Here is a 56,578-nt window from a genome sequence, read left to right on the forward strand (position 1 = left end):
CCGCGCGCGACGCGTAGCAGCTCGGCGATGCGGGGGGAGGTCAGCGCGTAGGACACCGACAGGCCTTCGCGGCGGGCGGTGACCAGGCCTGCGCGTCGGAGGATCGACAGCTGCTGGGACAGGTTCGCCGGCTCGATGCCCACCTCGGGCAACATCTCGGAGACGGCGTGTTCGCGTTCGCTGAGCAGCTCGAGGACCCGGATGCGCGCCGGGTGCCCCAACGTTTTGAAGAAGTCCGCCTTCATCTGATACAGCGGTTGGCGCGAGTTCGCGGTCATGGCTCCTCCTGTCGTCCGGGTCGAGCCAGCGGCGGCGAGGTGTGTGTCGCGGTCGCCGCGGCGCCGGGTCTGCTGCCTCGCCTGCAACCTGCAATCCCGGCAGGTTGCGTTACTTGCGAATCTTAGCAATTTGCTAGAATTCGCGCTGCAGAGCCCCTTCCGGCCCCGCATCCCGAAACCCGGGGCGCCCGTAAAACGGTCGCGGCAGGCGCCTCGCCACCGAGGGGAGAGGACCGGACCGACCGCGCTGGTCAACGATCCCTACCCTGTCCGATGCCGGCAACTGGCCGGTGGTGAGAGAGCCGATGAGCACAGCCGATGCAGAGATGACAGCGCGACCTGGGTCACGGCGACCGGTGGAGACGATCGTCGCGATGCACCTCGGTTTCGTCGACGCCTTCGGGTTCGTCCTCCTCGGCGGGTTCTTCGTCTCCTCGATCGATGCCACCACTACCCGAACCGGCGTCGCCCTCGGCGGCAGTTCGTGGTTCGTCGTGGGCCTGGCCGGGGCGATTCTTGCCGGGTTCGTCGTCGGTGTCGTACTGGCCGCGGTGGTCGGCCGGATGTGGCCACGCCAGCGGGTGCCGCGGGTTCTGCTGCTCACGGCGGTTCTCCTCGCGGCAGCCGGCGCCCTCCATGCGGTCACCACCACCGCACCCCTGATCGGATTCACCCTCGCCCTGGCCATGGGCGCCGAAGCCACACTTCTCGAGACCGGCGGCCTGCTCGCCGCGGCGGCTCGGTCCCTGACCGATCGTCTGTTCGGCCGGGGATCCCGCCGATGGGCTCGATACCTGCGGCTCTGGGGTGCGGTCGCGGTGGGGGGCGGCCGCCGGCGCGGTGACATACCGGGTGCTCGCATTCAACGCCCTCTGGGTCGCCGTGGGGGCCGCGACTCTCGCCGCCTACGTCGTCAGAAACAGCCCCACCGACCTGACCGACGCCGCCGGCCCGTTTGGGCTGGAAAGGTAGGCGCCCCAATGCCGATCGACCAGAAGGGAGTCTGTCGGCCGATCCGGAGCAGACCCGCGAAGTCGCGTACAGGTCCCCACAGACCGCGGTGGCCGCGCAGGCACCGCGCGCCAGCGAGTCCCGGCACGACCCCTCGGGGGCCACCGCGCCCACCAGTGCCGGCGAAACGCCGGGGACGCAGCAATGCCGGTGCCGCCGGAGCGCCGACCGGACCCGCGGATACTTCCGCCGCGGCATGCTTCCGGGCGAGGGGTTAACTCGCGGTAACCAATCACCGTCGAACGGTGGAACGAATGGCAGTCGGCGGTGTGATGCGCAACCATGGGCCGATGAAGCCCCAGAAGAAGACCGCGATACGGCCCGCGTGGTCGGTGGGCGCTCGGGTGACGACATACCATTCGCTAGATCCGGCGATCGCCGAGGATCAATGGCCGCAGAAGAACGGGGTGATCGTCGAAGATCACGGCGAGATGATCGACTCGGTGACCCGGTCATACGGGCGCACTTGGGCTCTTCCGCGCCGCTGGGCGGTTCTCCTCGACGAAGGACAGTTGGTCTCCCGCGACGGCGCCGAGCTCGAGGTCGAGGGAACGAGGAGTACGGAACCACCGAAGTAGGGCCGCGCCCATCGCGGCGAGACGGCCCACCTTCGTGCGCAGAGATTCCGGCCGGTGGCCGCCGGCGCCGTGGAGCGTGTGCAAAGACCTCTGAGCAGAACACCGGAGCGCCGACCACCGCACCGCTGACCCCGAAAACCGGACCGTCCGCTCCACGGGGGCTATCGTCAGCGACGGTATCCGCGGTGGGGATCGCGGGCCTGGTGATCCTCGAACGGAACGCACCAGTCCCCGGGTCGAGGTTGACCCCGTGCGTAGCGGCTCGGGGTCGAACAGGGTCAGGACGTCGTAGTCCTCGAACAGGAACTCCAGTGGACTGATCCAGTCGATGTCATCGGGATGGGCCGGGACGTCGCGCAGGAGATCGTCGAAGTCGTCGTCGAGGCGCCGGCCGGCCGCGGTGACGACGACAATGTGCAGCGCCATCTGTTCCCCGGTGCAGGTCGGTTCCGCCGGCGGCGACATCGGCCGCGAGGTCGTCGAATGCCTGCGCCAGGCGTCGCCGCCACGGCTGCCGCACGTCCAGGTGCACGGCGGCGGTTCGCAGCACCGACCCGATGCCCGCACTGTCGATCTCCCGTCCGGCCAACAGGGCGGTATCGACCCGCACCTCGTCGGCGATCTGGGTGGACGTGACCGCGACGGCGCGACGTTGCCGCTCGGTGAGCTCGAGTCCCCGGTCGTCGGCGGGGAATTTGTTATCGGGTGGTCGATTCGGCACCGGATACATGGCCTCGACCCTACAAAACCCAGTGGGTCACGCGCGGGAGCCCGTCGACGTGGGTCATCGTTTCCTCCCGGTCGAACTTGCGGGGTTCGTGGATGCAGGTCGGCGATTGCGTGGTGGTCGCCTGCCGGTGAGCGGGTGCTCCGAGGAACGATCCCCGCCGAGCAGGATGGTGTTCGGTGGTCCTCCTTGTCCGGATCGGTGCTGGCCGCGCAGACTGAAGGTGTTGCGGCGGAAGCGCCGGTGCGTGCGTGCCGATCGGACACGCCGCCTGCTGGTACCTGCTGCTCGTCACTCGATCAGGAGTTCCCATGCCCAGTCCCAGCCCCGGTTATTCGATCACCGTCCGCGTCCATGCACCGGTCGGCGCCGGCACCACGTCGACGCTGGCGGCCGCGATCGCATCGGTGAAAGGTGCCATGACGGCGCTCGATGTCGTCGAGAGCCATCCCGACCACATGGTCATCGACCTCACCTGCGATGCCTCGGACGTCGCGCACGCCGACCAGATCTCTACCGCGATCGCCGAGGTTCCGGGGGTGATCGTCGGCAAGGTCAGCGACCGCACCTTCCTTCTGCATTTGGGCGGCAAGCTCGAGGTGGTCCCCACGGTTCCGCTCACACACCGCGACGACCTCTCCCGCGCCTACACCCCCGGCGTCGCCCGGGTGTGTACCGCCATCGCTGAACACCCCGAGGATGTGCGCCGCCTGACGATCAAACGCAATACCGTCGCCGTGGTCACCGACGGCTCCGCGGTCCTGGGTCTGGGTAACATCGGTGCCGCGGCGTCGATCCCGGTGATGGAGGGCAAGGCGGCACTGTTCAAACGGTTCGGCGGTGTCGACGCCTGGCCGGTCTGCCTGGACACCCAGGACCCGGATGCCATCGTCGAGATCGTCCGGGCCCTCGCGCCGGTGTACGGCGGGATAAACCTTGAAGATATTTCCGCCCCAAGGTGTTTCGAGATCGAGGCTCGGCTCCGCGGTATCCTCGACATTCCGGTGTTCCACGACGACCAGCACGGGACCGCGATCGTGGTCCTGGCCGCCTTGACCAACGCGCTGCGCGTGGTCGGTAAGTCGCTCGGCCGGGCTCGGATCGTGGTGTCCGGCGTCGGCGCCGCGGGGCACGCTGTCATCCGGTTGCTCGTCGCCCAAGGTGCGACGAACGTCATCGGCTGTGGGCGGAAGGGGATTCTTTCACCCGACGACACCGCCGACGAGTTTCGTACCTGGATCGCCGAGCACACCAATCCCGAGGGTCGGACGGGATCACTGCGGGACGCGTTGGTCGGGGCGGACGTGTTCATCGGGGTCTCGGCGCCGAACATTGTCACGGGCGATGACATCGCGGCGATGGCCGACGAGTCGATCGTGTTCGCGCTGGCCAATCCGGTCCCGGAGGTCGATCCGGTCGTCGCCGGTGAGCATGCCACCGTGGTGGCCACCGGTCGGTCGGATTTCCCAACCAGATCAACAACGTCCTCGCCTTCCCGGGGGTGTTTCGTGGTCTGCTCGACGCGCACGCGGTCGATATCACCGACGAGATGCTGATTGCCGCGGCCGGGGCGATCGCCGACAGGGTGTCGCCGTCCGAGCTCAATGCCACGTACATCGTGCCGAGCGTGTTCGACGTCACCGTCGCGCCGGCGGTCGCGGCGGCGGTGCGGGAGGTGGCCGAGCGAGGGCGGCAGCCCCAGGAGTGAGCTCAGTCGGTTTCGTCTTCGGTGTGGCGTTGCGCGGCCCCGCGTCCGTGCGAACCTCGCTGTCGCCGTGCGCATGGTCGGCCGACGCCCGGCGGTCTGCCGTGTGGATCGCCAGGCCCGGCATCCGAGGTGCAGGTCCCCGACGATCCGATCGGCGAGCATCACCCGCGGACTCACATCCAGGACGGGGTGGCGACCATTAGCTCGGCACCGATGGGACTTCGGTCGGCCCTCCCAGTCGTAACCATTTGTCGTACATGCTTATCCATGTTCCATCCGTACGCACCCGTTCCAACGTTCCGTTCACGAAGCGCACCAGATCGTCATTGCTCTTGTTCGGGACGACGCCGTACGGCGGAACAGGCGAGTTGATCGGAGTCGATTGAGATGTGCACCCCACCACTGCCATTGCGGCCATGACCGTCGACGCACCGCCAACGCACTGCCAACGGCAGGGATCCTCGAGCAAGGGCGCAACGATGGCCGACCGCCCACGGCCAACAGCCAACGGAAGGCAATCGCTCGCAAAGTAAAAGGCGCCGGCGTCTCCGTGACCGCGCTCGCGCAACACTCGGCGTGGCTACGGCGACGCTGCATCGCACTCTGATTAGCTGTTCCGCGTGACCAGCGGAGACAGGGGGAAACCGACATGGCCGGCAGACGCACGCTCGGAAGTACACGCGGCAACGTCCCGGCGACGACCGAGTCGTACTCCTCGATGTCGACGGCGTGGTCACCGACATGTCCATGTTCGGGTGTGAACTCGAACGGCCAGCGGCGGAGTGGTGGCCGGCGTTCTTCTCCCACATCGCGGATGCGGAGGTGATTGAGTCTGGTTTCGACCTCGCCTGGGCGATCGAGGGACTCGGCTTCACCCTGGTCTATTCGACGAATCGGCCCGACTACACCCACACGGGTACCCGTCGATGGCTCACCGAGCACGACCTTCCGACCGGGCGCGCTCCGTGTGCAGACAACAAGGTCGGGCCTCGTCTTCGACCGCGGCGGAGGTCAAACGCTCCCACTCCAGCTCGTCCGACGGCAGCATCCGCAAGGGTTGCGTGCGTTCATCGACGATGAAACCGGTATCGTCGACCAGCTCACCGTCGAAGGGTTTCGGCCCTGCTCGCCACCGATCTCGCCGGTCTCGGTTCCCGCAGACTCCTGCACGTACTCGAAGGTGGCCAGCAGGCCCTCGCTGGCGCGCAGAACCACGGCGCGACAGCATTAACTCCTGCATAGAGCCACGACGGCGACCTATCTCGTCATAGGCGCAGGTGGCTGTCGCCGGCTCTCGAAATGAGCCTTCAGGAGTCTGCCGGGACCAACCGCCACAGGTACCTGTCGGGTGCGTCCGGCGGGCTGCGTCCCGTGATCGGTGGTATTCCCTGCGCGGACATCTGAGGGTGCGTACTCGGTCCGGTCTTTCCGCGAGTGGTACGCACCGTAGTACAACATCCATCCCCACACGATCGGGTTGATGCGTCGGGCGAGATCGGCGAAGGTGTGGCCGGTGCGCCGGTGCAGCCGCCGGAACCGCACGTGCGCACTGATCCTCTTGCAGGGCGTCCCTGCTGACCGCTGTGTTCGATGCGTGGAGACTCGCACCGGCTGATCAGCGCGGAGGCGTCGCCCGCCACTTGCTCCTCACACGTCTCTTCGCCGATGCGCGAACCGGAGTTTCCGTCGCCGTAATGTTCCCGCCGAGCAGGCGCAACAGTGCGGGTGAACAATAACCGCATGCCTCACTCCAACCCGGTTGCCGCGTGGAAAACCCTCCGCCAGGGTAACGAGCGCTTCGTCAGCGGAGTCTCGATCCACCCCAGCCAGGGAATCGTCGACCGCGCGCAGCTCGTCGACGAAGAGCACCCCACCGCGGTGTTGTTCGGATGCGGAGACTCACGTGTCGCTGCGGAAATCATCTTCGACCAGGGCCTCGGTGACATGTTCGTCGTCCGAACGGCCGGCCACGTCCTCGACGACGCCGTGCTCGGTTCCATCGAGTACGCGGTGCAGATCCTCGACGCGCCCTTGATCGTCGTGCTGGGTCATGACGGTTGCGGGGCCGTGAAGTCCACTCTGGACGCGCTGGACAAGGGCAAGGTTCCGGACGGCTTCATCCGCAGCATCGTTGAACGGGTGGCGCCGTCGATCATGATGGGTCGCAAAGAGGGCCTCACCACCGTCGACGAACTCGAAGGCCGCCACGTCGTGGAAACCGGGACTCTCCTGATGCAGCGTTCGCGCATCATTGCCGATCGCGTCGGGAGTGGTGCCTGCGCTATTGCCGGCGTCACCTACAAGCTGTCCGATGGCCGGATGCACCTGCAGGGAGGGGTCGGAGACATCGGCGAACTCCGCGACTGACGCGGCCGAAACCGCTGAGCCGCTGGAGCACGGCACCGAACTACCGTGCCGAACGGTGTGACACAAGATCTACGCACGGCGATCGGCCCCGAGGACGCCAGATAACACCGAGGGCTCGGAGAGATCCCCACCGACCCGCCTCGTCACCCAGGGTCCTATGGCGCGGACGGTAATTAAGCGCAGCACGACTCATCTTCACTACAGGTTCTTGCCAACCCCTGTGAGCTGAAGGTATCGGCTGCGCGAATGAATCTCAGATCGGTGAGGCATCCAGGACCTCAGAGGCCGGTGGCAGATATCGCCGGAGGACGGCAGCGCTTACCGCGGCATCTCACTAGAACACGATCAACGGAATTGCCGGCAATATAAGAAACTCCACCTCCACGACGGGGGCGCGAACACCATCTGGTGGATCCGCAGTTCGTGTCCGGGGACTATCAGATTTCGGTGGATCTTACGCTGGCGCGTGGGTTGTTCTGCGCGGAAGGCCCCGTGGGGGATTCGGAATCTGATCAGAACGACGGAAGGTGGAGTGCTGGTAAAACTTCCGTGCGTCGGATCGTGCAGTCATGGACCCCTGGTTGGCGTCGCCTACCGCCCGCACGCAGTGTCACGCCACCCCGGGCGTTCTGGATAACGTGTGCAGACACTCCATGGACCTACTCCGCCCTCATGAAGTGGGTAGCCGACGACTGGTCCCAAGGCCCAGTGGCAGTTCCGCCACGTTGCGGCGGATTCCGTGACGGCAAAAGAACACCGAGTCGTGCAGTGCGCGACAAGTCGAGGCGAGCCGGTAGATAGCGCAGTCTGACAAGATCCGTCTGCCAAAGGAGTGGACGGTCTGGTTGACGTGGTTGACCCTTTGGTGCATCATTGTGGTTGACAAAGTTGACGCGAAAGGTGGGTGTGGGTGATGACGTCGCTGGTGGAGCAGGAGAAGCAATTGATGGAGGAGCTCTCGCAGCGGGTGCACCGTACGTTCGCCGCGGCGGCTGCTGCCGGTGTGTCCACCGACGCGTTCGCGGACGTGCAGGCGATCGCTGATGCGATGTCGGCTGCGCTTCCCACCCATCATGTCTATGACCAGGTGGTGGGCCCGTTCTACGACACGGCCGGGCTGACTCGGTGGTGGAATGTCAGTCGGCAGGCGGTGAGCAAGAAGGTCGCGACCAACGCGGTGATCGCCTGCCAGCTCGAGGAGGGGCACTGGGTCTATCCGGTGTGGCAGTTCACCAGCAGTGGCACCGTGGACCCGGCGCTGGTGCAGGTGTGGCGTGTCCTGCGTGCGGGGGCGGACCCGTGGACGTGTGCGCTGTGGCTGCGGGCACCGCAGGATGCGTTCGGCGGTAAGACCGCGGTGGGCTGGTTGACCGAGGGCGGCGGGGTCGATCCGGTCCTGGCGGCGGCCCGCGCGGATGTGCAGCGGTGGGCGGCGTGACCCGGGAGGACGTTGCGCTGCGGGCGCCCGGAACGCGCACGCTGACCGGGTTTCCCGGTTGGCGGTTGACCGGGAGGCGGCAGGTCAAGCGTGGTCACCGGGTCTCGAATGGGCCGTGGTGGTTTTCCTCTTCGGGTGGCGGGCGATTCGATCTGTCCGCGCCGCGGGGTACGTGTTACATCGCATTCGATGAGACATCGGCGATCCGGGAGACGGTGGGGGAGGCGTTGGCATCGCTCGGGGTGGTCGCCCACGACTTCGCGGCCGAGCGGGCACTGTCGACGCTGCGGGTGCCGGGCACCCATGACCTCGCGGATACCTGCGCTGGCGCGGCTGCCGCGTTCGGGCTCACCCGGGAGTTGTGCTCGATGACACCGTACGACGTTCCCCGGGCGTGGGCGGCGGCGTTCGATGTCGAGTTCGACGGTCTCCGGTATCAGACGCGCTTCACCACGGGCCCGGCGGCGAATGCGGCAGCCGTGTTCGGTCCGGCCGGGGAGGTGTCCTGGCCTGTGGACCCCCGCCCGGAGTCGTTCGCGGCGGCGGCGAGGCGTTGCGGTATTGCGGTACAGCCGCTTCCGCGGTCGGTCCGGGTTCTCGATCCGCCGACCTGACGAGCCGGCCCGCGCTCGGTAGGGCGACGGTGTGCGTCCAATGCCGGACACATCAGCCGTTCGGGGAAGCGCCGCATCCGCGGCGGCATGGGTGGTGGTGGACGGCAGCGGTGGCTCGGGGCCGACGGCGAGACGATCGACTGGTGGGAACGCGCCACACCTCGCCGCGGGGAGTAGTACTTTTCCGCTGGCGCTTCGTTCGCCGACATGAGCGCGGCGAGTCTGCGACGGCAGGCGGTCTGCCGCCGCATTGTGATCAGCGCCGTTCGCTCCCATTCTCGGGCGGCCTGGACCCCGGCGGCAGGTACATATTGCGACCCGCGATTGGCCGGCGGGGCAGGGGCCCGGCATTGGCGCGTCAGTTCACAGGTATCCACCGGTGGTGAGGGTGAGGGCGATGATCACTGCGGCGGCCATCAAGGTGGCCGAATCCAGGATCAGATCCCATAACTTGCACTCGGGGTAGCGATTCCCGCCACTTTTGGTGGACTTCGTATCGTCGGAGGCTTCCTTCATATTCGCGTGTTTCTCTCGACGCCGCACTTCCCGGCATCGCCCATCCCGACAATCGCCCCGTTGAGCAGGGCGATTGTCCGCTGCTAGCGGGACTTGTCCGATTGTGCATCTCGACCGGTAGGCCTGTCACGGTGGCCAGTACGAGCGCGATCCGCATGAGCAGCAGGAATGGCTGATTCTGTGGGAATTGCTTCGAGGACGGCCCGGCAGTGCACCGCCTCGGCCCCGACTCGCTCGGAAAGCGACCGAGCTGAGCGTCCCGTGTGGTCGGATGTCCGGGAGGGAGGTGAGGATGATGGAACGTCCGGACCCTGGCGGGCCGATACGGCGAGAACGATATGAACTCCTGGTCGCAGCGAATCTGGCGCAGGAGAACGCATTCGAAATCCTGGCATTGATCTTTCGATCAAAGGGAGGGGACGAGGCCGCAGCCCGCCTGCGTGCGCTACTCGCTCTCACCGCAGCAAACCGAGTTGATCCTGATGACGCCCTACGGATCCATGACACAACAGGACGGCTCGGATCAACGAGGAACTCGACGCGATACGGAGGGAACTGGACGCCGAGTAGATGCTCATCCTCCTGCCCAGCTTCTCGATCCGGTCGTCCTCGTTTCTGTCCTTCCCGGCCCCATTTGGAAGCCAGTGACGCCGCGTCGGGAGCGACCCCGCGAGATGCTCGCGCATACGTCGACGCCTGGCCCCATTCAGCAGTGCGTCGGCCGCGCACGGTGTGCGACGCCTGCTCCAGTGGTGTTCGTCCACTCGTCATGCTGCGAGGATACGAATCCGCATCTGCGACGTGAGCGTCCGCGGTGCGGCCCGCCAGGCGGGCCGCACCGCGGGAGGTTGTTCAGCGATGACGCTTTGGGCCGTGTTACTTCTTCGGGGCCGGGGGTGCGTTCAGCAGGGTGATGAACGGATCGGCGTTGGCTGCCATGGCGCCGAGGCCGCCGATCGCGGTGCCGGCGAGGGAGGCGCCCGCGCCGACCAGTAGTGCGCCGCCGATGCATCCTGCCAAGGGGCCGGCGCCGAACAGCAGTGCTGCCGGTGCGGAGATCACGGCCCCGGCCACGGCGCCGAGGAGGCAGCCGCCGACCAGACCGGTTGCCGCGCCGAGGAAGCCGCCGACGGCCGCGGTGAGGGTGATGTTGTCCTTGACTCCGGCGGTGGCGGCGGGCAGGTCGACCTGCCGCAACGGAAGAGCGACCGGGGTTGCGGCGGCCGGGCTGGTGTCGGTGGTCAGGGTTGCGGTGCGGCCGTTGATCTGTGCGGCGACGGGGTGTGCGAAGCCGTTGACGGCGATCGACAGGGGTACCGACTCGACGGTGGCACCTGAGGCGTCGCGGATGATCAGGTGGTTGTTCTCGGTGCTCAGTGACCCGGCGGTGGTGTCGATGATGACCTGGTCACCGTTGCGGGTGAGGTTCCACCCCACACCGGGAGGGGTGGCTGGTGCGGGGTCCGCGTGGGCGGTGCCGGCGACGATTCCCATCGACGCGATGGTTATGGCGGCGACCGCCATCAGTTTGGACATTTTCATGCTCGTGGATTTCCTTCTCGTGTGTTCCAGGGACCGAAACGGTCCCTGCTGTGCTGGACGAGTCCGGCGGATGACCGCAGCGCCGCTCGACGCGGCCGAAGGCGCTGAATCGCCGTCGTGAGGATGTTGACCCGCAGGCTGGCTGTGCAGCCAATGCCGGGATGGTGTTCTGCTGAACGGGGTTCCGTGGATGAGTCGGCGTTCCCGGACGTTTCCGGAGGTTGTTGTTCAGAGAGCAGGCGTGAGAGTGTCGACCGGAGTGGATGCCGGTGCGGTCGGTCGCCGCAGGTACACGGTCCAGGTGATCACCGCGCAGAGGATGTAGAACGCGGCGAACACCCAGAATGCTGTGGTGGCGGACTTATGAACCCCGAGGTAGGACGCGCGTAGGACGAGGTTGATTCCGACTCCGCCGAGGGCGCCGACGGCGCCGGCGATTCCGATCAGTGCCCCGGACATCGTGCGTGACCAGACGGCGGCGGTCGGTGCGTCGTGAGGGTGCAGCGCTGCGGCTTTCGCGGCGAAGATGGCCGGGATCATTTTGTAGACGGACCCGTTGCCGATTCCGGAGATGACGAACAGCAGGATGAAACCGACGACGTAGGCGGTCATGATGGCGGTGTTCGCGGCCCCGGGGGTGGAGTCGTCGACGGTACCGGCGACGACGAGGATACCGGCGGCTGCCATCATCGCCACGAAGCTGTAGAGGGTGATCCGGCCGCCGCCGATCTTGTCTGCCAGGCGTCCGCCGAGTGGGCGGGATAGGGACCCGAGAAGTGGTCCGATGAAGGCGATCTGGGCGGCGTGCAGGGCGGCGGTGGCTTGCATGGCAGGGGTGGCCGGAGCGCCGTTGGTGAGTCCGGCGAGGAAGTTCAGTTGCAGGATCTGGCCGAAGGCGAAGCTGAATCCGATGAACGATCCGAATGTTCCGATGTAGAGGAACGAGATGATCCAGGAGTCACGGAATTTGAGTACATCGATGAGGGATCGTGCGTCGGTTTTCTGGTCGGTGAGGTTGTCCATGTAGAGGGCGGCGATGACGGCGGCGATGCCGATGAGCACCAGGTAGACCGCGCAGACGATCTGGGGGCTGCGGTTGCCCCAGGTGGCGATCACGAGCAGGCCGATCAGCTGGATGGCAGGGACGCCGATGTTGCCGCCGCCCGCGTTCAAGCCCAGGGCCCAGCCCTTGAGGCGTTGCGGGTAGAACGCGTTGATGTTGGTCATCGAGGACGCGAAGTTCCCGCCGCCGAGTCCGGCGAACGCGGCGACGATCATGAACGTGGTGTAGGAGGTCTCGGGCCTCGAGATGAAGTACAGGGTCAGGGTCATCGGAACCAGCAGTGCCAGTGCGCTGATGATGGTCCAGTTCCGGCCACCGAAGGTGGTCGTGGCGAAGGTGTAGGGCAGGCGCAGTATGGCGCCGACCAGGGTGGGTATGGCGACAAGGAAGAACTTTCCGGCTGCATCGATGTGGTAGACCGCCGTGGGCATGAACAGCACCATCACCGACCACACCGACCACACCGAAAATCCGATGTGCTCGGCGAGGATGGAGCCGAGGAGGTTGCGGCGGGCAATGTTCTTCCCGCCCGCCTCCCAGGCGGCCTCGTCCTCGGGGTCCCATTTGTCGATCCGATGCCCGACCGATATCGGGGCATGCGATGAGTTCGAAGGTCGCTGAGATATTGTTGTCACGGCTTAGCTCCTGAGATTGAAGATTCGCAGAACCATAAAGCCGGAATGTGTCCGCTCGATGGCCGGTGGTGTCGGGGCGCTTACACTTCGCTCACCTGGGCACATGCACGGAAGACAGCACCCCGAAACAACACCGTGACCATTGGGTAACAGACTCTACATATGCATATGCCCTGGTCGGGAGCAGGTTTTCCGGCCCCAGAGATGCGGTCTTCCCGGCTGCAGCGCGGGCGGTGTCGATCGCCGCGGTCGTCTTGTGGTCGTCGGCGGCGGGCCCGGGTGGTGATCATGGAGGTAGCGCGGTACCGAAAGCGATATGCCCGAACGCGTCAGGATGGCCCGGGGTGGGCGGCGCGGTCGGCCAAGTAGGCGAGCGTCATGGCAAGGTCGGACAGGAATGTTGCAGATCATGCCTGGTCGGGGGTCTGCGCCACGGATCGGCAGCGTTCGGAGGTCCCGCGGTCAGTCCGATCTTCCCCAGCCGTGCCCAACAGCAGCACTGCGGCGGTGTGTGACTCGACACGGCCCGGAGGTCGAGGCGGACAGACGTGGATAATAGGACGTGGTTACAGGCACCCGGTACAGCTCTGATGTCAAGCTGCGGAATATGATTCGTCACAAGGCGCGGAAGTGCATTTCGTCGCGATTGCTCCGCGATGACTCGATTAGCCGTCTCCGGTGGCCCGCGACAGGTGGACGGCTACTGACTGGGCACTTGCACAGTATGGCGATCTCATTCAGTCCGTCCGGTAAGTCGTTGAGACGTCGAGGATGGTCGAGCCGAAGAAAACCCCGTCGTCGTCGAGAACTTGGGCGATGTGTCCGAATGCGCGGCCCTTCTCCGCCCAGATACTAGGCACGCAGTGCAGCACGAAGTTCGCGGACACGGAGTTGAACACCCAGATGTCCGGGGGAAGCGGGGCGAGGACGCTGCCGGTGTACGCGGTCGCGGTGATGCCCCGGTCGGCGAGACGGGTGGTGGTCATCTGCAGGGTGTTCGGGTTGAGGTCGAGCAGCTCGATCGTCGGGTTTCGGGGTCGGGTATGTGGCGCGGCGGAGGTACCAGCCGGTTCCGGGGCCGATGTCGAGGTGCCGACCACCGAGGTGGAAGTTGTAGACCGCCAGCAGCGCCCGGCTGTATGGGGCGGCGCCGGCCTTCTCCGCCTCGGTGACCTCATCTGCAGACATGCGTGATCCCCCTCGTTGTTCACGTGATGGCGTTCCCCCGCCATCACCGATCGTAAACGGCGCCGACTTCAGGGACTCGGTCGATTCGTGTCGCGATGTTTCACGGCCGCCACGATGAAGTCACCGGTCTGGTACGAGTCCCGCCACGGCATACAGGGCGCCCGGAAGAAGCTAATGACATGCGGTGCCACGTCACAACGGTCTGTCATTCACGTGATCTACCTGCGGGTTTATTGGGCAGTGCAGTTCTGTCCAGCGATCGGGCTGTGATGAAGTGAAACCATGACTGTCACCGCGCCAGCGCATATTTTCACCGACGCACCGATCACAGATGCCAGCGGAGATCGCCTCGATCGCGAGGAGTTCTCGGCGCATGTAGCCCAACGGATTGCTGCGATGGGTGGACGCGACAGTGTCGCGTTCGGGCTCACCGGGGCTTGGGGTAGTGGAAAGACTTCCGTCCTGCGGATGATTGCGGATAACATGCCCACCCCCGAATGGTCCGTGCATTACTTCACGCCGTGGGCCGCATCCGATTCGGCGACGCTGGTGAAGGAGTTCTACGCCACCATCGAATCCGCCCTGCCTACCGATGTCCGCAAGAAGATGGGAGGCAAGTTGCGGGCGATGGTCCCACTTGCGACCGGAGCAGCCAGCATGATTCCAGTAGCGGGGAAGGCGGTTAGCACGCTTTTCGAGGAGACTGGCAAGTACTTCGAGAAATCATTCCAGGATCAGTTCAAGGAAGCATCGAAAGACATCGTCGAGGCAGGGATCCGCATACTTGTTGTCGTGGACGACATCGATCGACTCCACGCCGATGAGTTGGTCGCGGTGCTGAAGACGGTCCGCCTCCTCGGAAACTTCCCAGGGATCCACTATTTGCTTGCCTACGATCAGAACACCGTTCTCGATGTCCTGTCCGCGACATCGATCGCGAAGAACTCGGACCGGGCACTGCAGTTCCTCGAGAAGATCGTGCAGTACCCGTTCGACCTTCCTCCTCTGCAACAGCCACACCGCGTTCGGGAGATGACCACGGCGCTCGCGAAGGTGGAAGCGACCCACAGTCTCGGGCCGATACTCTCGGGCAGGGGGCCGTTCGGATCACCGGTCGATGATCTCCTGTCACTCGTTCCTCCCGGCGACCTCGAAACGCTCCGGGCAATCCATCGATTGGTAACCCAGTTCGATATCACGCTGACGGTGATCCGCCCGAACGAGATCAACGCCACAGACCTGTTGTTTCTGACGTTCCTGCGGGTGCGCTATCCGAGGCTGTACCAGAAGCTGCCTGCGTGGAAGGGCAGGCTGCTGAGGACCGGGCCGGTCTCCACTCGGAGCGGAGAGGAGCCGAATTGGCGTGCTCAGATCGAAGAGGCAGCTGAGGTCAATGGCGAACGCGCGGATGCGCTGGCGCGATTGGTGCAATACCTCTTCCCCGCTGTTAGAGGACCAGGCTGGATCGGAAACGCGCGCAAGCAGAGTGTTTGTAAAAGTGCGTATTTCGACAGGTACTTCGTCATGGGCATTCCGGTGGGCGATATCAGTGACGCACTAATTGTGGCCGGACTATCGGAGCTGGCGGACACCGGCCAACTCGCCGACCAGTCACCCCTGGGCATGGCGCTGGCGGATGAGCAGATGGCCGGCCACGCGGCGGAGAAATGTTGCACCCTCTTGCCCAAGGTCACGGCGAGCATGAACTCGGCTAACGCGGTTTCGGCCGCATTGGTTGTCAGTCGTCGTCTCCTGAATTTCACGACAGCCTCGAGATTGTCTTCGGAGTCTCGGTTCGCTGGTGCATTGGCAGGCATCGCCGTGGTACTAGCGGACACGGCTGAATCTGCCTGCGCAGTCCTCGAGACATTCGTCAGCGAATGGGGACTGCACGTGACGATCCGGACGATGTCGACCTCAGTCGCAGCCAACACGCCCACGGAGGAGGAGTCGGAGCAGATTCGTGCGGTCGGGGAAGACGTGCACCGCAGGTGTTTCGACGCCTGCATCACGGATCTCACGACGGACGATTCGGAAACTGGCTCCGTGCTCTTCTACGGGTCGTATCTGGGTGAGGATCGTCTGAACGAACTACGCAACAAGGTCAAAGAGATGATCGATGGCGGCCAGGAAGTGGACCGAATTGCGGCACGCTTCGTCAGTATCTACACGGCGTACAGCAGCGAATCAGGTCCAGTCCAAGGCGCGCCGCTACTTGGTGGTTTCAACCGAGATGAGTTCGAGATGGTTGTGCCTCGTCAGCTTTGGGAGCCTTTGATCGTGGAAAGACCAGAGGACCGCGAGGAGATCAATGAAGACGATGCTTCGATCGAGAACCGCGTTCGGCGGGCCCGTCAGGCACTGATCCAGGCGAAGTCAGAATAAGCGTGACAAACACATTCGGAGCGATCGTTGGCTGAAATCGGGCGGGATGAGCTGATCGTGGACTGCGGACGCTAGGTATGCTGGGCGTCAGTCGGCGGTGACGCCGGCGATGCGCGCGGGAACGTGTTGATGGTTGGTCGCCAGATGATGCACGTTCTCCGTGGAACCCGCCCGTGAGGTGGGTCCGGGCGTGGCAGATGGCTCTAGGAACCCGTCTGCCACGTTTCGTCGTTTCAGGGGCGGTACCGAGGCGGTCGGGGAGGTCGGGGTGGCGTACAACGTGAGCCCGGACGCGCCACCGACGCGCCTGGACCCGGAGGCCGGCACCAGTATTACGCCCGCATCGAAGCCCGCTGGCTATCGTTCCGCCGACACGTACAAAGACCGCGCACAGGAGCGTGATTCGGCCCGGGAGCTTGACCGGATGGTCGAGGACGCCGAATTCACCCGCGCCCGCAAAGACCTGGAGCGGGCCTTCCCGCGAGCGACAGTGCCCGAGGTCTCCGAACGTAAACGCCGGGACTTGCCGATCCCGGATTCGATTCGTCAGCCGCCGAGTTCGCGTCAGCGCAAGGTGCGCTCGGTGAACAAGCACAGGGCGCAGTCGCGGTTGCCGGCCGTCGGGTACACCGCCGTGCAGACCCTGATTACCGACCCGGACCGGTGGAAGACGGTCGGCGAGGCGTTGTCGACGGCACGCGGTGACGCGCAACAACTGGACGAGAAGATGAGGTCCCAGGTCCAGCGCGTGGACCGGGCGATTCAGACCGCGGAACGGTTCAACGACCGAGGCCACATCCTCTACTGCGCGGTCACGCTCCCGCACATGGTGCCGCAGGAAGCGGTCAACCTGCCCTCGACGCTGCAGCCGGATTCGCGGCTGGATTTCGATCGGCACACAATGGCCACCCATGCCCTGCACGAACTCGACCCGACGGTCGGGGAGCGGGACGTGGTGTTCGAGATCGAAACGGACCGGGGCATGTATATGGGGCGGTCGGACACGGTCGACGACACTGCGCACCTGCTGCCGCGCGGGATGCGGTTCGAGGTGGTCTCGGCCGGTGAGGGGCGCTACCGTCGCCCGGACGGGAGCATTGGCCGGCGGATGATCGTGCAACTGCGAGACATCACCGAGGAATGAGGGGCTTGATGGGACTATTCACCGACGACAAGGGCCGACCCGAGCTGGTCGTGCACCCGGACATCAAGCTGGGGCGCGCGCACTTCCGGCCCGTCGACGACCAACCCGAGAGCGAACCCGAGGAAACCCCGAAGCAACGCGCCCGCCGGGAGCTGAAGAAGCGAATGACCGAGGAACGGCTCGCGAAACAGAAAACCGAAGGCACCAACCCCGAGAAGGGGTAAACGCCTCCGGCTCATCCTGTGCATCCGCAGTGGACAAACTCTAGCCCATTCTTGCTCATGTACTAGACAGCCCGCGTTGTTCGAGCGGCCCCGGCACCGCGATCAGAGGCTCGGGGGACGTGTCATCACCCCTGGTGAAAGCCGCACTCCGTCGTGGTCGGTGCAGCGGTCAGGAAGGGGCGCACCTCGAGCCATTCGTGGATCGGCTTCCCATCCGCACCCCGGGGCCGCGGACAACTCGCCGGCCAGCTCGAGCGCCCGCTCGTGGGTCTCGACGTCGATCACCATCCAGCCGGCGATCAGGTCCTTGGTCTCCGCGAACGGGCCGTCGGTCACCGGCGGCCGCCCCTCGCCGTCGTACCGGACGAACATGCCCTCCGCGGAAAGTGCCTGGCTGTCGACGAATTCGCCGGTGCCCTCCAGCCGGGCGGCGAAGTCGTTCATGTACTGCACGTGGGCCGAGATTTCCTCCGGCGTCCATTGGTCCATGGGCACGTCGTTGACCGATGCCGGCGCGCCGCGGTAGTGCTTGAGCAGCAGGTACTTGGCCATCATGTTCTCCTTTGGTGCGGTGCGGCCCATTGTGGCCGTTTCACTCCGGGGACGGAGCCGCGCGGGGGTTCTCGACATATCCCGGCGACATTTTTCTAGCTCAGTTGTCGGATACGGGGGAGGGTGTCGGCGAGTTGTTCGAAGAGGGCGGGCCAGCCGCGGCGGAGCCAGGTGAGACGGCCGCGGTCGAGGTGGCCACCGTCGATGAGGTGGGAGAGGCGGTGTTGCTGCTCGGGGACACCCAGCTCACGGAGTTTGGTGTAGACGGGATTCACCGGGAGCCGGTGGCGGGCGATGTGGGCCCAGACGTCGGTGGTGGTCCAGTCCCAGATCGGCCCGTACGCGGTGGTGCCGTCGGACGGGAGATGATGCCGTCGCGGCGGCAACCTCGGGTGTAGAGGTGCCAGCGGGCGGCGGATTCGTCGGCCCGCACTACATCAGCAGCCTGCCCTCGTCCGGATCGTCCACGTCGGATACGACGACCGGAAGCCGACTCGTATTCGGGGCTCAGCCGGTGTTGGCGCCCCGGTGTCGGCTGTAGTAGCCGGCCATCAGCCGCCAGTAGACCAGCAGCAGCGCCATCATGACCGCGGTGGCACCGGCTGCCGGTGCGGCGCGGCGTCGCCGGGCGGCGATCAGTGCGGTGATGCCGGCCAGCGTGGCCGCCGCGTTTACCGCCATCGCGGTGTCGCGTGGCCGCTCGGTGATCCAGAGTTCTTCGCCGAGCACCGCCCGGGTGGACCAAGCGTGCTCGTCCGCCGGTTCGGGAAGATCACGGGGTTGGCGGCCATCCAGGCACCGACGATCGCGGCATGGCTCCACTGCCGTGTCGACAGAGGAACGAGCACAAGAGGGGTGCTCAGCCAGCGAGTCCAGGCACTCCACGGGTTGGAGTGGCGAGCGAAGACCTCGTGTTTGAGATCGGCGAAACCGCGTGGCATGTCAGGATCTATCTTCCGGCCCGCGCGCCAGCGTTCGATCACCGCGGGCGCTGCGAGACGTGTCTTGCCGCACCCAACCCGGACCGAGCAACGTGACGAGCCTCCCCGGGGCCACGAGGACGGCGATCTCTCGGAGTTCACGGGCACGGCCGATGAACCTGGAAAGGTCGGGCGGCAGCGTGTCGATGTCAGTCATCTGCGCAAAGTCTGGCACCGCCGCGCGGCGCCGGGAACGAGCTGGATCGGCTCGCAGCGAGTTGGAGTCGCCGCGCCAGCAGGAAGGCCGGCAGCCCCACGCTCACTGCGGCGGCGATGCTGAGCAGGGGATAGAGGCGCCAGTACCGCAAACCGATCCCTGAGAGGATGCGCATGATGATCGACAAGCAGAGCGCCCGGTGCTGTCAGGGATCACTTGTGGGGCCGGCCCCTGCGTCCGAATGCCGTGCGGGTGCATCAGGCGAGTTCCGACTCGGCATCGAAGCGTGTGCGTGCGTTTTCGATCTCGGGCATGTGGGTTTCGGCCCAGCCGAGGAGGACATCGACCGGATGGCGAAGGGTCTTGCCGAGCGGGGTGATCCGGTACTCGACGGCGACCGGGCGAGAGCTGAGAAGTTCGCGCTCGATGATGCCGTTGCGTTCGAGTCGACGCAGGGTGGCGGTCAAAGATTTCTGTGTCACTGAAGGGATCGCGCGGCGCAGATCGTTGAAGCGGCTTGGGCGCTCGCACAGTTCGTTGAGCACCGCCAATGACCACTTGTCGAGAATCTGATCAAGCAGCTCTCGATGAGGCGGGGTGATCGTGAGTTCGTCGCGAACGGCCTGGGGAGTATCTCGCATGCTACCTAGTCTCATTGAAGTGACTTCTGTATACCAGGTATTAAAGGTATACCTATCCAGGTCGATATTCGAGGAGAACCTTCATGACCGTTCAGTACTTCACCCCCGATGGAATGACGCAGCCCACTCCGTATCACCACGTCGCTGTCGGTTCCGGAACCCGACACGTCCACGTCGCAGGTCAGATCGCACGGCTCGCCGATGGAACCCCGGTTGCCCAAGGTGATCTCGCGGGGCAGGTCGCCCAAGCGCTCCGCAACACCGCGACAGGGCTGACCGGGGTGGGCGCGACCTTCGACGACGTCCTCCGGCTGACCTTTTACGTCACGGACTGGAAGCCCGAGAAGATCGGTGAGTTCATGGCCGGTGTCGAGCAGGTCGCCGAGGAGATCGGGCTCACGCTGCCGCTGCCGCCGACATCGCTCATCGGCGTGGACTACCTGTTCGAGCCGGATGTGCTCGTCGAAGTCGAGGCGACCGCCCTCATCGACTGACCGAATTCCGCGGGGCGCTTGTGCTGCAACAGCAACCGAGCGCCTGCGCGGGGGCAGCGCCCACCAAACAGTCCTGGTTACCCATCCGCTCTCGGGACGAGCGCTGACCCTTGCGAGTGCGCGCTGGGCGCCGATCTCGTCCCGGTGCAGGTTCGGCGTGCGGGACGAGTGGGCGCTGTGCTATTCCCGTCGAAGTGAGCCCATCCGCAGGTACTCTGGGTCCCTCACGAGGCGGGGTCCACCCACTCTGCCGAGCATCCCTGTGGCGCCCGGAGCCGGGCGTCACACGCAAAATCTCGGATAGAGTAGCCGAATGCGTCGGGCAACTTCGACATCGCTGAGTGCGTGGTACAGCGAGGTGTTCGACATCGGCCTCGACACCCTTTGGAGATGCGTCACGGCGCACCACCACACCAAGCTCGGGGGTAGTCCCGGCTACTACGTCGTCTGGCGCGGCGCTGGCGTTCACGTGTCGCTTCCCGACGCCGCTGGGGCGGAGACGACTCGCTGTCTGTCCCGCCAGCCCGCCGGAGTCCTGCGAGGAAGCGCGTGAGCGACACGAGCACCGGCACCGGCAAAGTGGTCGTGAACAGGGCGATGTCGCTCGACGGCTTCATCGCCGGTCCCGACCACGCGATGGACTGGATCCTCGACCTCATGAGCGCGGCCGCGTTCCCGGAGGTCATGGCGGCCACGGGCGCCATGCTCATTGGCCGGGGCACCTACGAGGTCGCCAAGCAGATGGCCGACGAGGACACCACCTACGACGGGGGGCCCGAGTTCGTCCTCACCCACGAGCCGCCGGACGAGCCGGACCCAGGGGTCACGTTCCTCACCTGCGACATCGCGGAAGCCGTCGCCACGGCGCTCAACGCTGCGGGCGGCAAAACCTGGAGATCCTCGGTGCCGACGTGGCCAGCCAGTGCCTGCAGCGAGGGCTCGTCGACGAGATCCTGGTGTATGTCCTGCCGGTGCTTCTCGGCGACGGTATCCGCTTCTCGACCCCAGGCCTCGGCAGGATCGACCTGGAACCGTTCAGCAACACGCAGTCGGGCCCCGTCACCATGCTCCGATTCCGCGTCCGCAAATGATCCCGGCGCTCCGTCCCTGAATGGCACGAGCACCATCTCAGCTCGATTGCCAGGCGGGACGTGCGATGGGACCGCCTGACTCGTTGCACGAAGAGACAGGCGCAACATCACCGGGTGGCCGCAAGGCGATCGCCTATGGGCGAATGCCTTGAGATCGGGCAACGGCACCTAGCCTTGGACGGTTGGGCGGATGGTGATATCGCCGATTTCGACGTCGTGGGGTTGTTCGATGGCAAACGCGATGGCGCGGGCGACGGCTTCCGGCGGGATGGCGAATTCGTTCATGTTCCGCTGGATCTGCGCGCGGACCTGGGCATCGTCGATGGAATCGGCGAGATCGGTCCGGACCACGCCGGGCGACACCGACGTTGTCCGCAGTACGCCGTCGGTCGATTCTTGCCGCAGTCCTTCCAACAGGGTGCGGACGGCGTTCTTGGTTCCGGCGTAGACCGCCTGGGTGGGGACGATCTTCAGGCCGGACGTCGACACGGTGGTCACGAGATGCCCCTCGCCCTGTCGACGGAATATCGGAAGTGCCGCGGCGATGCCGTGGAGCACCCCACGGAGGTTGACGTCGATCATCGCCGACCAGCCGTCGACGTCAAGGTCTGCCATGTTCCCGATCTTGCTAATTCCGGCATTGTTCACCAGTACATCGAGTCTGCCGAACTCCTCTACGGCGCGGCCGACGAGCCGCTCGAGGTCCTCGGGGCGGGTGACATCAGTAGTGCAGGTGGCAGTACGTCCACCACGTTCACGGATGCCCTGGGCGAGCTCGTCGAGACGCTCGGTCCGACGCGCACCGAGGACGACCGCCGCGCCGCGCTCGGCGAGCAGGCGGGCGGTTGCCTCACCGATGCCACTGCTCGCGCCGGTGATGGCGACAACCTTGCCGTTGATGGCTGACATGTGGAATCCCTTCACTTAAAGTGGACATGTGTCCGCTTACGTTTCAGGTTAGCGGACACGTGTCCGCTTACTCAAGTCGTCATGCAGAGGACAGATGAACGCACCCCGCCGCCGCTCCGACGCTGCCGAGAATCGCGCTCGGATTATCGAGACCGCACGAACGGTCATCGCGAACTCAGACGAGCTGAGGCTCAACGCGATTGCCAAGCAGGCAGGGGTCGGCCAGGGCACCCTGTACCGCCACTTTCCGACTCGAGATGACCTGCTGGCCGAGGTCTATCGCAACGATGTCGAACAGCTCGTTGCGGCCGCGCCGGCGTTCCTCGCCGAGCATGAGCCGCTCAAGGCGCTGGCTTGCTGGTTCAACCGGGTGGCGGACTATGCACGAATCAAGCGTGGAGTGTTCGCCGCAGTCGAGACGGCGGTATGGCGGGACCTCTCCGCGCACAGCCTCGGTCCGATCGGTGATGCGGTGACAATGCTCCTTGCCGCCGGCAAAGCCGCCGGAGCGATCCGCTCCGATGTCGACGCTCGTGACGTCATCCTCCTCATCGGCTACCTGTCCCGGCTCGACGAGAACGAATGGGACATTCGAGCCCGGCACCTGCTCAGCATCGTCCTCGACGGATTGCGCCGGCGCGAGTAGCGAACGTTGATCGGCACGTCTCCGGGCTTGCCGGATGCGTTGGGGGAGACAGCCGAACCGTTGATTCCGCCGTTCGCCACCCGACCACAGGGCGGCGGCAGCGCACCGGTCGACGACCGAGCGGTGTTCACCGCGGTCGTGTTCGTGCTGATCAGCGGATGCGCCTGGCGGCCTCTGCCGCCTTCGTTCGGGATCACGGTCCCGACAAGACGTCGACGCAGAACGTGGTGTAGACGAACCCGGCCAACGTCCAACCGTAGGTGAAGTCGGCGACCCACCACTGGTCCGGGCGCTGCGGTGCGTCCCAGTTCCGCTCGATCAGATCGGGTGCCGCGGCGCCCGATCGTCGGGCTGGGTGGTGATCGTGTGGTGTTTGCCGCGGACGGCTCCGGTGATGCCGGTGATCGCCATCAGGCGGGACATCTGATCGCGCCCAATGTCGTTGCCTACTACATCTGCCCGGTCCCGCCGACACCGAACCTGCCGAGCCGGAGCGGGTGGCCGGCAGCCGCTGGGCGATAGGGGAGTGCTCCCAGACCACCAAGAACGAGACCTGCCTCGACCACTACCAGATCCGCGGGTACCCGACCTGGTACCGGCACATCGACCTGTCGATGGCCGTGGCCGCCATCCTGACGATCCTGCGCCGTGGCGCTCAAAAAGGGGATCTGAAACTGTCTCGGCCCGAGTCGTATCTCAGTATGAAGTCGGCTCAGCGAAATTGCTCTCCGCTCTATAGATCTCCGCGCTCGACGACTATAGCCAGGCCTGGATGACCGGTCGACGATCCTCGGTCGGGCGACTATTGACCAGACGCGAAGCCGATGTATTTGGTTTCGAGGTACTCCTCGATGCCTTCGGTGCCGCCCTCGCTGCCGAGTCCGGACTGCTTGACTCCACCGAACGGCGCGGCGACGTCGGAGATGACGCCGCGGTTGACACCGACCATGCCGCTCTCGAGCTTGTCGGCGACGCGGAACGCACGGTCGACGTTCTGTGTGTAGATGTACGCGGCGAGACCGTATTCGGTGTCGTTGGCGGCGGCGACGCCCTCGGCCTCGGTGTCGAAACCGGTGATCGCGGCGACGGGTCCGAAGATCTCCTCGCGGACGATGCGCGCATTTGCGGGCACCTCGTCGAGGACGGTGGGCTGGAAGAAGTAGCCGGGACCGTCGACGGACTTGCCGCCGGTGCGGACCCGGGCGCCCGCGGCGACGGCGTCGTCGACGAGGGACGCCACGTTGCGGCGCTGCTTCTCGTTGACGAGGGGGCCGACGTTGGTGCCGTCTTCGCTGCCCGGTCCGACGGTGAGTGCGGCGATCCGGTCGGTGAGCTTGGTGGTGAATTCCTCGCGCACCGAGTTCGCGACGATCAGGCGGTTGGCGGCGGTGCACGCCTCGTCGCCGTTGCGCATCTTCGCCGCCATCGCGCCCTCGACCGCGGCGTCGATGTCGGCGTCGTCGAAGACCACGAACGGGGCGTTGCCGCCGAGTTCCATCGAGGTGCGCAGAACCTGCTGGGCGGACTGCTCGATGAGGATCTTGCCGACCCGGGTGGATCCGGTGAACGTCACCTTCCGCAGCCGCGGATCCGCGAGCAGCGGTTCGGTAACGGCGGCGGCGTTCGACGCGGGCAGCACCGACAGCACACCGGCGGGCAGGCCGGCCTCGGCGAAGATCTCGGCGAGCAGCAGCATGGTGAGCGGGGTGTCCTCGGCGGGCTTGACGATGATCGTGCAGCCGGCGGCGAGCGCGGGACCGATCTTGCGGGTGCCCATCGCGAGGGGGAAGTTCCACGGTGTGACGGCCAGGGTGGGTCCGACGGGGACCTTGGTGACCATGATCCGTCCGCTGCCGGACGGTGACGTGGTGTAGCGGCCCTGGATGCGGACGGCTTCCTCGCTGAACCAGCGCAGGAACTCGGCGCCGTAGTTCACCTCGCCGCGGCTTTCCGGCAGTGCCTTGCCCATCTCCATCGTCATCAGCAGCGCGAGGTCGTCGGTGCGCTCGATGACCTTCTCCCACGCCGAGCGCAGGATGATCGACCGCTGCCGCGGGGCCGTGGCCGCCCATTCCTCCTGGACCGCCGCGGCGGAGTCCAGTGCGCGCATCGCGTCCTTGCCGCCGGCATCGGCGACGTCGGCGATGAGGGGTCCGGTGGCGGGGTCGTAGACCGGGAATGTGCCGCCGTCGATCGGGTCGGTCTGGGCGCCGTCGATCCACAGACCGGTGGGCAGGGTGGCGCGGAGCCGTTCGAAATCAGTCATCGGAGTCCTCGTGGTGGGAATGGTGGTGATCGCACGCCTCCGGGGTGGGGGCGACGTCGAGGGCGGGGTTGCGGTCGAAGAATCCGACCGGTTTCAGCCAGAAGGACACGGTGTCTGGCTCTGTCAACTCGATCTGGCCCCACCTTGTCGGCTCGAGTTGGCCCCAGCCGACCCTTACTCGTGAGGGTGTGACGGCTTGAAGTGGCCCCACCCCGATGCGGTGAACTGGGCGTTCTGGGTTGGTCGAATGTCCGGGCTGGACGCCGCGACGTCGACGGTGTTGTCCGTCGCCGGCGTGGTCTCCGGTTAGCTCGCGGCTTGGGCTGCTGCCCTGGTTTGAGCGAGCCGGTAGCTGTCGGTGCCGGTTTCGATGATCGCGCCGCCGAAGGTGAGTCGGTCGACGATGGCCGCGCAGAGTCTCGGGTCGGTGAACGTCCGGGTCCAACCTGAAAATGACTGGTTGGACGCAATCGCCACGGAGTTCTTCTCCTCGCGTTCGGTCAAAACTTGGAACAACAACTCGGCACCGCGTTTGTCGAGTTCCATGTAGCCGAGCTCGTCAATGCAGAGCAGATCCACCCGCCCGTAGCGGGCGATGGTCTTGGCGAGCAGTTTCTCGTCGGCGGCCTCGACGAGTTCGTTGACCAGTTTCGTCGCCAGGGTGTAGCGGACCCGGAAGCCGGCCTCGGCGGCGGCGGTGCCCAAACCGATCAGCAGGTGCGATTTGCCGGTGCCGGAATCGCCGATCAAACACAACGGTTCGCCCTTGCGGACCCAGACGCAGCTGGCGAGGCTGTTGATGGTGGCCGGATTGACGTTGGGGTTGGCATCGAAGTCGAAGTCCGCCAACCATTTCTGGCGTGGGAATCCGGCGGCCTTGACCCGGCGGACGCTGCGGCGGCGGGCACGGTCGTCGCATTCGGCGAGCAGCAGGTCGGCGAGGAAGCCCTCGTAGGTCAGTTGCTCCTTGTGGGCGACGGTGAGCATGTCCTCGAACCGGGTGCGCACCGTCGGCAGCCGCAGATCACGGCAGGCCTGCTCGATCGCGGTGGCGGCGGCTTCGGGGGTGAGTCCACGCCGGCGCCGTGCGGCGGCCGGTGAGGTGGGGGTCGACCCGGTCATGATGATGCTCCTTCACGTGCAGAGACGGCGTCCGAGGAGGGTGGCGGCCGCCGCCGCAGCAACTCGTCGTAGGCGGCGACGGTGGGAAGCGGCCGCGAATCCGGTGGCAGCCCGGCGATCACCGCCTCCGGATCGGTCAACCTGCGTGCGGTCATCGACACCACCTTCGACGGTGCCGCCGCAACTGGGGTGACCGCGTCGTCGGGACGGTCGGCGGCGGCCTTGCGGGCCTCGACGGCCACCACGTCCGCGCAGGCGGCCCCGACAGCGACCGCGGCGCGGAGCCCGGAAGTCACATCCTCGTGTGCCATGTTCCGGTGCAGCAGCAGCACTTCGACGAGGGCGCGGGTGCCGTCGGCGTCCCCGTGCACCGATCGTGCCAGCGCCCAGAACGCCTCGTGGTCGGCGGTGAACGTCCCCGCCGCCCGCGCCTGGGACAGCGCGGTCGACCCCGGTAGCGCGCCGGGTTTGCGGGCGAGGACCTCGAGGTAGTGATCGAGCACCAAGGCCTGCGCGCCCTTGCGGGCGAGGCGGAGATGGCGGGCGACCTCCCGCCGGCCGTCGAAGATCACCACCTCACTGGCCCGCAGCGAGACCCGCACCTGCCGTCCGATCAGGTAGATCGGCACCGAATAGTGGCACTGGCGCACCGTGACCCGCGAATACCGGTCCACCCGCGGCGTCAACCACAGGCCGGGCTCGAACTCCTCGGCCGGGAGCGGCCGCAACAAGGGCCGTTCGGTGGCGAAGTCCTCCCCGACGGTCCGGATCCGGGTATCGATCCGCCGGCCGTCGTCCGCCCGATCCGCCGCCGCGAGGCGCGCGTTGAGCTCGTCCAGGGTGTCGACCTTCGGCACCGGGACCAGGTGGTTACGGCGGAAGCGCCCCACCTCACCCTCCACACCGCCCTTCTCGTGGGCGCCCTCGAGACCAGACAAGCAATAGAAGGAATCGAAGCCGTAGTGCGACCGGAACAGAATCCACCGATCCGACTCGGACCGGTTGCGCCCGAACAACACCCGACGCACCGCAGATCGCAGATTGTCGTACCGGATCTTGCCGGTCGGGACACCACCGATCGTGGCGAAGGCGATCACATGGCCCTCGATGAACGCCTCCTGCCCCTGCGAGGCGAATACTCGGTGCACCGCCTTGCCCGAGTGCGACAGCCGGAGGGTGAACAGGAAACACTTCGTCCGCACCCCGGCCAGATCGATCCACACATCTCCGAAATCGACCTCCGCCTCCGCACCGGGAAGATGGTCTTGCAGCACGAAGGCCGTCTCGGTTCCCCTCCCGGACTCGGCGACGATCTCCGGGCGTCGGCGGGCGACGTAGTCCCGCACCGACGAGTACGAGGCCTCGCAGCCGTGCTCGTCGACCAGCCTTGTCCAGATCCGTTTGGTCGTGTGCCTCTGCTTCCGCGGCGCGGTCAGGTCCGTGACCAGCATGTCATCGATCAACGTCTTGAACCGTTCGAGCTTCGCCGCGATCCGCACCGGCCTCTTGCGGGGAGGCGGAATCGGAGACTCCAAGGCCGCGCGCACCGTCCGACGATGCACACCATGGCGGTCCGCCAGCGCGCGGATCGACAAGCCCTCACACCGCGCATCGCGGCGGATGTCCTCGAAAAGCTGCACCCGAGACTCCAACCCGAACCCCTCACGGCCGGCGGTGTGGTCGGTCTCGATCATCGCGCCCACACCCGTCACCGGGATTCACACCGACGAAAACAGCCACCCCGGGCGTGTCGCGGTGGGGCCACTTCGAGCCGTCACACCCTCACCGGATAAGGGTCGACTGGGTCCAACTCAAGCCGCCCGACCGGGGCCACTTCAGACTGCCAGAGCCACGGTGTCTGCACGCATGGTCCGCAGCCATGAAGGTTTGCAGGGGTACATGTCGGCGGCCAGCAGCATGCCACGCTCTGGCCGACGAATTCGACTGCAAGCCAATGTCGTTTCGCGAGCCGGGCATGATTGGCAGTGTGTGCTCGATACCGCCGGCCGCAGGAGAATGGTGAGTTGGGATCGAACATCGCCGGATTACGCGGCCGGCCAGGGCGGACATAGGCGCTTGAGCTGACCACCAGGCTCAGGCCCTACGCCGAGGAAACGGCGGAGATGCGGAGAGGGGAGTGCGCAGCGACTACGGGACCCCTAGCGTGATCCGGGAGAGGGGAATCAGTGTTTGCATCCTGGCCCGTGGACTCGTGTGTGTGGTCGCCGGGTTGCCGACCGACCCCGGTTTGAGGCGAAGATGCACTGGCGGTGTGCATGCCGGTCGGCGGTATGGCGTCAGACCGGGATCGTGACTTCCTGGCTCGATTCGACCCGGTGGACTCGCAGCGACAACTCCCGCATTCCTAGAGAGGGGAGCATCCCGACGAAGGCCCGGCCATGTTCCGAATCGGCGTGCTGATCGAGCGCTGACTGCGACTCCCATTCCTCATAGACGTAGAAGACCCCCCGTGCCACTAGGTCAGCGCTGATAACAAACGAGATATTGCCCGCATCGTGGACCGACTTCGCCACTAGCTCCCCGATGGCGGCGCTGGCCCGGTCATGGAGGTCCTCCTCGATCACGAGGCGTCCGCTTTGGACTATTACTGCACCGTCTTGCACCTGCCCGCGCCCCGTCATCTGGTCGATGTCGTCGTGCAGCCTCTGTCGGACATCCGGGGTGAGCGAGACCAGGAACGTGTCATCGCGCAAGCCGGCGAGCAACGCGTCCGCGACCTCGTCGGGGCTCTGAAGGGCCTCCAGCTCGAGTCCGGCTTCGAAGATCTCGGTCGGTATGCCAACCAGGGGAACTTCGAGCGTGTGCCGCGTGTTGGTGATGTCCGGGCAGAGCAAGGTGACGCCCACGCCTTGCGGTGAGAGGTAGGCGTTCAGCGTGCGGGCGAGACCGATCAAACCGGACTTCGACAACGTATAGGCACCCCCTAACGGCACTTGCTCAGGAAACAGCCCAAGGCTCGATGAGGTGACAATGAGGTGGCCATGGCCTCGCGCCACCATTTCGGGCCCGAACTCGAGGAAGGCACGGACAACGCCGACAGCGTTGACATCGAGAACATGCTCCCACCGCTCGAGAGGGATCTGCTCCAGCGGGCCGGCTACCGAGGTGCCTGCATGGCTCCAGACGATGTCGGTCTGGCCCATCACCTCGGATATCTGACGGTGCAGGTCTGCGAGATCCTCTGTTCGGGTGGTGTCGCAGGCGACCGCGAGGGAGCGCCGCCCGAGACCCTCGACCTCGGACGCAACCGCCTTGGCTGCGGCCTCGTCGATGTCGGCGACGACGACATCACAACCGGCGCGCGCGAGCGCGAGAACACCGGCTCTGCCGATACCGTCTCCGCCTCCGATGACCACTGCTGTCTTGTTGCGAAGATCCATTTCAACGTGCCTTTCAGACGGATTGGCTCATGGTGTTGGCGAGATTCACGCCCTCAGGCGTTTCCCATTCGTTGATGTTCTGGTAGCCCCCGGCACCGGCCAGGTAGTCGACGAAGACGCCCTCCGGATCGCGGTCGGCACGGATCACCTGCAGCCGCTTCCATGCGTCATCGGTCAGGCATTTCACCCTGCGGTGTTGCTGGTCGGAGTCGCCCCAGTACTGACCCTTCGTGTAGGGCTCCAAGTGCTTCATCGCTCCGAGCGACCACTGCCGGTATTTTTCGTCATCCGCTGCGTCGCTGTAGATGATGTACACCCCGACCATCATTTCGGTCATCAACGACATGGCCTGGTCGGGTCCTTCGTGGGGAAGGGTGTACTGGAAGAAGGTATGCCCGGGCTCGTTGCTGGGCCGGTCCATGACCAGCGTCTGTGCGGCCGCAGCGATCTCGTCGTACGGTCCTTCGACCCAGGCCGACTCGACCCGGTAGCGGAAGCCCTTGGGATGGGTGATGTCGACGAACTCGTACTCGGACTTCATCGTCGTGGGTTGAGCATTGTTCATGATCAACGCGTGCTCGCAGTATGGTGCGGTCGCCAGGGGTGCCAGCGCCTGCTCGGCCTCTTCGCGTGTGTCGCAGAAGGCGAGTCCCCACACCGCGAAGACGTAGCCTCCCGCGTGGCCGGGGATTTCGAACTGTGGATTCATCGACACCGCGACCAGGTGGACGCTGGGCGCGATGTCCTTCTGGGCTTCGGAGAGCCACTCGAGAATCTCGGCATACCGCTCCACGGGATAAATCTGCATCGTCCCGGTAAGAGCCTTGGGTAACAGTCGGGTCTGGAGGTGGAACCGGGTGATGACCCCGCAGAACCCGGGCCCCGCTCCGCGGGCCGCCCAGAAGAGGTCCGAGTTTGTTCGGCATCGGCGCGAACAAGGTCGCCGTCGGCCGTCACGACATCGATCGCCAGAACCTGCTCTGACGCCCAGCCCCAGCCCCGATGATTCCACCCCATGCCGCCTTGAAGCAGGAATCCGCCGATACCGACCGTCGGGCACGGCCCGCCGGGGAAGAACCGCCCGAACTGCTCGAGGTAGACGCCCAGCTCGCTGCCGCCCTGGACGGACGGGGTCACGCTGACGATGCCGGTGTTCTCGTCGAGAGAAATTTCCTTGTAGCCGCCGAGGTCGATCAGCAGGGCGTCGTCCCGCACGCCCCACACCGGGAAGCTGTGGCCGCCAGACCTTATGCCGACCTTCCAGCCGCGTTCCCTGGCGAACCGAACGCCCTCAACGATGTCGTTCTCGATTTCGGCCATCAGGACGGCCGGGGGAAAGCGGTCAGGATATCGACTGTGTAACACTCGGCCGACGCGAGCATTCTCGTAGCCCTCATCGTCGCGCTCGAAGAGGGTTCCGGTGAATCGGGTGTTGGCCGTGATGGTCGGGATGTCGATCATGGATGGTATTTCTCCTGTACTGAGGCGTGCGCAACTCGGTCTACCGCCGGCGACATCGCGTGCTGGCAATAGGTTTGAAATTGTCGGTGTCGACGTTTATCGGGTGCCCGTGCCATCCGGCGAGGTCGGTGTCGAATCCCATCTGGGGTTCCGGGGCCGGTGCTTCGCCGTGACCAATGCCCGCTCACGAGATGTCCTTTCACGGACGATGAGCCCGCCATAGTTGGTGCTCGGGGGTCATCGTCTTGACCCTTCCTTCTGATGAGTGCTGGTGTGCCCGCAACATTGTTGTGGCCTGCTCGGAGAGAGCTCGAACTGTGGGCGCGTCCAGTAGCCATGTCCATCGCCGGTAACCGAGCAGGCACGAGATGCGCTCCCAGAATTGTGTTCGGTCGATCCCGAACTGCACCCAGATGTCTTCTGACGATGGTCCGTCGAACGGTAGCCATTCGATGGCGAGTTCGAGGATTAGTTGATCGTCGCAAGGGCGGGCGGCAGCTTTCGAACCTCTACCGGCGCTGCCACCACGTGGGGTTTCGTTGCTCATGCGGATGTTCAATCTGTGAAAGCCGTGTTAGGGATTGACGGCCGTGAAGGGCAGACGCGTACGGTGTTCTGCCCGGGAACGGTTTTGGACACCGTGTGTTCTATGGTGATGCTCCGCGGGCACCGAACCCGCTCGCACGGAGCGGGTTCGGTGCATCCGTCAGACTATGGGGCGCGCCCGATGTGTTGACGGCTGAAGCACGTCGTGTGGGCGGTCTATTGCTGTGTGGCGTACTCGGCGAGGTTGGTCTCGAAGCCTGTTTGTGTTCCGAGGGCCAAGACTTCACCGTTGTCGATGTCTTCTTGCCAGACGAGCGATCCCGTGGAGGTGTGCAGGGGGTGGTCTTGAACGGTGAGGATGCGGGCTCCTTCACCGCTGATGGTGTGTGCGTGCGCCGCCCATCCGGGTGCGGACAGCATCAGGTCGCCTGCGGACCAGTCGAAGCGCTGGCCTTCGACGATGCTGTATCCGTTGCCGGCGAAGTGGTAGTTGATGGCGGAGCTCATGTGCCGGTGGGTTCCGCCGGCGAAGTCGCCACCGATCGCGGTGATGGTGGCGAAGAACGAGGGTGTGGTGCCGTTGAGGCGTCCGGTGGAGGGGTTGTACAGGCAATGCAGTGGCCGACCCGTGTATCCGGTTTTGAGGCCGAGGACGCCGCTGAGGTGTTGGCTGACCTTCGCCCAGGCGAAGAGGAGGGGGGAGTCGGTGATCGGGTCGGGGTCGATGATGTGTTCGTAGGGCAGGAGTTGGCTGCCGTCATCGCCCAACGCGATAGCGGGAGCGAGGTCTTTCGCGCGGCGTCCTGGTGCCGAGACGACATCGTGGTCGTGGGTTTCGACGGTGCTGCCGAAGTCTTCGTAGTAGGCAGAGATGGCTTCCAGCAGTGCCGCGTTGGTGTAGCGCAGATACCTGAAGGCGGTGGTGCCGTTGTTGGCCAGCGCCTCGAGGTTCATCGACGGCTTGGTCCACACGTCTTGCTGGACCACGCGCATGGTGCGGGCCCCGATGCTGACCGTGCCGTTGCCGGCCAGACACATCGACAGGCCGGTGGTGTTGGCGCGTACGGGGACGGTGGATTCCCCGGGCAGGAGGACACCGAGGCTGACCTGTGTGGCGGGGGCGAGGCCGCGGACCCCTTTCGGCGCTTGCGGATGCACGATCAGCATCTCGCGGCGGCCCCGGTCATCGGGTTCGCCGGCTTCGAGTGCGGTGAAGGCGGTTTCGATCTCGGCGGCGCTGATCATCAGCGGGGACCATTGTTCCCGCCGGTATGGGGGTGCCTGGCGACTGTCGAGCAGGTGGGCGTGCGGGCTCATTTCTTCTCCTGGATCGGATCGGTGCTGTCGGGTGTGGTGGGTTCGAGGGATATGCCGGCGGTCTCGGGGGTGAACCGCATGACGAGGGCGCCGAGGAGAGCGGCCGATGCCAGGTAGCCGACGAACAGGTACGAAACGTTGTGTTGCGCGGTCCACTGCTGCAGGTAGGGGGCGGTTCCGCCGAACACGACGGCCGAGAGCGCATAGGGCATGGCGATGCCTGAGGCGCGTACGCCGGTCGGGAACAGTTCGGACAGGACCGCCGGCAGGATCGAGGCGACGAAGGCGAACAGTACGAGCGCGATCGTCATGGCCAGACCGAATTGCCATGCGCCTTGTCGGGCGAGGTGGTCGAGGGGGAAGGCGGTGACGGCGACGCCGAGGCCGTAGATGTAGAAGCTTCGGCGTCGACCGATACGGTCCGACAGGGAACCGAGCAGCGGTAGGACCGAGGCGCTGACGGCGAGCGCGATCACGCCGGCCCACAACGCTGCCGTGGGGTCGAGGTGGGCGACGGAGATTGCCCAGGTGGGTCCGCTCACTGCCCAGGCGTAGAACATGGCGGTGACCGATGCCATGAGCAGGAACACGCGGGTCCCGGAGGCGCGGTAGGTCCACAGATTCGCAAAGACAGATCGTTTCGGGCTGGCGTTCCGGGTGGGGGCCGCGGTGGCGGATGTGAAGGCGTGGGTTTCGTCCATGCCGCGGCGTAGGTAGAGGGTTACCAGGCCGAGGGCGGCGCCGAGGAGAAATGGCAGGCGCCAACCCCAGGTGGCCATCTGGTGCTCGCTGAGAGCGGTGGTCAGGAGGGCGCCCATGATGGTGGCGGCCATGATCGCGAGGAATCCGGATACATAGATCGAGGAGGACCACAGGCCTCGCCGGGCGGGAGGTGCTTCTTCGGCGATGTAGGTGTAGGCGGCGGCGACTTCCCCGGTGTGTGCGAGGCCTTGCAGCAGTCGTGCGACGAGAAGGACTGCGCCGGCGAGAACACCGACGGAGGCGTAGGTCGGTGTGAGACCGATGAGGAGCATCCCGGTCGACGCGCACCCGATCGCTACGAGCAGTGAGTGCTTGCGGCCGAATCGATCGGCCATCCACCCGAAGAGGAGTCCGCCGAAGGGACGGATCGCGAATCCGACGCCGAAGACCACCAGGGTGGACAGCAGTGCGGAGGTGGCGTTCTGGGGGTTGAACAGTGACTTGGCGAAGAAGGGTGCGAATACGGCGTAGCAGGTCCAGTCGAATACTTCGAGTCCGTTGCCGAGTGTGACACCGATCAGGCTGCGCCGTTGCCGCAGTGCACTGGTGGGCGTTTCGGCGGGGCTGCCGGGAAGCGGCGTGCTCGTGCTCGGGTCAGGACGATCGGTGGGCGGTGCGGTCATGGCACGTCCTCGTTCAGTGGTAGATGTGGTCGGCGTGCATCACGGCTGCACGCTGGTCGACCAGTTGTTTGCGGATCTTCGCTAGGGCGCCTTGGGCATTGAAGGCGGTGGCCCCCACCGTGATTCCGTCACGCGAATAGGTGAACACCCGAGCGGAGTGGGAAAGGTGCACTGCGTCGACGTCCACCGCGGTCAGGTTCGGGTCGCCCACGTGCTGGATCCGGGTGCCGTGCTGATCGGACCAGACGAACGGCACCGTCGCCGCGTGGCGTGGTGAGTGCGGATGCCCGATGTTGTGCGCGGCGATCCCGGCGTGCTCGCGGGCGTTGGTCCAGTGCTCCACTCGCATCTCCTCGCCGTAGCGGGGGTTGAACCAGCGGGCGACGTCACCGATGGCGTAGAGGTTCGATGTGCCCTTCACCCGCAGGTCGGGGCCGCACACGAAGCCGTCCCGGATGGGGAGCGAGGAGTCGGCCGCCCAGTCGGTGCAGGGCGTGGTCCCGATCCCCACCACCACTACGTCGCCGACGATGGTGTCCCCGTCGTCGAGGTTCAACTCGACGGCTCGCCGATCTGCGTCATAGGACGCACCGTGCACGGCGGTTCCGCATCGCACGCTCACGCCATGTTGTGCGTGTAGTGCCGCCAGCGCGTGGGAGACCGGTTCCGGCAGCACCCGGGCCGCGATCCGTGGTCCGGCCTCGATGATGGTGACGTCGAGTCCGAGTTCGCGCGCACTGGAGGCGACTTCGGAACCGATGAATCCGCCGCCGATGACGACGACGCGTGGGCGGCGACGCAGGTCGTTGCGCAGTGCAGTCGCCTCGGCGAGGGTTCGGAGATAGTGCACGCCCGGTATCCCGGCGAGCTGGGGGAGGCGGCGGGGTGCGGAGCCGGTGGCGAGGACGGCGCTGTCGTAGCCGATGACGCTCCCGTCGCCGAGGGTGAGTGTCGACGCCGCTGGATCCACGGCGACGGCCTGTGTTCCCCGGAGGTAGTCGATGCCGTGTCCGATGTGGTCGGTCAGGGTCGGCGACGGGAGGTCGGTGTTCGACAGCACCGCCTTCGACAGTGGTGGCTTGTCGTACGGATCTTCGTCTTCACCGTCGACGAGGACGATGCGGCGGTGCGGGTCGTTGTGTCGTAGCGCCGCCGCCGCTCGGATTCCGGCGACGGAGGCGCCGACGATGACGGTGGTGGCTCCGGCGTTCATGGTCAGGACTCGGAGATTCGGATAGCCCGGACGGGGCAGTCGGCTTCGGCTTCACGAAGGCTGTCGTGGTCTGCCTCCGTGGGGTGGCCGGGCTGGGTGAAGGCGATGTTGGTGTCGGGGTCGAGGTCGAAGACGTCGGGCGCGGCGACCAGGCAGTTTCCGTAGCCATTGCAGGCCGCGGTGTCGATGTGGATGTGCGGTGTCATAGTGCTTCAGCTCCTGGGTGCAGCGTCGATGAAAGCCAGGGGGAGTTTTCGTAATCCGAAATGTGTCCCGGCCTCGATGGCCGTGAAGGCGGGGTCGGCCGCCAGCGTGATCGGCGGATACTGGCAGAGGGTTTCGAGAAGGATGCGCAGTTCGGATCGGGCAAGTGCAGATCCGACACATTGATGAATGCCCCACCCGAATGCCAAGTGGCCTCGTGCGGAACGGTCGATGTCGAACGCCGTGGGGTGCTCGAACTGGTGGGGGTCGCGGTTGGCTGCGGCATTGAGAAGCAGTACCCACGAGCCTGCCGGGATGGTGGTATCGCCGACATCGACTGCGCGAGTGGTGCGGCGGGCGAACATCTGTGCAGGTGTACGGAGCCGCAGCATCTCCTCGACGTACCGTGGTGCGACACTGGGGTCGGCGCGAAGCCGCTCCTGCAAGGGCAAATCCGATGCCAGCAGATACAGCAGGGTGCTCACCGAATTCAAGGTTGTCTCGTGGCCGGCGACAGCCAGCGTCAGAAGCACCGAGTGTATTTCTCCGATGTCGATCGGGCGTCCGTCGACTTCAGCATCGAGGAGCCAGGTCAGGTAGTCGTCGGGCCGACGGGCGCGGTGCTCGTCGATGTCGCGGTCGAGGGCATCGACCAGCGCCGCGCGGCCTCGAAGCTGAGACTCGGCCGTCCCGTCCTTCCAAATGTCCTCGGTCAGTTCGCGAAAGCGCGCCACGGTTGCCGGGGAGAAACCGACAATCTTGGTGAGCACGCGCAGCGGAATCGACAGTGCGACCTCAGCTACGGCGTCGCCTCCACCTGACTGGTAGAACGCGGCGACGACCTCGGAGATCATCGAGGTGAGCCACGGCTGCAAATCACGTATCGAGTCGGGAGTCAACGCACGCGTCAGCAACGACCGATAGTGGGTGTGCACCGGGGGGTCGTAGTCGATCGGTATCGACGACATGCCGTCCACCATCGGGATCCGGTGACCAGAGGCAGAGGAGAAGGTCTCGTGGTCACGAAGCGCCTTCTTGACCTCCGAATAGCGACTGATGATCCAGTATCCGCCGTGGAGAGGCGAGTAGGTCGCAGCGCCGGCGGATAACAAGCGCTCGTACGCGTCCCAGAGGGTCGTGTCATTCCAACCCGGACTCAGGTGATCGAATTCGAATCCTCCGGTCGGCGAAGTCATTTGCTCGCCCTCGGCTGTGTTCGTCGTGATGGTTTCCGACACCGGGCAATGCGGTATCCGGTCTCCCGTGCCGATAGTGGACATGGTCCGGTCCTTTCGTGGGCTCGCGACGGCCCCGCCTCGAAATCAGTGCTCCAGGTCACACTAAGAGCGCACCGCTATATAAACAATTACCGAATTGGAGATAAGGGCATAAGTCGCCACTTATTCCGAAGATCGACAAGCGAATAACCGTCTTCTTATGGATTCATCAGAAAGATGATTCTTGCCTTATGTCGCGGGAACGATAGTGTGATTGCGATCACTATCCACCTTTGTGCGGGGAGTTCCGCGCAGCACTCGAAGAGGACCACCATGAAGCCGAGAACCGAAGACCCTTCGCAGCTGAGCCTCGGGCACTTCTTTCCCAGCGGAAAGACCAATTTCCTGTACTCGGACGAAGCTGCTCGGCGAACACCGGCGATGACGAAAGCCAACCTGGTCGAACTCGCCCAGGCGGCCGAACGGGTGGGCTTCGATTCCTTGTTCATCGCCGACAACTGGTCCGGGCACCAACGTGTCGCCGAAGAGTTCGGGCACCAGTCGCCGGCGTATCACGCGCCGTTGCTGGCCATGGCCCTGCTGGCAACGACGGAGCACATCGGCGTCATCTCCACGTTCCACACCACTCACCACAAGCCCGCCCATGTCGCCCGAATGGGCGCCACGCTCGATGCGTTCAGCGACGGGCGGTGGGGCTGGAACGTGGTGACGGGATTCAGTGCCGACGAGGCGGCACTGTTCGGGGAGCCGTTCATCGACCACGACGAGCGTTACGTCATGGCAGCCGAATTCGTCGACATCGTCAAAAGATTGTGGACCGAGCACGAACCCATCGACGTCGACGGCAAGTATTACCGCGTGGCCGGGCGAATCAAAACTCCCCGCCCCGTGCAGGATCCACACCCGTTGTTGGTCAGTGCGGGCGCGTCTCCGGCGGGCGCCGAGTTCGCTGCACGGTTCTGCGATCAGTTGGTGACGTTGGCAAACACCGAGGAGTTGGTGCGTGAGGTCGATCGTCGGCTGGCCGCGCTGACCGAAAAGAGTAAACGAGCGGTGGGCACGTGTCCGTTCTCGATGGCGATCGTGCGCCCGAACGAGGGCGAGGCCGAGGAGGAATATGCGCGTCTGCTGCAGACTCTCAACGTCGAGGCCACCAAGGAGATCGCCGCTGATGTGCTCGGATCGATCGAATCCTCCCGGTCGATGTACGAGAAGATGGGGGAGGACGAAGCCACCCGCGCGTTCGGCGGTGCCGGATCGGTTTTGCAGCTGATCGGAACCCCCGAACAGGTCGCGGAGAAGATCATTTCGCTCAAGCGCACCACGGCGACATCGAATGTGCTGATCAACTTTCCTCTGTGGAGTCCACAGGAGCTGGAGTCGTTCTCACCGGTGTTGCCGTATCTGCGGGAAGCGGGAGTCTGGTCGCCGCCGCAGGAGCGGAACTGGTCGTGGTGACAGTGCGTGACCGCGGCGTCACCGGGATCGGAGAGCGTCGCGGATCTCGTCGACGGCCGCTTGCTGCAGTGGCGAGAAGAACTTGTCCCGCCGCCACAGCAACGCGATACGCTCGGTGAGTTCGAGGCCGGGAACGGCCAACTCCTGTAGTCGGCCCGCGGCGAGGTCGGATTCGACGACGTAGCGCGGGGCGAAAATCGCCCACGCGTTCTCGGCGGCGGCCTGCTTCATCGGTTCGGCATGCCCGAATCTGATGATGAAATTCGGTTCGATGTCGCTGAGCCGGGTGAGCTGTTCCATCAGGTTGCGTTGGTAGATCACCTCCCGCGGCGCGCCGACGAACGGCAGCTCCAATGCCTCGTCGAGGGATAGCGCCCTCGACGGGGCGACGAGGCCCGGCCCGGCGCAGAGGGTGATCGGCTCGGTGCGGATGACGTCGGAGGACATGGTGTCCGGGAGGTGCCGCTGATCCCAGGTCACGACGGCGAAGTCCGCCTCACCGGTTTCCACCGCACGCAACGCTTCGTTGGGTTGCGAGCTGGAAAGGGTGAGGTCCGAACCGGGCCGGCCGCGCTGGAACCGGGACAGAATCGGCGGGAGGAGGTAGCTGCCCACCGCCATGCTCGATGCGATGGACGCGGCGCCGCCTCGCCCCGATCCGAGTTCGTCGACGTCGCGCCTGATCTGGGCCGCCGAGGCCAACATCTCCTTCGCCCATTGGTTGGCGCGTTCGCCCGCTTCTGTCAACAACATTCGGTTACCGCGGCGGACGAACAGCTTTGCGCCGAGCCATGATTCGAGAGCCCTCAACTGTCCCGAGACGGCCGGCTGGGCGACCATCAGCACTTCCGCGGCTCGCGTGACACTTCCCTCTTCGACGACGAGCCGGAACACTTCCAGGCGTTTGAGCGACAGTTGCGCTTCCATGGTCCCTCTATAAGCAATCAATGATGCGTGTATCGATATCTTGATATTTGCTTTATACCACGGAATCTCTATTGTTAGGTGCATCACAGCCTCAGTGGTATGGATCGCCGATCCGTTCCGCGGGAATGAGGACCACACACCCCGTGCGCACCGATTGCACGGGTGTGTCCGCCCTCGAACACACAACTGGCAAGGAACACGATGAACGTACCGTGGATAACGGAACAGCAAGTACGCGAAAGGGTCTCGATCCTCGACGCCATCGAGTCGGTCACCCGATCGATTACCCGTGAAGTCGACGGCACCGCCCGAAACATCCCGAAAACGATGACGACCTGGGAGCCGGCCAGCAGCGCGCACGCTCTCGGTGCCTATGACGAGGGCGCCGGCCTCGTCGCGTTCAAGACCTGGGTCAACACTCCGGCAGGTGCCTCGGCGCTGATGACGCTGTTCGACGCCACTACCGGTACCCCCCGTGCGGTGCTCGAGGCCGGTGCGCTGGGTGGGATGCGTACCGCGGCGGTCTCCGGGCTGGCGACACGCCTGATGAGTGCCCCCGATGCGTCCGAGCTCGCCCTGATCGGCAGCGGACGGCAGGCATTGGGACAAGTTGCTGCGGTATGTGCAGTTCGACCGATCACCCGGGTACGGGTGTGGAGCCGCTCCGAGAACAGCCGGACCGGTTTCGCGGCAACGGTGCGCGAAAACCTCGGCATCGACGCCGTCGCGGCCCCCACACTCGCCGAGGCCGTCGACGGGGCCCCCATCGTCACCCTCATCACCCGAGCGACGGAACCGTTCCTCCCGCGAGGACTGTTGTCCCCGGGAACGCACCTCAATGCCGTCGGCGCGATCTTGCCGAGCAACGCCGAGTTCGATCCCGCGTTGCTGGCCGACGCCGACCTGGCGGTCGTCGACAGTATCGCCAACGCACGTCGATCATCCCGGGAGCTGACCGAGTACTACGGCGAGGACTGGACCCCCGTCAAGACCCTCGGCGACCTTCTCACCGGTGCGGTGGTGCGTCCGCTGCACCCCGTTTTGACGATCTTCAAAGGACTCGGGATGGGTCTGGCCGATCTGGCGGTGGCAGCAACGGTGCTCGAGTCGACCAATCGCGAAGGAGTACTGGCATGAGATTCCGCACCGACACCGCACTGATCACCGGATCGATCGCACCCTTGATCACCCCGTTCACCGATAGCGGGGCGCTCGACACGGCAAGCCTGCGCCGACTGGTCCAGTGGCAAATCGCGGCCGGATCGCACGGATTGTCGATCGGTGGATCAACCGGGGAGCCGGCCGCACAGACCGTCGCCGAGCGGATCGAGGCGATCGAGGTCGTCGCCGACGAGATCAACGACCGCGTTCCCTTCATCCCTGGAACCGGATCGGCCAAGCTGGACGAAACCCTCGAGATCACCGCAGCCGCTCGTGCCGCCGGCGCCGATGCGGCCTTGATCATCACCCCGTACTACGCGCGACCCACCCAAGAGGCGCTGTACCGGTGGTACGCCACCATCGCCGGGGAGTTCCCGGACCTGCCGATCATCATGTACAACGTTCCCTCGAGGACCGCCGTCGAACTGGACCCCTCCACGGTCGCCCGCCTCTACCGGGACTTCGACAACATCGTCGGTATCAAGGAAACAACGAAGGAATTCGAACACTTCTCCCGGGTGATTCACGAAGCCGGAGAGAATATCTCGGTGTGGTCCGGCATCGAACTGCTCTGCCTTCCCCTGCTTGCACTCGGCGGTGTCGGATTCGTCAGCGCCGTCAGCAACATCGCCCCCCACACGGTCGCGCGGATGTACGAACTGTGGACATCCGGTGATCACGACGGTGCCCGCGCACTTCACTACGCGCTGCACCCGCTGGTGGACCTGCTGTTCGTGGAGACCAATCCGGCACCGGCCAAGTGGGTCCTGCACCAGCAGGGACGGATCGCCTCACCGCACGTGCGGTCCCCGCTAATTACGCCCACATCGACGGGCATCGACCGGATCGAGACCCTCCTCGGTCAGGCCTCGACCATCCTCACCGAAGAAAAGGCTTTCTGATGCGATTGGCAACGGTCGAACAGGACGGTGATCCACGGACCGTCGTCCTCGACGCAGACGGCCGACCGCGGGACGTGACCGGGCTCACCGGTGTGGTGACCGCTGACGTCGACATCGACAAATTCGCTGCTCTGACGGATCAGGATCTCCACCGATGCCCGGTGATCGATCTCGACCGGATCACCCGTTGGCTACCGCCGGTCACCGATCCGCGGCGGATCCTCTGCGTCGGTTTCAACTACCACAACCACGCCGTCGAGATGGATAAGGAACCGCCGCAACATCCCACGTTCTTCGTCCGTTTCCCCTCGTCGCTCGTCGGGCACATGGAGCCGGTCGAACGAACGCCGGCGTCCGACAGTTTGGACTGGGAGGGGGAGATCGCGATCGTCATCGGCCGCGGCGGCCGGAACATTCGGGCCCGAGATGCGGCGCACCACGTCTGGGGCTACACCGCCTTCGCCGACAACAGTGTCCGGGAATTCCAACTCCACGGAACGCAGGCCACAGCGGGAAAGAACTTCGACCGATCCGGGTCGGTCGGCCCGTGGCTGGTCACGGCGGACGAGATCGCCGACCCGAACGCCCTGGAAGTACACACCTACCTCGGCGACAACCGGGTACAGGCCGGGGTTCTCGCGGATCTGGTGTTCGATGTTCCCTCGGTCATCGAATATGTCAGCACGTGGACGACGCTGACCCCCGGAGACATCATCGCCACCGGCACGCCGGCCGGGATCGGTTACCGGCAGGATCCGCCCAGATACCTACAGCCCGGGGAAGTGCTGACCATCGACATCCCCGGCGTCACTCGACTCGTCAACCACATCCGCTGACGTAGCGAGGAGGAAGAACATGACGACATGCTCGACAACACCACACGAGGACATTGCAGCATCACTGAAGGAGGTGATGGCTGCGGTCTGCACCCCGGTCTCGGTGGTGACGGCGATGGACGGTGATCGACCGCACGGGACGACGGTTAGTGCCTTCGCATCCTTGTCGATGGCACCTCCCATGGTCCTGGTTTCGCTCGATCGCACTTCCGAGCTCCTCGGGATCATTCAGCGCGGCAGACGGTTCGGCGTCAATATCCTCGGTAGCGCCCAGTCGGCGGCAGCGACGGCCTTCGCCCGCAAGGGGACCGACAAATTCGCCGACACACCGTGGACTCGGGTCGGTGGTGTTCCCCGTTTGACCGGGGCACCGGGCTGGGTGGTCTGTGACGCGTCCTCCTTCGTCGAGGGTGGAGACCACATCGTCGTGTTGGGCGAGGTTCGTGAGGCGGTCGCCCACGACGGATCGCCGCTCACTTACTTCCGCCGCGATTTCGGTACACACATGTTGCTCGGCCAGGAGCACCGGTGACCCCGGATCGGGCAGGCGATCACGCGGTCAACCGGGCCGTCACGGCGCTGCGGGCCGGCGGCATGGTCGTCGTGCTCGATGGCGAAGATCGCGAGAACGAGGGCGACCTCGTGGCCGGTGCCGACACCGTCAGCGCCGAGCAGATAGCTTTCATGGTCCGCCATACCACCGGCATCCTCTGCGTTCCGATGACCACCGAACGAGCCGATCAGCTCGAGTTGGCGCCGATGGTGCCGGTGAACACGGACACCCACCAGACCGCCTTCACTGTCACCGTCGACCACATCGGCGCCGGGACCGGGGTGTCCGCCAGCGACCGCGCGATGACCGTGCGCGCCCTCGCCCGCTCGACCAGTGTCCCCGGTGACTTCCGTCGCCCCGGACATGTCTTCCCGCTTCGCTCGCGCCCGGGAGGTGTCCTGGAGCGGCCTGGGCACACCGAAGCCGCAATCGACTTACTCACCCTCGCCGACCGTGCTCCGGTCGGGGTGATCGGGGAAATCGTCGCGGAGGACGGCTCGATGCGGCGGGGGCCGGATCTGCGCCGATTCGCGGACAGCCATGGGCTGCCCGTGGTCACCATCGCCGACCTCGCGCAATCCCTGCATCCGGAAGCAGGACCCGTGGAAAGACTCTCGACCTCGCGCATGCCCACCGCCTTCGGAGAGTTCCAGGCAATCGCGTACCGGTCGAGCGATGACGGAGTCGAGCATCTGGCGTTGGTGATGGGAGACGTGGCCGCGGCCGCCGAGAGTGAATCCGGTGCCCTCGTGCGCCTGCACAGCGAATGCCTGACTGGGGACATTCTCGCCTCGACCCGGTGTGACTGCGGCAGCCAACTCGAGCAGGCACTGATGGCGGTCAGTCAGGAGCAATGCGGCGCGGTGATCTACTTGCGGGGGCACGAAGGCCGTGGCATCGGTTTGGCGCACAAGATCCACGCCTACGCGCTGCAAGACCGCGGGATGGACACCGTGGACGCCAACCTCGCCCAAGGCCTCGCCGCCGACGCCCGCTCGTACGCGGTCGGAGCCCACGTCCTCAGGGAACTCGGAGTAGGCAGAGTGCGCCTGTTGACCAACAATCCGGCCAAATGTGCGGCATTGACCACCGACGGGCTCGAGGTCCTTGCCCGCGTCGGGCTCTCGACCAACGCGACCACCGACAATGTCCGTTACCTCCGTACCAAACGCGACCGCATGGGCCATGTACTCGACATCCCCGATGTCACCGACTCTGAAAGAAGCGTGCTGTGACCGCTCATCTCGGCGATCAGGTCCTGACACCCCTGAACTTTCTCGAACGCGCGGAGGCCATCCACGCCGATCGCACCGCCATGACCTACCACTCCCAGTCGTGGTCGTACGGCGAGTTCGGGGTCACCGCCCGCCGCATGGCCGGCACACTCGCAGGCCACGGAGTCAAACCGGGCGACCGCGTCGCCGTCCTGGCCTCGAACACCCCGCTGATGCTGCTCGCGCACTTCGCCGTTCCCTTGGCCGGCGGCGTGCTCGTCACCCTCAACCACCGCCTGGCCGCACCGGAACTGAAGTACATCGTCCAACACTCCGGCGCATCACTCGTCCTGGTCGATAACGAATTCAGCGCCGCCGCAGAATCCTTCGGCATCCGGACCCTCGCTGCCGAACAGGTCCTGGACGCGGACGGACCCGAACACGCGCGCACGGTCGAGGACGAACGCAGCCTCATCTCGCTGAACTACACCAGCGGCACGACCGGCCGGCCCAAGGGCGTCATGTACCACCACCGCGGCGCCTACCTGCAGGCGCTTGCCATGACCCACCACGCCAAACTCGGCCTCGACACCGTCTACCTGTGGACCCTGCCGATGTTCCACTGCAATGGCTGGTGTTTTCCCTGGGCAATCACCGCCGCGGCAGGAACACAGGTCTGTCTCGATCGCCCCGACCCCGACACAGTATGGGCCCATCTGCGCAGCGGGGGCATCACCCACTTCAACGCCGCTCCCACCGTCCTCACCAACCTCACACAACATCGTGAGGCAGACAACGGGCCTCTCGGCAGAATCGTCGAGGTGGGAACCGGGGGAGCGCCGCCGTCCCCCACACTGTTGTCCGAATTGACCGCACTCGGCATCCACACCACCCACCTCTACGGTCTGACCGAAACCTTCGGACCTGCTGTGGTGAACGAACCACGCCCCGAATGGAACACCCTCAGCCATACCGATCTCTCCAAAGCAATGGCCGTGCAGGGCAACTCCAACATGGTCGGCACAGGAATCAGGGTCCTGGACACCGTCGGCAAGAAAGACGACGCCCCGATCGCCGACGTCACCGCTGACGGCACAACTCTCGGGGAGATCGCTGTCCGAGGGAACACCGTCATGCTGGGCTACTACAACGACGACGCAGCGACCGAGGCCGCCCGGATCGGCGAATGGTTCAAGACCGGCGACCTCGGCGTCATACACCCCGACGGATCGGTGGAAATCCGGGACCGCGCAAAAGACATCGTGATCTCCGGCGGAGAGAACATCGCCACGGTCGAAGTCGAACACGTACTTACGTCCCATCCCGCGGTCGCCGAGGCGGCCGTCATCGGCGTCGCTGATCCGAAATGGGGCGAAGTTCCGGTGGCTGTCGTCGCGCTGCGGCCAGGCGCGGACGTGTCCACCGAGGAACTCATCTCCTACACACGTACCCAACTCGCAGGCTTCAAGACACCCAAACAAATCTACTTTCGCGAACTGCCCAAGTCCGGAACGGGGAAGATACTCAAACACGTTCTCCGGGGGCTTATTGCACCGGGAGACGAACAGGTGCTGCAGGTGGATCTGCGGGCGAGCACCTGAACCTGTTCACAACCGATTCCGCGATGCCGCCCATGTGTCGCCAACCAAGGTAAGCAGCGCGATGTGCGCCGCCCTGCGAGATGCACACCGGACGGTGACCCAAGGGAGCGGGCCTGCTGAGTTTGCCAGCGGCGATCTGCCGGGACGGCGCCAATAGTGCCAGGTCGCCGGATAACCGTGCGAGGGTAACCGCTCAGGGAGGAGGCCGCATTCGTGGATGCGGCCTCCTCCCAAGACGTGAAAGCTACGGAACGAGGTACCCCCCATCGACGGGCATCGTGATGCCGGTGACAAAACTGGCCTGATCGGAAAGCAGCCAGGCCGCCGCGGGAGGAATCTCCTCAGGTCGACCCATTCGATTCATCGGGCTGGCGGTATTGAACTTTGCGGCGATGTCGGGGGGCGTCTGCGCGAGCCCGCCGATCAACATCTCGGTGGCGGTGGATCCCGGCGCGATGGCGTTGATGCGGATCCCGCTCTCGCCGTACTCGAAAGCTGCCGCCTTGGTCAAACCGATAACACCGTGCTTCGCCGCAATGTAGGGCGCAATTCCGAAGTTACCAACGAATCCACCTACGCTGCTCGTGTTGACGATGGCACCTCCTCCCGAAGCAAGCATCGCTCGGATCTCGTGCTGCATCGACAAGAACGTGCCTTTGAGGTTGACCGCCAGGACGCGGTCATAATCTTCATCGCTGTAGTCGTGGAAGTTTTCCAGCGTATTGAAGCCGGCGTTGTTGAACGCTGCATCGAGCCGGCCGTACGTCTCCACACAACGAGCGACCGCAGCCTCGATCGTGTCACCCTCAGTGACATCCACGAAAACGGACTCGACGTGATGGCCCTGTGCGCGCAACTCGTCACGAAGAGCTGTCGCGGCTTCGAGGTTTCGTGCCCCGAGCACGAGGCGCGCTCCTTCGGCTGCGAAATGACGGGCGGCGGCTGCGCCGATGCCCTGGCTGGCGCCGATGATGAGGGTCGCCTTGCCGGTGAGAATCCCGCTAGAGGTGGTGGTCATGACGTGGCGTTGCCTTTCGTGTTTCCTTGCGAGGGGACGTCGAGTGAGTACTCGACGCCGAGGGTCGATGCGAGAGCATCAACGGTGGAGGGCCAGACGATCTGGCAGTTGACGTGCTCGACTGTTGCCCGCGCGGCGTCATCGGCGACTTCGACTTCGCCGTGCCAGGAAATGCGTGTGCGGGCGTGCGGTCTGGCCGGGAGCGCGGTGACGGTGACCGAGGTGCGGGAGGCGCTCACCGGAATCGGAGGAGCACCGACGAAGGAATAGGTGAAACTCCGACCCTCGTGATCGAGTTCGCCAAGGCGCTCGAGAATGCGTGAGCCATCTTGGAGGTCAATCTCGCGGATAGCGCCGGGGGTTTGCGCGACACCGTCGACGATGGTGCAGACGGTCACTGTGGGATGCCAGGACATGTTGCCGAAGTTGCCGGCCAGTGCCCATACCTCCGTTGCGGATGCGTGAATGATGGCAGCGAGATCGTGATGAATGCGCATCGGCATCAGATCGATCCGCCATTGTTGGCCAAGAGAATTTGGCCGTTGACCCAGCCGGCGGCGGGGGTCGCGAGAAATGCCGCGATGCCCGCGATGTCCGAGGGGTGCCCGAGTCGCCTCATGGGCGCGGCCGCGGCGAGCGATTCCATCATGCCTGGCGGCGCTCCCGCGACCACTTCGGAGTCGGCGGCGAGGAATCCGGCAGCCACCGGGCCGACCATGATCGAGTTGACTGTGATACCTCGGTTGCCGAGTTCGTTTGCGAGCACGCCGACTGTCACGTTCGCGCCGGCTTTAGTGGTTGCGTATGCGGAGAACCCGGCTGGCGTGAACTTGACCGTGCTGGAGGTGATATTGATGATCCGGCCGCCGTCGCGGATTGTTCTCGCCGCCTCCCGGAGCACAAGAAGACTGAGCGAGTGTTGACCGCCAGTAGCCGGTCGAACTGCTCGTTCGTGACCTCGGCGAGGGAGGTGAGGGGTGCAGTGACGCCGGCGTTCGCGACGACGATATCGACACCGCCGAAGTGAGCCGTTGTCGCCGTGAAGAGTACTGAAACCTCTGAGTTCTTGGTGAGATCGGCTCGGACTGCGAGTGCCTGCGCGCCCCGGGATCGAAGTGCCGCAACGGTTTCCTCGGCCTCCGCGCGGCGGCTCCTGTAGTGCACGACAACGGATGCACCGTCGTCGGTCAGAGCCTGTGTGATTGCTCGCCGGATGCTGCGGGGTGCTCCGGTCACTATCGCGACCTTCCCGTTCAGTGGGCCGCTCGGCCGCGCCGACGGGTAATCCCGAGTCGAGTTCTCCATGGACGTTCCTCCGAGTGGGGCAGTAGATGTCGAGTTCGTGACAGTGCGAGCTCGAGCGATGTGGAAGTGGGAACAGATATATCGTCGATCGGCAACGAGATGACAACCAGTGCCCTGCTCGGCGGTAGGACTCGCAGTACCACGACGGGGAGGAAGAAGAGGAAGACAATGGAGCGGTGACCACGAACGACAACTCGCTCGGACAGATCCTGCGCACATGGCGAGACCGGCTTCAGCCTGCCGATGTGGGACTTCCTGACAGTCGACAACGCCGTTCGCATGGGTTACGGCGCGAGGATCTCGCTGCGTTAGCCGGAGTGTCCGTGGACTACGTGGTACGACTCGAGCAAGGACGAGCGCGTAACCCATCAATGCAGGTAGTTGCCGCGCTTGCCCGGAGCCTTCAGCTCAACCGAACCGAGCACGATCACCTCTACCGGCTCGCGGGTCTTCTACCTCCAGCCAGCAGAACTATCTCCTCCCACGTGCCGCCCGGAGTGCAGAGACTTGTCGCTCGGCTCGGGGAACTTCCTCTCGCGATTTACTCCGCCGACTGGACGCTCCTGTACTGGACGGCCCTCTGGGCGCTGCTTCTCGGAGACCCGCTCCACAGGCCGACAACCGAACGCAATCTCGTTCGAGCCACCTTCCTCGGCAACGGCAAAGCCGAAACGCGGGCGACCCCATGGCCTGTCCACTCCGAGCGAGGATCGGAAGAAATGGAGGCGACCCTTGTAGCAGACCTCCGCCTAGCATCGGCCAACTACAGTGACGACACACAACTGGCCTCCCTCATCGCAGAGTTGAGAAAGGCAAGTCCGCGCTTTGCCACGCTGTGGGCAGGGGGGACAGCTGCAGTGCACGCCACTGATCGCAAAACGATCCAGCACCCCTCAGTCGGCAACGTCACGGTCGATTGCGACGTACTCCTGGTTCCTGGGGAAGATCTGAAGATCATCGCCTACAGCGCTGATGCGGGCAGCGTCGACGCTCAACGACTCGATTTGCTGCGAGTCGCCGGCACGTATGCCCTCACAGAACGCACAGGGTGAGCACGTCCCGGCCACCTGCACAGGACTTGTTCGGGTGGCCGGGAGCGGGCGCCACGGCCAAGCAGAGCACGCGTCTACCCCCTCCGGGTGCGGTCTGCTCGCTTCCAGATGCCGGTCCCCGGTGTGTCTGAAGATTGCCGAGTAGGTCGGTGGTGGCCTCAGCGGGACAGGAACTCTTCGAGTTCGCCGATAGCACCCTGCGAGTCCCACGCCGTATGTGGTGATCGTGTTGACGGACGGGGACATGCCGTGGCTGAAATGTTGGTCGCGAGCGCATCTGGTGTGCGGTGATCGGTGGAACCGCCCAGGTGGAGCGCACACCGCCGTGGTGTCGAGGGTGCAGACTCCGGTCGGTGCAGCGTGAGCGCGGCGCGTGGTGGCGATGTGATCAGATACGCCCCACGCCCCACTCCGGGCAAGCTGCTACCGGACCAATGGTGCGGACAATTCCGAGTGGAGAACTCCGGCGACACGCTCAGAGCGATTTCTCGGACTGCGGACGATGTGAGACGGTGGGTCGCCCAGTTGACGTGACAGCCCATTCGATGTGCCGGCCGTGACGTCGTCCAGACTGACGAGGTCACGGCCGGCATTCGGCACGGGTGACTATGCTGTTTCCACCGACACAATCAATTCGATTTCCACGCATGCGCCATGAGGAAGTTGCGCGACACCGATGGCGCTGCGTGCGTGGGTTCCTCGATCGCCCAACTCGTTGAGGAAGACGTCCGATGCGGCATCGAGAACCTTGCCTTGTTCGGTGAATTCCGGTGTGGACGAGACGTACCCTGTGATCTTCAGGATGCGGGCGAGCTTGTGGGCAGGACCTAGTTCGCGTTGCAACGTGTCGAGGCTCAACTGGGCGCACAGGCGTGCCGCGTCCTGAGCCGTTGGCAGATCGATGTCGTCGCCTACCTTTCCACGGTGGACGAGTCGGCCGTCTTCCCTGGGAAGCTGACCGCTGAGGTAGGCCACTCCCCGATGGACCACCAGTGGGCGGATATTGCTACTGGGCTGGTCTGATTTGACTGTCGAGTCGACAGCGGAAGCGCTCATAGTATGTCGGTTCGGCTTTCTATTGTGGAAGGGTGGAGGCAAAGCTGGAGATTTCGCGCACGAGTGCCTCGGGTTCCTCTTCTGGGATGTAGTGGCCCGATCGCGGTATGAGACCGCCTCGCACATCGGTGCCGAGTGGTTTCATACGTTCGAAGAGATCGGGTGCAGAGCCGACTTCGCCACCGAGCGCCAAGACTGGCACGGCTATCTTCGTCGTCATCAGCGATGAGTTCTGCTCGATGTCCTCGAGCACCGCGCGGTAGTACCCGAGCATTCCCCGGGTGCCGCCCGGCGCTTGGTAGACACGCTCGTATTCGTCGATGTCCTCCCGGCTGAACGTCGCCCTCCAGTTCGCTGTCTTGCGACTGAAGAACCATTCGATCAGGATTCGCTCGCGTCCGGCGAGCAACGCCTCGGGTAGGTCCGCGATCGGGTTGAACAGGAAGTGCCAGTTGCGCCAATTGTCCGGCCCGAGCGTTAGAGTCGGCTGCAGCGTAACTCCCGGGATATTTCCGTCGAGCAGGACGAGGCCACGCAGGTCGTCGGCGAAGTGGTGGGCGTAGGCGTAACCGACCCAGGATCCGATGTCGTGTCCGACGAATAGGTAGCGTTCCTGATTCATCGCGCTCATCAGGGCTCGCACCCGCGCGCTCGTCGTCTTGGTGTCGTAGCCACCTAATGGCTTGTCGGAGTCTCCCTGGCCTGGGAGATCGAGTGCGATGACGTGAGAGTTCTGGGCGAGTAGGGGAATCACTCGCCTCCATGCGTACACACTCTGTGGGTACCCTGCGACCAGCACTATCGTTGGGCCCTCGCCGGCTTCGACGACGTGAAATCGGATGTCGTCTGCCCACACCATGTGGTGTTGCGGTTCTACGGGTTTCACTCTGGATTGCCTCCGGGATTCAAAAGGTTATTCTGCCTTGGTCGGTCAGGCGGAGATCACGTCGTTGATGGCATCGATGATCGCGATGTGATCATCGAGCGGCAGGCGATCGATGGTCATCTGAAGTTGGCCGAGCCGATCGGTTCGGCTGTCGTCGATTGCTTGGCCGATGTGCACTGCCTCGCTCAGGTATTTCTCCTCGTTCGCGGCGTTGAAATGCGCAAGCAGTTTGGCTGTAAGGTCCGTGCGTAGTACGGCAAGTGCCCCTAGCAGGCCGTATGCGCCCCAGTTCGCGACGCCGGAGACGATCAGATGATCGGCGCTGGTTTGTGCTGCTACGAGTGAGCCGTTGGGGATGTCGTTTTCGACGATATCTTTTGGTAGAACACCCATTCCGATTTCGTTCCCACCGTCACCGATGCCGATGCTCACCCAGGGAGCGGTCCAACCGTCGTCTTCGAAGAGATAGTCGAGTGGGGCGGTGTCCTGCGAGATGTCCCAACCGTGCTCGCGGTGCGGTTTGCCATCGGACCCCAGTGAGCATCGCTCGATAGCGACGATGTGGGACAGCGGGTGTTCTGCCGATTCCAGACGTCCCCGCAGGGCGCGGACGGCGGCGGGATCGACTGCCACGATCTCGAGGTCGACCTTGGCCGGCAAGGCCTCTACGACGGCCCACACCGCCTTGGCGCATGGTGCATCCGTGATCACTGTGACCGGGATTCCGGCTTCGATCAGTCCTGCTGCGAGCTGACCCATGCCATTGAGACCGTCCGTCTCCGGTGATGGCGGTTCGGCGTGACGGACGAAGAATCCGCACACGATTCCGACGTGCGGCGTGGGGGTGTTGGCCAATGATTCGGCCGCGCGTTGCAGGTTTCCTTCGGCGAACTTCACCAGGCGAGTGATGTCCCGGCGGACTGTACGACCGACGATGGTTTCGATGCGAGTGATCGAACTGTCCACGTCAACCTCCATCTATATATGTAACGTATATTTACTGTAGCGATCGGTGTTCGTCGTTACAAGGGTTTACGCGATCAAGCGCTACGCTCCTTGTAACCAGGAAGTATGCAGAACGTATATTCGTGGGTTGACCCAGTAGCCCAATGTCTATCCTCGGACGGGGGAGCGAAATGACGAATCAACTGACGGATGGCGAGTCCTCGTCTGCGTCTCAGACCGACAGCGTTGTCGAGAGAATCCGATCACTCATCATCGACCTGGAACTTGCACCGGGGAGTCGAATCGACGAGAGATTGCTCCTGAGCAATTACGGCTTCGGCCGTACCCCCGCGCGCGAGGCGATCAATCGACTGGCCGCCGAAGGATTCGTCAAGATCGCTCCGAATCGAGGCGGCACCTTCGTTCGCAAACTCGACCTCGCAGAGATCCGCGAGATCGTCACCGCCCATCAGTTGGCGGAGACCGTCGTGGGAAACCTGTGCCGATTCGACGACGCGGCGCTGGTGCCCGATCTGACTGCCATTCAGGCCGAGTATCGCGAAAAGGTGAACCAGCGCCAGTACTTGGAGATCACCGAACTGAATCAGCGGTTCCACCTGAGAATGCACCGCACCATCGACAACAGCTTCATCTACGACTTCGCGCATTCGACCCACCGACACGTCCGCCGTCTCAACGTGCTTCTCTACCAACTGGAAGCCGCAGACTCGGAACTGCACGAAGCACGATTCGACGAGAACCTCAGCGAACACGAGGCCATCATCGACGCGGTCCGCCGCGGCGATCGCGACGCGCTTCGCACGCTGTGCCCGGCTCACGCGACCAAGACGCAGGACCGGTTGATTCAGATACTGAAGACCGGAACGGTCCAGCCTTTCGACATCGACATACGGACGGACGACCTTCTCGTTCCGAAGTCCTAAGGCCCACGCGCCTGCTGTCGATTACCGTCGTCACGCTGTGAAGGCCTCTCGCCACACCAGGCCTTCGACGGTGTCGTGGCTGGGCGCGTATTCACATCCGATCCACCCTTGATACTGCAGCCGGCGTAGTTGCTCGAACACGCAGACCCATGGGATGGAGCCCGTTCCGGGTTCGGATCTCCCCGGGCTGTCGGCGATCTGTACATGCGCGACGAAGGGCATCATCCGCGTCAGGTCGTCGACGACGTCGCCGCCGTCTGTTCGGCAGTGGTAGACGTCGAAGAGAATACCCACTCGGGGGTGTCCGACTGCGTTCACTATTGCCGCTGTCTCGTCGAGCGATTCGAGTACGAATCCCGGGGATTCTTGCTGAGAGATCAACTCGATGACGAGCGTGATGTCCGTCGACGCTGACCGCTCCACCGCCCAGGCGAGATTCTCGGCATAGGTCGCTATCGCGGAATCTTTCGATATATCAGGCCTACGAACGCCGGCCCTGACATGGATGATGCCGGTGCCCAATTCGACCCCGTAGTCCAACGCCGTCGAAAAGTCTGTCCGGAACACTCGCCTGGCGTCAGGAGTGCATGCGGTGCCGTACGGCAGGTTCGGGTCCGGAGTATTGATCAGCACCTGCTCGAGGCCTGAGTCGGCCAAGTATTTCGTGAGTTCCTTCGGCGAGTACTCGTACGGAGATGCGTACTCGACTCCGGTGAACCCGGCGTCGGCGGCGGCAGTGAAGCGCTGCTCGAAGGGGAGTTCCGTGAACAGCCACTTGAGGTTCGCAGCGAACCGAAACGCCGGCGCGACAGAGGTCATTCGAATGCCTCGACTCGCCCAGCAAAGCCCTCAGGTTCTCTCTCCAGCGGAGAATAGTGACTTTCTTCTTCGCGGTCGGGGTTTCTGCCGATGGCGAGACCGGTGATGGTGCATGCAGCGGCGATGCCGATGTAGACCGGGATCAAATCCCAGCTGCCGGTTCGGGTGAACAGATACGTGAAGATGAGAGGCGCCAGCGCGCCGCCCACGATTCCGGACAAGCTAAACACCAAGGAGGATCCGGTGGCGCGAAGCCGGACACTGAACTGTTCTGAAATGAACGCAGCCTGCGGGCCGTACATAAGTGAATGGAAGGCCAAGCCGCCGACGACACCCACAATCATGAGGAGCAGTGAGCCGTCCTGCACGATCACGAAGAACGCGATCGACCACACGAACGCGCCGCCGGTCGCGACTCCGAACATCAGTCTGCGGTTGACGCGGTCGGATAGCGCGCCTGCAGCGGGTGTGAACACGATTTGCGCAGCAGAGCCCACCATCACGGCCACCAGCACCTCGCTGCGACTGAAGCCCAGCTTCTGAACTCCGTATGTGATCGAAAAGACCGAGAACAACGCGAACGTGATATCTGGGCAGATTCGCGTGAGTATTCCAGCCACCAGTGCACGTCGCTCCGTGCCGAAAACTTCCGCGACCGGCGCTTCCGGGCGCTCTCCGCTTTCGCTCAGCGCTTGGAACACCGGAGTGTCTTCCAGCTTCATGCGTATCCAGAGACCGAAGCCGACGAGGACGGCGGACAGCAGGAACGCAACTCGCCATCCCCACGACGTGAATTGTTCGTCGGTCAGGACAACCGCCAATAGAGCGAGCACACCGTTGGCCATGAGGTTGCCGATCGGAGTTCCGACCTGCGCGGCCGAGGCCAGAAGTCCACGACGTTTCGGGTTGCCGTATTCGCTGGACAGCAATACCGCTCCACCCCACTCACCACCCACTGCGACACCCTGGGCGAACCGCAACACGACGAGCGCGATTGGTGCCGCGATGCCGAGAGTCGCGTAACCGGGCAGCAATCCGATCAGGAAGGTAGTGGCTCCGATGATAATCAATGTGACGACCAGCAAGTGCTTTCGCCCAATTACATCGCCGAGGCGCCCGAAGACGAAGCCTCCTACGGGCCTCGAGATGTAACCCACGGCGTAGGTCGAGAACGCAAGAAGGGTGCCCGCAGTGGGGTCACTGTTAGGGAAGAAAACTTCTGGAAAGACCAGAGCGGCAGCCACCGAGTAGATGGCGAAGTCGTACCACTCCAGCGCTGTACCGGTAGCACTTGCTGCGTACGCCCTGTACATAACTCTTCGTGCGTTGCTCGTCTTGGACACGGTCGATTGTCCGCCCATGACGTCTCCTCTCGTCGTGCACGTTCTGCGTGCAGGTTCAGCCCCTTGCCGATCTCATATACTTCTCGTATATTTCAGGTAAGCGCAAGGGGAAATCGAGAATTTTTCAAACGTAACGCGCTCGAAACTTTCACCCCCCGGACAGGTTTCGATCCCATCTACGTCGATGCGAATGAACAGAGATGACTTCAAGACACACTGACAGACCGCTGGTAGCTCTGATCAGCGCAACGCCCGCGGCCATAGCGCCCGCAGTAGAAGGTTTGACCGAGGATTTTCCCGAAGCGGTGGTGTGGAACATCCTCGACGACCGGTTGCTGACGGAAGCCGATGAACACGGCGGCGTTGTAGGTCCACTGGCGCAGAGAATGTTCCGACTCATCGACCACGCCGTCACCGAAGGCGCCGACGCAGTCCTGCTCACGTGCTCCATGTACGGACCGATCGCGCGCACCTACCCTGCACCCGTGCCCGTTCTCGCGCCCGATGATGCCGCGTTCGCCGCCGCTGTAGACGGCGGATTCGACCGCATTCTCGTTGTCGCGTCCTTCGAAGCCGCACTACTCGACACGGAGAAACGATTCGCAGATTTCGTGGCCGCGCAGTCGAAGACTATCAAGATCCTCGGCGCCTACGCCCCCGCGGCGCACGAGGCCACCCGGGACGGCGACCAACACTCGCTACTCACCGCGCTGACCGAGACCTGCGTGACATTCACCGATCGCATCGACGCGATACTGCTTGCTCAGTACTCCCTGGCACCCGTTGCGTCCGCACTCTCCGAAAGGCTGGGCATACCGGTTGTATCCGGTCCGGTCACCGCGGCAAACCTGCTCCGGACGCGACTCGACTACACCAGCGAGACAGCATGATTGGCGCCATCGCAGACGACTTCACCGGGGGCACCGACGTCGCCGTGGCCTTCCGTCGCGAAGGACTGAGAACGCACATCTTCTTCGGTGTACCGCCCGACGACGTCGAGCGGTCGCCCAGCGATGCCGTCGTCATCGCACTCAAGAGCAGGATGACCCCCGCGCCGGAGGCCGTGCAGCAGTCACTGGATGCATTACGGTGGTTGCGCGAACACGGTGCCGACCAAATCTACTTCAAATACTGCTCCACATTCGATTCGACACCAGACGGCAACATCGGCCCGGTACTGGACGCTCTCACCGACGCCATCGGCGCGGCCACGGTGATAACGACACCTAGCTCTCCTGAACACCTGCGAACGCAGTACCAGGGATACCTTTTCGTCGACATGCTCCTGCTATCCGATTCACACATGCGTAACCACCCGGTCACGCCGATGACCGACTCGTACCTCCCTCGCTTGCTACGTACTCAGACGGACGCAACAGTCGGACTCATCCCCCATGCGACGGTCAAGGAGGGTACCGACTCCATTACGGCAGCCATCGCCGCAGCCGAAACACGTGCTGAAAAATACATTCTCGTCGATGCTGTCGACCAACAGGACCTTCAGGCGATTGGTCGTG

At 64.6% G+C, this 56,578-nt stretch carries 53 protein-coding genes and 9 pseudogenes (2 of these 62 only partly in view); 26 read left to right on the forward strand and 36 right to left on the reverse strand.

Features of this window, described 5'->3' with window-relative positions; all coding sequences use genetic code 11:
* A protein-coding gene (locus tag CJ177_RS35410; protein WP_005263702.1) for a helix-turn-helix transcriptional regulator crosses the window boundary here: on the reverse strand, nt 1-278 show its 5' portion. It extends 88 nt beyond the left edge of the window; 278 of the gene's 366 nt are visible here — the first part of the coding sequence; it begins with the start codon at nt 276-278; its stop codon lies off the left edge, out of view.
* 374 nt (nt 279-652) lie between these two features.
* Here CJ177_RS35410 and CJ177_RS35415 point away from each other — a divergent pair, with 374 nt between their 5' ends.
* Both CJ177_RS35415 and CJ177_RS35420 read left to right on the forward strand, forming a co-directional pair.
* Nucleotides 653-1,507, forward strand: coding sequence for a DUF1275 domain-containing protein (locus CJ177_RS35415; protein WP_257014848.1), 855 nt, complete (start codon nt 653-655; stop codon nt 1,505-1,507).
* A 36-nt stretch (nt 1,508-1,543) separates the two neighbouring features.
* The gene (locus CJ177_RS35420; protein WP_257014834.1) at nt 1,544-1,867 is read left to right on the forward strand and encodes a hypothetical protein; all 324 of its coding nucleotides are present in this window, start codon (nt 1,544-1,546) and stop codon (nt 1,865-1,867) included.
* A 331-nt stretch (nt 1,868-2,198) separates the two neighbouring features.
* On the opposite strand, the gene CJ177_RS35425 is transcribed toward CJ177_RS35420, so the two are convergent.
* Nucleotides 2,199-2,588, reverse strand: a complete 390-nt coding sequence (locus CJ177_RS35425; protein WP_218835161.1) for a hypothetical protein — start codon at nt 2,586-2,588, stop codon at nt 2,199-2,201.
* 317 nt (nt 2,589-2,905) lie between these two features.
* Between CJ177_RS35425 and CJ177_RS35430 the strand changes: the two are divergent.
* A pseudogene (locus tag CJ177_RS35430) lies at nt 2,906-4,302 on the forward strand (NAD-dependent malic enzyme).
* A 199-nt stretch (nt 4,303-4,501) separates the two neighbouring features.
* Here CJ177_RS35430 and CJ177_RS48740 read toward each other — a convergent pair.
* Together CJ177_RS48740 and CJ177_RS35435 are read right to left on the reverse strand one after the other, a co-directional pair.
* Nucleotides 4,502-4,657 (reverse strand): annotated as a pseudogene (locus CJ177_RS48740) (ABC transporter substrate-binding protein); the annotation flags it as partial.
* Between the two features lie 902 nt (nt 4,658-5,559).
* Nucleotides 5,560-5,910 (reverse strand): group II intron maturase-specific domain-containing protein, encoded by a 351-nt coding sequence (locus CJ177_RS35435; RefSeq protein WP_306453419.1) that lies wholly within the window; start codon nt 5,908-5,910, stop codon nt 5,560-5,562.
* A gap of 132 nt (nt 5,911-6,042) precedes the next feature.
* Between CJ177_RS35435 and CJ177_RS35440 the strand changes: the two genes are divergently transcribed.
* From CJ177_RS35440 to CJ177_RS35450, 3 genes are all read left to right on the forward strand, one after another.
* Complete coding sequence (locus CJ177_RS35440) at nt 6,043-6,669, forward strand: carbonic anhydrase (RefSeq protein ID WP_095869914.1); 627 nt, start codon at nt 6,043-6,045, stop codon at nt 6,667-6,669.
* Nucleotides 6,670-7,582: 913 nt separating this feature from the next.
* Entirely contained in the window at nt 7,583-8,107 is a 525-nt protein-coding gene (locus CJ177_RS35445; RefSeq protein ID WP_095869915.1) for a hypothetical protein, read from the forward strand.
* Nucleotides 8,104-8,721, forward strand: a complete 618-nt coding sequence (locus CJ177_RS35450) for an RES domain-containing protein (RefSeq protein WP_095870010.1) — start codon at nt 8,104-8,106, stop codon at nt 8,719-8,721. Before CJ177_RS35445 ends, CJ177_RS35450 begins: the two co-directional genes overlap by 4 nt.
* Before the next feature lie 363 nt (nt 8,722-9,084).
* On the opposite strand, the gene CJ177_RS47660 is transcribed toward CJ177_RS35450, so the two are convergent.
* The 4 genes from CJ177_RS47660 to CJ177_RS48745 form a co-directional block, all read right to left on the reverse strand.
* Entirely contained in the window at nt 9,085-9,237 is a 153-nt protein-coding gene (locus CJ177_RS47660; RefSeq protein WP_179443367.1) for a hypothetical protein, read from the reverse strand.
* Between the two features lie 876 nt (nt 9,238-10,113).
* A complete protein-coding gene (locus CJ177_RS35455; protein WP_095869916.1) occupies nt 10,114-10,779 on the reverse strand; it encodes a hypothetical protein in 666 nt (221 codons plus the stop codon).
* A gap of 228 nt (nt 10,780-11,007) precedes the next feature.
* Entirely contained in the window at nt 11,008-12,477 is a 1,470-nt protein-coding gene (locus tag CJ177_RS35460) for a NarK/NasA family nitrate transporter (RefSeq protein WP_095869917.1), read from the reverse strand.
* Between the two features lie 737 nt (nt 12,478-13,214).
* Nucleotides 13,215-13,463 (reverse strand): hypothetical protein, encoded by a 249-nt coding sequence (locus tag CJ177_RS48745; protein ID WP_257014836.1) that lies wholly within the window; start codon nt 13,461-13,463, stop codon nt 13,215-13,217.
* A gap of 484 nt (nt 13,464-13,947) precedes the next feature.
* On the opposite strand from CJ177_RS48745, the gene CJ177_RS35470 reads away from it, so the two are divergent.
* The 3 genes from CJ177_RS35470 to CJ177_RS35480 all read left to right on the forward strand — a co-directional run bounded on the left by CJ177_RS35470 (nt 13,948) and on the right by CJ177_RS35480 (nt 17,418).
* Nucleotides 13,948-16,050 (forward strand): P-loop NTPase fold protein, encoded by a 2,103-nt coding sequence (locus tag CJ177_RS35470; RefSeq protein ID WP_095869918.1) that lies wholly within the window; start codon nt 13,948-13,950, stop codon nt 16,048-16,050.
* Between the two features lie 268 nt (nt 16,051-16,318).
* Nucleotides 16,319-17,194, forward strand: a complete 876-nt coding sequence (locus tag CJ177_RS35475) for a hypothetical protein (protein WP_095869919.1) — start codon at nt 16,319-16,321, stop codon at nt 17,192-17,194.
* Nucleotides 17,195-17,202: 8 nt separating this feature from the next.
* A complete protein-coding gene (locus CJ177_RS35480; RefSeq protein WP_095869920.1) occupies nt 17,203-17,418 on the forward strand; it encodes a hypothetical protein in 216 nt (71 codons plus the stop codon).
* A gap of 125 nt (nt 17,419-17,543) precedes the next feature.
* On the opposite strand, the pseudogene CJ177_RS35485 reads toward CJ177_RS35480, so the two are convergent.
* The 4 genes and pseudogenes from CJ177_RS35485 to CJ177_RS35505 form a co-directional block, all read right to left on the reverse strand.
* A pseudogene (locus CJ177_RS35485) lies at nt 17,544-17,970 on the reverse strand (YciI family protein).
* Nucleotides 17,971-18,065: 95 nt separating this feature from the next.
* A pseudogene (locus tag CJ177_RS35490) lies at nt 18,066-18,403 on the reverse strand (phosphoadenosine phosphosulfate reductase family protein); the annotation flags it as partial.
* 74 nt (nt 18,404-18,477) lie between these two features.
* Nucleotides 18,478-18,699 carry a hypothetical protein gene (locus tag CJ177_RS49545; protein ID WP_338051659.1) on the reverse strand — a complete coding sequence of 74 codons (222 nt, stop codon included), beginning with the start codon at nt 18,697-18,699 and terminating at the stop codon, nt 18,478-18,480.
* 665 nt (nt 18,700-19,364) lie between these two features.
* Entirely contained in the window at nt 19,365-19,748 is a 384-nt protein-coding gene (locus CJ177_RS35505) for a helix-turn-helix domain-containing protein (protein WP_095869922.1), read from the reverse strand.
* A gap of 83 nt (nt 19,749-19,831) precedes the next feature.
* Between CJ177_RS35505 and CJ177_RS35510 the strand changes: the two genes are divergently transcribed.
* The 3 genes and pseudogenes from CJ177_RS35510 to CJ177_RS49555 all read left to right on the forward strand — a co-directional run bounded on the left by CJ177_RS35510 (nt 19,832) and on the right by CJ177_RS49555 (nt 21,333).
* Entirely contained in the window at nt 19,832-20,242 is a 411-nt protein-coding gene (locus tag CJ177_RS35510) for a RidA family protein (protein ID WP_095869923.1), read from the forward strand.
* Nucleotides 20,243-20,827: 585 nt separating this feature from the next.
* Nucleotides 20,828-21,043: pseudogene (locus CJ177_RS49550) on the forward strand (dihydrofolate reductase family protein); the annotation flags it as partial.
* A gap of 110 nt (nt 21,044-21,153) precedes the next feature.
* Complete coding sequence (locus CJ177_RS49555; RefSeq protein WP_373560075.1) at nt 21,154-21,333, forward strand: dihydrofolate reductase family protein; 180 nt, start codon at nt 21,154-21,156, stop codon at nt 21,331-21,333.
* Nucleotides 21,334-21,501: 168 nt separating this feature from the next.
* Here the strand turns inward: CJ177_RS49555 and CJ177_RS35520 are convergent, their stop codons facing one another.
* Complete coding sequence (locus tag CJ177_RS35520; RefSeq protein WP_167114164.1) at nt 21,502-22,242, reverse strand: SDR family oxidoreductase; 741 nt, start codon at nt 22,240-22,242, stop codon at nt 21,502-21,504.
* Nucleotides 22,243-22,336: 94 nt separating this feature from the next.
* On the opposite strand from CJ177_RS35520, the gene CJ177_RS35525 reads away from it, so the two are divergent.
* Nucleotides 22,337-22,888 carry a TetR/AcrR family transcriptional regulator gene (locus CJ177_RS35525; RefSeq protein ID WP_095869924.1) on the forward strand — a complete coding sequence of 184 codons (552 nt, stop codon included), beginning with the start codon at nt 22,337-22,339 and terminating at the stop codon, nt 22,886-22,888.
* 27 nt (nt 22,889-22,915) lie between these two features.
* Nucleotides 22,916-23,113: pseudogene (locus CJ177_RS35530) on the forward strand (transposase); the annotation flags it as partial.
* Here CJ177_RS35530 and CJ177_RS35535 read toward each other — a convergent pair.
* Nucleotides 23,091-23,335: pseudogene (locus CJ177_RS35535) on the reverse strand (IS3 family transposase); the annotation flags it as partial. The pseudogenes CJ177_RS35530 and CJ177_RS35535 overlap by 23 nt on opposite strands.
* Here CJ177_RS35535 and CJ177_RS35540 point away from each other — a divergent pair.
* Nucleotides 23,321-23,562, forward strand: a pseudogene (locus tag CJ177_RS35540) (IS701 family transposase); the annotation flags it as partial. The pseudogenes CJ177_RS35535 and CJ177_RS35540 sit on opposite strands and share 15 nt — an antisense overlap.
* Before the next feature lie 128 nt (nt 23,563-23,690).
* Here CJ177_RS35540 and CJ177_RS35545 read toward each other — a convergent pair.
* From CJ177_RS35545 to CJ177_RS35590, 12 genes are all read right to left on the reverse strand, one after another.
* Nucleotides 23,691-25,154, reverse strand: a complete 1,464-nt coding sequence (locus CJ177_RS35545) for an NAD-dependent succinate-semialdehyde dehydrogenase (protein ID WP_095869925.1) — start codon at nt 25,152-25,154, stop codon at nt 23,691-23,693.
* Nucleotides 25,147-25,281: a hypothetical protein gene (locus CJ177_RS48750; protein ID WP_257014850.1), complete on the reverse strand. Its 135-nt coding sequence runs from the start codon at nt 25,279-25,281 to the stop codon at nt 25,147-25,149. The genes CJ177_RS35545 and CJ177_RS48750 overlap by 8 nt, the downstream gene beginning before the upstream one ends.
* Before the next feature lie 179 nt (nt 25,282-25,460).
* Nucleotides 25,461-26,276, reverse strand: a complete 816-nt coding sequence (istB, locus tag CJ177_RS35550; protein ID WP_005572465.1) for an IS21-like element helper ATPase IstB — start codon at nt 26,274-26,276, stop codon at nt 25,461-25,463.
* Complete coding sequence (gene istA / locus CJ177_RS35555) at nt 26,273-27,928, reverse strand: IS21 family transposase (RefSeq protein WP_043793220.1); 1,656 nt, start codon at nt 27,926-27,928, stop codon at nt 26,273-26,275. The genes istB and istA overlap by 4 nt, the downstream gene beginning before the upstream one ends.
* 645 nt (nt 27,929-28,573) lie before the next feature.
* The gene (locus tag CJ177_RS35560) at nt 28,574-29,677 is read right to left on the reverse strand and encodes an SDR family NAD(P)-dependent oxidoreductase (RefSeq protein ID WP_095869926.1); all 1,104 of its coding nucleotides are present in this window, start codon (nt 29,675-29,677) and stop codon (nt 28,574-28,576) included.
* A gap of 13 nt (nt 29,678-29,690) precedes the next feature.
* On the reverse strand, nt 29,691-30,386 hold the full coding sequence (locus CJ177_RS48000; protein WP_218835163.1) for a hypothetical protein: 696 nt from the start codon (nt 30,384-30,386) through the stop codon (nt 29,691-29,693).
* Nucleotides 30,383-31,138 carry an FAD-binding oxidoreductase gene (locus CJ177_RS48005; RefSeq protein ID WP_218835164.1) on the reverse strand — a complete coding sequence of 252 codons (756 nt, stop codon included), beginning with the start codon at nt 31,136-31,138 and terminating at the stop codon, nt 30,383-30,385. Before CJ177_RS48005 ends, CJ177_RS48000 begins: the two co-directional genes overlap by 4 nt.
* Before the next feature lie 762 nt (nt 31,139-31,900).
* Nucleotides 31,901-33,001: a hypothetical protein gene (locus CJ177_RS35570; protein WP_095869927.1), complete on the reverse strand. Its 1,101-nt coding sequence runs from the start codon at nt 32,999-33,001 to the stop codon at nt 31,901-31,903.
* Entirely contained in the window at nt 32,998-34,386 is a 1,389-nt protein-coding gene (locus tag CJ177_RS35575) for an MFS transporter (protein ID WP_095869928.1), read from the reverse strand. Before CJ177_RS35575 ends, CJ177_RS35570 begins: the two co-directional genes overlap by 4 nt.
* Nucleotides 34,387-34,399: 13 nt before the next feature.
* Nucleotides 34,400-35,599 carry an NAD(P)/FAD-dependent oxidoreductase gene (locus CJ177_RS35580; RefSeq protein WP_095869929.1) on the reverse strand — a complete coding sequence of 400 codons (1,200 nt, stop codon included), beginning with the start codon at nt 35,597-35,599 and terminating at the stop codon, nt 34,400-34,402.
* Nucleotides 35,600-35,601: 2 nt separating this feature from the next.
* Complete coding sequence (locus CJ177_RS35585; RefSeq protein WP_095869930.1) at nt 35,602-35,805, reverse strand: ferredoxin; 204 nt, start codon at nt 35,803-35,805, stop codon at nt 35,602-35,604.
* Nucleotides 35,806-35,811: 6 nt separating this feature from the next.
* Nucleotides 35,812-36,999 carry a cytochrome P450 gene (locus CJ177_RS35590; RefSeq protein ID WP_179443368.1) on the reverse strand — a complete coding sequence of 396 codons (1,188 nt, stop codon included), beginning with the start codon at nt 36,997-36,999 and terminating at the stop codon, nt 35,812-35,814.
* Between the two features lie 354 nt (nt 37,000-37,353).
* Here CJ177_RS35590 and CJ177_RS35595 point away from each other — a divergent pair, with 354 nt between their 5' ends.
* Nucleotides 37,354-38,499, forward strand: coding sequence for an LLM class flavin-dependent oxidoreductase (locus CJ177_RS35595; protein WP_095869932.1), 1,146 nt, complete (start codon nt 37,354-37,356; stop codon nt 38,497-38,499).
* A gap of 18 nt (nt 38,500-38,517) precedes the next feature.
* On the opposite strand, the gene CJ177_RS35600 is transcribed toward CJ177_RS35595, so the two are convergent.
* A complete protein-coding gene (locus CJ177_RS35600) occupies nt 38,518-39,426 on the reverse strand; it encodes a LysR family transcriptional regulator (protein ID WP_095869933.1) in 909 nt (302 codons plus the stop codon).
* Nucleotides 39,427-39,627: 201 nt separating this feature from the next.
* Between CJ177_RS35600 and CJ177_RS35605 the strand changes: the two genes are divergently transcribed.
* The 6 genes from CJ177_RS35605 to CJ177_RS35630 are packed head-to-tail and all read left to right on the forward strand — an operon-like array spanning nt 39,628 to nt 45,693.
* Entirely contained in the window at nt 39,628-40,563 is a 936-nt protein-coding gene (locus CJ177_RS35605) for an ornithine cyclodeaminase family protein (protein WP_095869934.1), read from the forward strand.
* A complete protein-coding gene (dapA, locus tag CJ177_RS35610) occupies nt 40,560-41,489 on the forward strand; it encodes a 4-hydroxy-tetrahydrodipicolinate synthase (RefSeq protein ID WP_095869935.1) in 930 nt (309 codons plus the stop codon). Before CJ177_RS35605 ends, dapA begins: the two co-directional genes overlap by 4 nt.
* Entirely contained in the window at nt 41,489-42,325 is an 837-nt protein-coding gene (locus tag CJ177_RS35615) for a fumarylacetoacetate hydrolase family protein (protein WP_095869936.1), read from the forward strand. Before dapA ends, CJ177_RS35615 begins: the two co-directional genes overlap by 1 nt.
* 19 nt (nt 42,326-42,344) lie before the next feature.
* Nucleotides 42,345-42,857, forward strand: a complete 513-nt coding sequence (locus CJ177_RS35620; RefSeq protein WP_095869937.1) for a flavin reductase family protein — start codon at nt 42,345-42,347, stop codon at nt 42,855-42,857.
* Complete coding sequence (gene ribA / locus CJ177_RS35625) at nt 42,854-44,113, forward strand: GTP cyclohydrolase II (RefSeq protein WP_257014837.1); 1,260 nt, start codon at nt 42,854-42,856, stop codon at nt 44,111-44,113. The genes CJ177_RS35620 and ribA overlap by 4 nt, the downstream gene beginning before the upstream one ends.
* On the forward strand, nt 44,110-45,693 hold the full coding sequence (locus CJ177_RS35630) for an AMP-binding protein (protein ID WP_257014838.1): 1,584 nt from the start codon (nt 44,110-44,112) through the stop codon (nt 45,691-45,693). Before ribA ends, CJ177_RS35630 begins: the two co-directional genes overlap by 4 nt.
* 244 nt (nt 45,694-45,937) lie before the next feature.
* On the opposite strand, the gene CJ177_RS35635 is transcribed toward CJ177_RS35630, so the two are convergent.
* From CJ177_RS35635 to CJ177_RS49560, 4 genes and pseudogenes are all read right to left on the reverse strand, one after another.
* Nucleotides 45,938-46,711 (reverse strand): SDR family NAD(P)-dependent oxidoreductase, encoded by a 774-nt coding sequence (locus CJ177_RS35635; RefSeq protein WP_095869938.1) that lies wholly within the window; start codon nt 46,709-46,711, stop codon nt 45,938-45,940.
* On the reverse strand, nt 46,708-47,214 hold the full coding sequence (locus CJ177_RS35640) for an SRPBCC family protein (protein ID WP_095869939.1): 507 nt from the start codon (nt 47,212-47,214) through the stop codon (nt 46,708-46,710). The genes CJ177_RS35635 and CJ177_RS35640 overlap by 4 nt, the downstream gene beginning before the upstream one ends.
* Nucleotides 47,214-47,612 carry an SDR family oxidoreductase gene (locus tag CJ177_RS48755; protein ID WP_095869940.1) on the reverse strand — a complete coding sequence of 133 codons (399 nt, stop codon included), beginning with the start codon at nt 47,610-47,612 and terminating at the stop codon, nt 47,214-47,216. The genes CJ177_RS35640 and CJ177_RS48755 overlap by 1 nt, the downstream gene beginning before the upstream one ends.
* Nucleotides 47,613-47,644: 32 nt before the next feature.
* Nucleotides 47,645-48,235 (reverse strand): annotated as a pseudogene (locus CJ177_RS49560) (SDR family NAD(P)-dependent oxidoreductase); the annotation flags it as partial.
* Between CJ177_RS49560 and CJ177_RS35655 the strand changes: the two are divergent.
* Entirely contained in the window at nt 48,193-49,068 is an 876-nt protein-coding gene (locus CJ177_RS35655; RefSeq protein ID WP_095869942.1) for a helix-turn-helix domain-containing protein, read from the forward strand. The pseudogene CJ177_RS49560 and the gene CJ177_RS35655 sit on opposite strands and share 43 nt — an antisense overlap.
* Before the next feature lie 606 nt (nt 49,069-49,674).
* On the opposite strand, the gene CJ177_RS35660 is transcribed toward CJ177_RS35655, so the two are convergent.
* The 3 genes from CJ177_RS35660 to CJ177_RS35670 form a co-directional block, all read right to left on the reverse strand.
* Nucleotides 49,675-50,124 (reverse strand): RidA family protein, encoded by a 450-nt coding sequence (locus CJ177_RS35660; protein ID WP_095869943.1) that lies wholly within the window; start codon nt 50,122-50,124, stop codon nt 49,675-49,677.
* A 19-nt stretch (nt 50,125-50,143) separates the two neighbouring features.
* Entirely contained in the window at nt 50,144-50,983 is an 840-nt protein-coding gene (locus CJ177_RS35665) for an alpha/beta fold hydrolase (RefSeq protein ID WP_179443376.1), read from the reverse strand.
* Between the two features lie 72 nt (nt 50,984-51,055).
* A complete protein-coding gene (locus CJ177_RS35670) occupies nt 51,056-51,988 on the reverse strand; it encodes a glutamate cyclase domain-containing protein (protein ID WP_095869945.1) in 933 nt (310 codons plus the stop codon).
* A 158-nt stretch (nt 51,989-52,146) separates the two neighbouring features.
* Between CJ177_RS35670 and CJ177_RS35675 the strand changes: the two genes are divergently transcribed.
* The gene (locus CJ177_RS35675; RefSeq protein ID WP_179443370.1) at nt 52,147-52,899 is read left to right on the forward strand and encodes a GntR family transcriptional regulator; all 753 of its coding nucleotides are present in this window, start codon (nt 52,147-52,149) and stop codon (nt 52,897-52,899) included.
* Nucleotides 52,900-52,929: 30 nt separating this feature from the next.
* Here CJ177_RS35675 and CJ177_RS35680 read toward each other — a convergent pair whose 3' ends face one another.
* Together CJ177_RS35680 and CJ177_RS35685 are read right to left on the reverse strand one after the other, a co-directional pair.
* Nucleotides 52,930-53,718, reverse strand: coding sequence for a hydroxypyruvate isomerase family protein (locus CJ177_RS35680; RefSeq protein ID WP_095869947.1), 789 nt, complete (start codon nt 53,716-53,718; stop codon nt 52,930-52,932).
* A complete protein-coding gene (locus tag CJ177_RS35685) occupies nt 53,715-55,079 on the reverse strand; it encodes an MFS transporter (protein ID WP_095869948.1) in 1,365 nt (454 codons plus the stop codon). The genes CJ177_RS35680 and CJ177_RS35685 overlap by 4 nt, the downstream gene beginning before the upstream one ends.
* A 263-nt stretch (nt 55,080-55,342) precedes the next feature.
* Here CJ177_RS35685 and CJ177_RS35690 point away from each other — a divergent pair, with 263 nt between their 5' ends.
* Both CJ177_RS35690 and otnK read left to right on the forward strand, forming a co-directional pair.
* On the forward strand, nt 55,343-55,951 hold the full coding sequence (locus CJ177_RS35690; protein WP_218835165.1) for a hypothetical protein: 609 nt from the start codon (nt 55,343-55,345) through the stop codon (nt 55,949-55,951).
* On the forward strand, nt 55,948-56,578 hold the beginning of the coding sequence (gene otnK / locus CJ177_RS35695) for a 3-oxo-tetronate kinase (RefSeq protein ID WP_095869950.1). The gene runs 647 nt beyond the window's last position; only the first 631 of its 1,278 coding nucleotides appear in the window; it begins with the start codon at nt 55,948-55,950; its stop codon lies beyond the right edge, outside the window. The genes CJ177_RS35690 and otnK overlap by 4 nt, the downstream gene beginning before the upstream one ends.

Origin of the sequence: Rhodococcus sp. ACPA1 (assembly GCF_002300195.1) — a bacterium.
GTDB classification, from domain to species: Bacteria; Actinomycetota; Actinomycetes; order Mycobacteriales; family Mycobacteriaceae; genus Rhodococcus_F; species Rhodococcus_F opacus.

Coding starts and splice junctions, on each gene's coding strand:
- CJ177_RS35590 (WP_179443368.1), bottom strand. CDS start 36,999: ATGACTTCGCCGACCGGAGGATTCGAATTCGATCACCTGAGTCCGGGT.
- CJ177_RS48000 (WP_218835163.1), bottom strand. CDS start 30,386: ATGAATCCACAGTTCGAAATCCCCGGCCACGCGGGAGGCTACGTCTTC.
- CJ177_RS35620 (WP_095869937.1), top strand. CDS start 42,345: ATGACGACATGCTCGACAACACCACACGAGGACATTGCAGCATCACTG.
- CJ177_RS35420 (WP_257014834.1), top strand. CDS start 1,544: ATGGCAGTCGGCGGTGTGATGCGCAACCATGGGCCGATGAAGCCCCAG.
- CJ177_RS35560 (WP_095869926.1), bottom strand. CDS start 29,677: ATGGATCTTCGCAACAAGACAGCAGTGGTCATCGGAGGCGGAGACGGT.
- CJ177_RS35445 (WP_095869915.1), top strand. CDS start 7,583: ATGACGTCGCTGGTGGAGCAGGAGAAGCAATTGATGGAGGAGCTCTCG.
- dapA (WP_095869935.1), top strand. CDS start 40,560: ATGAGATTCCGCACCGACACCGCACTGATCACCGGATCGATCGCACCC.
- CJ177_RS35520 (WP_167114164.1), bottom strand. CDS start 22,242: ATGTCAGCCATCAACGGCAAGGTTGTCGCCATCACCGGCGCGAGCAGT.
- CJ177_RS35440 (WP_095869914.1), top strand. CDS start 6,043: ATGCCTCACTCCAACCCGGTTGCCGCGTGGAAAACCCTCCGCCAGGGT.
- CJ177_RS35510 (WP_095869923.1), top strand. CDS start 19,832: ATGACCGTTCAGTACTTCACCCCCGATGGAATGACGCAGCCCACTCCG.
- CJ177_RS35480 (WP_095869920.1), top strand. CDS start 17,203: ATGGGACTATTCACCGACGACAAGGGCCGACCCGAGCTGGTCGTGCAC.
- CJ177_RS35680 (WP_095869947.1), bottom strand. CDS start 53,718: ATGACCTCTGTCGCGCCGGCGTTTCGGTTCGCTGCGAACCTCAAGTGG.
- CJ177_RS35665 (WP_179443376.1), bottom strand. CDS start 50,983: ATGGTGTGGGCAGACGACATCCGATTTCACGTCGTCGAAGCCGGCGAG.
- CJ177_RS35675 (WP_179443370.1), top strand. CDS start 52,147: ATGACGAATCAACTGACGGATGGCGAGTCCTCGTCTGCGTCTCAGACC.
- istB (WP_005572465.1), bottom strand. CDS start 26,276: ATGACCGGGTCGACCCCCACCTCACCGGCCGCCGCACGGCGCCGGCGT.
- CJ177_RS35600 (WP_095869933.1), bottom strand. CDS start 39,426: ATGGAAGCGCAACTGTCGCTCAAACGCCTGGAAGTGTTCCGGCTCGTC.
- CJ177_RS48005 (WP_218835164.1), bottom strand. CDS start 31,138: ATGATCGACATCCCGACCATCACGGCCAACACCCGATTCACCGGAACC.
- CJ177_RS35660 (WP_095869943.1), bottom strand. CDS start 50,124: ATGAGCGCTTCCGCTGTCGACTCGACAGTCAAATCAGACCAGCCCAGT.
- CJ177_RS35570 (WP_095869927.1), bottom strand. CDS start 33,001: ATGAGCCCGCACGCCCACCTGCTCGACAGTCGCCAGGCACCCCCATAC.
- CJ177_RS47660 (WP_179443367.1), bottom strand. CDS start 9,237: ATGAAGGAAGCCTCCGACGATACGAAGTCCACCAAAAGTGGCGGGAAT.
- CJ177_RS35605 (WP_095869934.1), top strand. CDS start 39,628: ATGAACGTACCGTGGATAACGGAACAGCAAGTACGCGAAAGGGTCTCG.
- CJ177_RS35525 (WP_095869924.1), top strand. CDS start 22,337: ATGAACGCACCCCGCCGCCGCTCCGACGCTGCCGAGAATCGCGCTCGG.
- CJ177_RS35685 (WP_095869948.1), bottom strand. CDS start 55,079: ATGGGCGGACAATCGACCGTGTCCAAGACGAGCAACGCACGAAGAGTT.
- CJ177_RS35545 (WP_095869925.1), bottom strand. CDS start 25,154: ATGACTGATTTCGAACGGCTCCGCGCCACCCTGCCCACCGGTCTGTGG.
- CJ177_RS35635 (WP_095869938.1), bottom strand. CDS start 46,711: ATGACCACCACCTCTAGCGGGATTCTCACCGGCAAGGCGACCCTCATC.
- CJ177_RS35455 (WP_095869916.1), bottom strand. CDS start 10,779: ATGAAAATGTCCAAACTGATGGCGGTCGCCGCCATAACCATCGCGTCG.
- CJ177_RS35470 (WP_095869918.1), top strand. CDS start 13,948: ATGACTGTCACCGCGCCAGCGCATATTTTCACCGACGCACCGATCACA.
- CJ177_RS35595 (WP_095869932.1), top strand. CDS start 37,354: ATGAAGCCGAGAACCGAAGACCCTTCGCAGCTGAGCCTCGGGCACTTC.
- CJ177_RS35670 (WP_095869945.1), bottom strand. CDS start 51,988: ATGGAGGTTGACGTGGACAGTTCGATCACTCGCATCGAAACCATCGTC.
- CJ177_RS35505 (WP_095869922.1), bottom strand. CDS start 19,748: ATGCGAGATACTCCCCAGGCCGTTCGCGACGAACTCACGATCACCCCG.
- CJ177_RS35415 (WP_257014848.1), top strand. CDS start 653: ATGCACCTCGGTTTCGTCGACGCCTTCGGGTTCGTCCTCCTCGGCGGG.
- CJ177_RS35575 (WP_095869928.1), bottom strand. CDS start 34,386: ATGACCGCACCGCCCACCGATCGTCCTGACCCGAGCACGAGCACGCCG.
- CJ177_RS35640 (WP_095869939.1), bottom strand. CDS start 47,214: ATGCCGATGCGCATTCATCACGATCTCGCTGCCATCATTCACGCATCC.
- CJ177_RS48745 (WP_257014836.1), bottom strand. CDS start 13,463: ATGACCACCACCCGTCTCGCCGACCGGGGCATCACCGCGACCGCGTAC.
- CJ177_RS35585 (WP_095869930.1), bottom strand. CDS start 35,805: ATGACACCGCACATCCACATCGACACCGCGGCCTGCAATGGCTACGGA.
- CJ177_RS35580 (WP_095869929.1), bottom strand. CDS start 35,599: ATGAACGCCGGAGCCACCACCGTCATCGTCGGCGCCTCCGTCGCCGGA.
- CJ177_RS35615 (WP_095869936.1), top strand. CDS start 41,489: ATGCGATTGGCAACGGTCGAACAGGACGGTGATCCACGGACCGTCGTC.